Source organism: Streptococcus infantis, assembly GCF_047465035.1.
In the GTDB taxonomy this organism is placed as follows: Bacteria; Bacillota; Bacilli; order Lactobacillales; family Streptococcaceae; genus Streptococcus; species Streptococcus infantis_T.
The window spans coordinates 1-57,671 of sequence record NZ_JASHAQ010000014.1 but is presented as its reverse complement, the minus strand read 5'-3'; the positions used below and the strand labels follow the sequence as shown (position 1 = coordinate 57,671).

The following is a 57,671-nucleotide window of genomic DNA, read 5'->3' as shown; positions in this document are numbered from 1 at the left end:
GCTGACTCAGAAGCCGATGTGCTGGCTGATTGGCTTGCACTTGTTGAAGCTGACTGGCTAGCTGAGGTGCTGGCTGATTGGCTTGCACTTGTCGATGCGGACTGGCTAGCTGAGGTGCTGGCTGATTGGCTCGCACTTGTCGATGCTGACTGGCTAGCTGAGGTACTTGCTGATTGGCTCGCACTTGTCGATGCTGACTGACTAGCTGATGTGCTGGCTGATTGGCTCGCACTGGTTGACGCTGACTGACTTGCAGACGTGCTGGCTGATTGGCTTGCACTTGTCGATGCTGACTGGCTAGCTGATGTGCTGGCTGATTGGCTTGCGCTTGTTGAAGCACTTTGGCTTGCTGACGTGCTGGCTGATTGGCTTGCACTGGTTGACGCTGACTGGCTAGCTGATGTACTTGCTGATTGACTTGCGCTTGTTGAAGCTGACTGGCTAGCTGACGTGCTTGCTGATTGACTCGCACTTGTCGATGCTGACTGGCTAGCTGATGTACTTGCTGATTGACTTGCGCTTGTCGATGCTGACTGGCTAGCTGACGTGCTTGCTGATTGGCTTGCACTTGTCGATGCTGACTGACTAGCTGACGTGCTGGCTGATTGGCTCGCACTTGTCGATGCTGACTGACTAGCTGATGTGCTGGCTGATTGGCTCGCACTGGTTGACGCTGACTGGCTAGCTGATGTGCTTGCTGATTGGCTCGCACTTGTCGACGCCGACTGGCTAGCTGAGGTGCTTGCTGATTGACTTGCGCTTGTTGAAGCACTTTGGCTTGCAGACGTGCTTGCTGATTGGCTCGCACTTGTCGATGCTGACTGACTAGCTGATGTGCTTGCTGATTGACTTGCGCTTGTTGAAGCACTTTGGCTTGCAGACGTGCTTGCTGATTGGCTTGCACTGGTTGACGCTGACTGGCTAGCTGATGTGCTTGCTGATTGGCTCGCACTGGTTGATGCGGATTCAGACGCTGACGTGCTTGCTGATTGGCTTGCACTTGTTGATGCTGACTGGCTAGCCGATGTACTTGCTGATTGACTTGCACTGGTTGATGCTGACTGGCTAGCTGATGTACTTGCTGATTGACTTGCGCTTGTTGAAGCTGACTCAGATGCACTGATCATTGCACTTACTGATGCACTGGTTGAAGCAGACACTGACGCACTGGTTGAGGCTGATGCTGACTTATAATCCGAATCCGACAAATCAGGAGTCACTGTGTTTTTGGTTCCATCTTTGTAGGTAATCGTTACAGTTCCATTGCTAGCAATCTCATACGATTTAATACGGAAATCTGACGTAGGGTTAGACGCCTTCACTGCAGCAAGAATCTTATCAAGATCATCTTGAGTCAAGGAAGTTAAATTAGAAACTTGAATAACTCCGTTTGGTTTAATACCTGGGAATTTTTCATTCAGTTTACCTTGTGCAACTACAGTTGTGACTCTACCTGTATTATCTGATAAATCTGTAGCACTAGTTCCACGGGTCCATTTATTACCAACTACATATTGGACATTTTCTCCATAAGTAGCAGTGTACGTTAATACTTTTGGATTTGTTGTTGAAGCTTCAGTGGTAATATCCTTAATTCCTAGTGCATCATCATCTGAAGAATAACCAGTTTGGAAAATACGACTGATATCAGAAGTTCCATCGTTTAATTTCAGAGTTTTAATCTTACCACTATTATCTTTAGCAGTTAGAACAACTTTAATCTTGTCGCCTGCGAAGACTTCGTAACCGCTGACTCCTGGACGAACATTATTCTTGATCGTTTGTTTTTCCCATTGGCCAGTCTTATCATTCTTAATATGAAGTTCAAAAGTTACTTCAGGTGCTACAGTTTCTTTGGTAATAGTTGCAGTCGTTGTAGACGAACTCAAGGTTTCAGTTCCACCACTTGGAAGTGTTACTGTTTTTTCTTGCTTAGCAGTCACATCCTCCGTCGGAAGTAGCCCATTGTTGCCATCGTAAGCTTTTTGCAACTCTGCAGGTTCAAAGGTAACACTTGATTCGTTGTCTTTAGCTGTCTTGGTAAATTTATGTCCAGCTAATGTGAGCGTAACAACCGCTCCAGGTGTTACATTCGTAACCACAATTGAACGATTTGGCAAACCACCTGTTTCGTTGGTAGAAGCAACTGAGATAACCGGTGCTTGTGGATTGACCTTAATAGTCACATCAACCGTTCTACTATTAGCAGTTCCGCTGTAAGATCCTTGTGGAAGAGTGATTCTTACTTTTCGTGTATAAACTCCTGCGTTTTCCAGCATAGCATCATCAGGAGCCTGATCCCAACTAAAGGTAGTTCCTGTTGGGAAGGATACACTTTCGTTCGAATTTTTAAGCGCCTCTCCTGGATTTTCAATAATCTCTGCTAATGGAGTCTTATTTGCCACAGTTGTAACGTACTCCTGTTTAGCTACAGGATCAACAACTGTATAATCAAAGTTTGTCTGACTTGTCAAGGCTGGATTGCTTGTTGAAACATCCCCAAAACGTCCTTTTGGATATGTGGCAATTAGCGTATAGGTTGTACTATGGCTCTCAGCTTCTGAACCCGTAGTATGCCAAATTGCGCCAAACGGCTGTGTTCCAACAGGGGTTGTAATTTCGTTACCTTGATTATTTATTTTATACTTATAAGACCATGTTGTCCCTGACAGACTTGAATCCCCCAAATTTGTATATTGTTGGATTGTTCCACCGATATTATTAGCCCAGTCTCCGCCAGTAACTTTATCATTACCTTGATCTGACTTAAAGGCATAGAATTTACCTTTTACACCATTATAAGTTTTAACTTCAACTTTTGGATAAACAGTATAGTTAACTGTTACATCATCAGTCGAGCCATCAGAATAAGTAACCCGTGCAACTGCACTTTTTGTCCCAGCAGATGTGTTGTCAATGCGACTAACCCATGAAACAGTCGTTCCTTGAGGGAGCTGTCCTCCACCATCAAGCTGGACAAAGTTCGTAGCATCGTTTAAATCCGTTGCCGTTTCACCAGTATAGGTATAAATAGTCGATGCCTTCGCTACAGCAGTATATTTATCAGTCTGGCTTTTGATTACAAATTTGACATAACCATTGTCGGTTATACCGTTTTTTGCATGGTTACTATCAGAGGTGTTTTGGTCATCTGTTGCCATTAAATAGCGTTCAAATGATGCTAACGGTACATTTTTTGCTAGAGTGCCTGTAAGGGTAATCTTTGCATCGGTTTGATTCGTTAAGCTAGCGATCGGATTTGAACGAGTAATTCCAGTATATCCTGCATAGTTTGTACCATTAGTACTGTCAGCTGTACCTTGCATTTCAAACTTCAATGAAGAAATCTTGCCAGAATCATCAGTTGCTCTAAAGGTTACATTAACTTCTTCCCCACGGTATAGATAGATTTCCTTAGTTGTAGCATTATCATAATGAATCTCCAGTTTTGGACGTTCATTAACTGTAACAGATCGAGAAATAGTATTTCTTGTTAAATCCTTATAAATAATCGTTGCAGTTCCATCGTTTGCAACTTGAATATCTTTGATACGGTGTATTGCCTGATTATTTTTAGCATAGATGGCAGTCTTGACAGCTGCCTTTTCATCATCTGTTAAGCTATCTTTATTTGCTACAGGTGTAAAGTCAGGATTTATTACTTTAAGACGGTCTTTCAGTTGTCCTTGAGTGATACGAACATTACCAGTTCCTGTTGTGACATTTCGATTATTTACTTGGTCGGTAGCAACCGCATTTCGTTGCCAAGTATTTCCTGACTTCCACTCCAAATCATCCCTAAGATGGGCCTTTACAACGATATGAGCTGGACTGCTCTCAGTAGCATTGATATCGCCACTATTTAGATGGTCAACCACACCTTTACCATACTCATCTCCTGTATCATTATCACCTTGGAAGAAGTTGGTTGTTAAAGCAGGTCGATTAGCGTCCGCTTTGGAGATAATCTTAAACTCTTTTAGTTTCCCGCTATTATCATACGCTGTGAAATCAACTGTAAAGTCATCACCAGCATAGACGATGTGTTCCTTCCCACGGCTAGGGTCTGGGCTCTCTGTTGCTTGGATGGTCTGGCCATCACGCGTCACTGTAACACCAGGCACAGGAGGTACCGTTTCAGCTCTTACGCTAGCTCGAACGACATCCACAGTGTTATCACGATAAGTAATAGTGATTTCACCCGTATTAGACACCGTTATTTCGTGATTACCTTCAGAATTTTTCTTGTAATCAGAACTGTTGAGGATAGTGGCATTTTTACTATTGTTCCTAAAGTTTTCAAGAATTTGAGCTCTCTCAGTCTCGCTCAAAGATGACGGATTGTTAACCGTAACAGTATCACCACTCACAGGCTCGTTACGTTCGTTGAAACCTTTGATACGAACAGTCATCCGAGCCGTAGTGGTTTGATTGTCAGTATCCGTCACTTCATATTCGAGAACATATGCACCAGGTTTATACGGTTCCCAAGCCCCATCTGCAGTACCGGTTTTTCCTACTCCATTGTTTCGACCAATTGTCCCAACAATTTGTACATTATATGATTTCTGGTATCCTGTAAAATGACCACGTCTATCATATATTCCAAGATCTCCATAACCATTTTTGCTAGTTGCTGGATAGTTAGGCGCATTCAAGCCAGTAATGATCGGATTACTCTCTGCAGCATCTAGGCGCTTCATCCCTACATCATCATTGAGTGGCATATTTACCGTAGCGATTTTGTCGTCATTATAATAGGTAATCTCAGTTGGTAATGTAATAGTTGGTGGTTTACTACCCAGTCGCTGACCTGTTCCTGTTGGAACAGTACCAGTCATTACACTGGTATAGTTCCCAGCAGTTGAAGTGCTTTCGAACGGTCTACTACTTGTAGCCACCTGGGCATTCAAAGTAGCTTCACTAGAATTATTATTCACCGTTGCATAGATTAAAATAGTTGCATCTAAGTTTCTATTCAAATCATGGCGCTTGTTAAAAATGTACTCATTCCCAGAACCACCACGTTTCTCCATAGGTTCACCATTAAAGTAAACTCGTGTAATGGTCGTGTTTTTATCCACTTGTGCTATTAAACCAGCATAATTAAGTGGACTCTGCGAATGCATATTGATACGCCAAAGAACCTCACGGTTAGCGCTTGCAAAGGTTCCTTGCTCAAGTGATGCAGTCGTCTGCTGATTTAGCGTTACTGGTGCAAAACCTCTGAGATTTCCCCCTGTTGGCATCGCTTGCCCGTTACGGCTATCACGTTGGCCAGAGGTTGCACGTGAAACCGCATTGGCGATAGAGTTGCGAGCTGAAGTAGCTGTCTTGACAACTGTTCCTAGGTCAGCGTTTGGATCCTTGAGAGTAGACTCAATCTCAGCAATAGCAGATTTCACCTTAAGAATGGCTGAGCTTGTATCTGGAAGGTCCACGGCTTTAGCCAGGTATTCTCCCATTTCTGCTGAAAGGGCTGCCAGTTTCTTACGGTCTTCTGCTTGCTTTTTAGCGCTTGTTTCTGCTATCGTTGTCGCAGCAAGAGTCGCTGTTGTCGTAGCTGTCAAACTCGCATTTTGACTTGTAAAGTTTTCTGCAGTTGAAAGAGAACTAGAAAGATCAGGATTGACCTGAACATTGCTAGCGTCTACTGTAGTTCTTGATACTCTGTCGTTACTGATAGTGTTTTCGCTAGAAACCCTTTGTGAACCTTCTACATGCGAAGTCTCAGAGTGAGAACTGCTTGCAACAGTTGAAGCACTATCTGATGTTGAAGCAGAATCGTTCAATGAAGACGAGGTGCTAGCTGAAGTTGAAGATGAAACACTGGTGCTCGTGCTAGCTGAGGTCGAAGCACTTACGGACTCAGATAGACTTGTTGAGACTGAGGTCGAGGCACTTGTAGAATCTGATAGCGAGATGCTCTCACTGATAGAGTTAGATGTTGAAACAGACGTTTGCTGCTCCTCATCCTTATTGACAGTTCCCAAAACAACCTGATCAGAATTCACTAGATTGTCAGTACCATCCACGACTTTCTCTACAGCCAGCTGTTCATTGGCATGGACTTGCGTATGAGTGGCAACTCCACCACCAACAACAGCCCCCGCGGCAGCTATCCCCTTGAGGACATCTATCCCAGTTAAAGAAGTTGAGACACGATCTTCCACAACTTCAGTTGTCACCTGAGCAGTATCAATACCACCACGAAGAACCTTAAATAGCCCGAATAAAGACGTTGAGGCACGCAACCAATGTTTCCCTGACTTAATCAGTTTGTATCTAGTTACACGATCGGTTTCTCGATACTCTCCTTCTTGACGTCTAAAAAACATGTTTTTTTCTCCTTGAGTTCATTTTTTATAAAAAAACTAAATACCAAAACATTCTTAAGATACACAGTCATGTTACATGGATATTTTCTCTTTTTTCACCCTGACAAGCACTGGTGTACTCTTAAAAAATTTTGATATAGAGCTCAATCTATAACACCTTATTATAGCACATTAGAGCCTGCTTTGTCCAAAGATTTGTATAAAAAATATATTAATACAAATGACTTGTTCTTTTTGTAGATTTTACCTGAATTTAAGATTCTTTTTTTATCCAATAATCATCTGTTTCCCTTTAAAAAATAAAATATTATTGTAAAAATTCAGTAGGATGAAATAAAATATAAACAAATTGACCAGAAAGAAAAGTCAGATCAATTTCTAGCAATGTTTTAAAACCCGTAGCGTACTATTCTAGGTTCAATCTACTATATATCGAATCATCGCTCCATCAAAAAAAAGCCGCCTGATTGGGCGACTTAATTTTTTTATAGGGAGATTATTATGAAAAAGTTTTAGGAGTATAAGTTAAGGTCTTTTTAACTTATGAGATAAGTATACAACTCCTATCTTAAAGTTTCCTTAAGTATTTTTAACTGTAAGATTTTTCCATTTTTCTCGCCAATTTTTCTTGGATAAACGCTTTTGATAGAGCTTCATTCGATCTTGATTTTCTAAGAAATGGGGAGTTGGACAAACCTGAAAGTTTAAAATATCCTCCAAACCATAAGGAGCAAAGAGCTCTAAAGTTGCGTCAGCTTGCAAGCGCAGTCCTACTGCCGTACAACGCTCTGGATACTTACTCATGGCATCGCAGGAATTTCTATACGGAGGCGTATGGGGACTATGCTGATGCATATAGACCTGATTTTTCAGCTCCCATTGATATTGGGGAAAGTCCTCCCTCAACTTGCTTTCTATAGCCAGCGTTTCTTCATAACTCACATCAGGATCAAAGAAAATCACATCCACATCCGTATCACGGTCAAAGGCTGGCTTATCTGACAAGAGATTCCAGATAAAATTTCGTACCGAGCCAGCTGCCAACCAAGAATCTTTCAACTCCAAGTCACGGATAATGGTCAGAATAGCCATCATATCAGGATTTTCTCTAAAAGATTCTAAGATTTCAGCCTTATTTTTCAATGTATTCATACCCCAAATGTTCATAAGCCTTGGCTGTCGCGACCCGTCCTGAACGAGTTCGCATGATAAAGCCTTTCTGGATCAGGTAAGGTTCATACATATCTTCTACCGTCTCACGCTCTTCAGCGATATTTACCGAAAGAGTTCCTAGACCGACAGGACCGCCACCGTACATTTCAATCATGGTGCGGAGAATTTTCTGGTCTACATAGTCCAAGCCTTCATGGTCTACATCCAGCATGGTCAAAGCCTTATCCGTAATCACATCATCAATCAAGCCATCGCCCATAATCTGCGCAAAGTCTCGCACGCGCTTGAGGAGACGATTGGCGATACGAGGAGTCCCACGACTACGGAGAGCCAACTCGGAAGCTGCCTCATGGGTGATTTCCATCTCAAAAATATCTGCCGTCCGCTCGACAATCTCTGTCAAGTCATCATGAGCATAATACTCCATATGACCAGTAATTCCAAAACGTGCACGAAGTGGATTCGATAGCATTCCTGCTCGTGTCGTCGCACCAATCAAGGTAAAAGGTGGTAATTCTAGATGGACACTGCGACTACCTTCCCCCGCACCAATCATGATGTCGATGTAGAAGTCTTCCATAGCACTGTAAAGCACCTCTTCCACCGACATAGGCAAGCGATGAATCTCGTCAATAAAAAGAACATCTCCTGGCTCCAAGTCATTCAAAATCGCTACCAAATCACCGGCTTTTTCGATAACGGGACCGGACGTCTGCTTAAGATTGACTCCCAGTTCATTGGCAATGACAAAAGCCATGGTTGTTTTCCCGAGACCTGGAGGGCCAAACAAAAGAACATGGTCCAGCGCCTCATCACGCATTTTCGCTGCTTCGATAAAGATTTGAAGCTGATCTTTGACCTTGTCCTGACCGATATATTCACGTAAATATTGGGGACGGAGGGTACGTTCTACCAGCTCCTCATCACCCATGATTTCATTATCTAAAATTCTACTCATGTTCCTATTATAGCAAAAATCCAGCCTACAAACAAAAAAGCCACCCGATTGGATAGCTCCCGAGTTTAGCACTGATGTGGTATAATATTTTACGGCACTGATACACCGCCTACGAAAGGAGGTGAAATAGCCCATGATGGAACTAATCCTTAAAACTATCATCGGACCAATTGTGGTCGGTGTCGTTCTTCGCTTAGTCGATAAATGGCTAAACAAGGATAAATAGTGTCAAAAAAGACCCCAAGCTTAATGTGGAAGTTAGCTTGGGGTCTTTTCTAGTCCATGATATAGAACTAATCCTTAATTCCTCTCCATTATCGCACAGTTCGCGATTTTTGTCAAAGTTTTACTCCCTTGTCCAATAAGACTTTCAACATTAAGAGAACCTTAGGAATTATCAAAGAAAACAAAAGATTACATCACTATCAATGAACATGGGCGCTCATCAACTCAAACTAGTCAAACCAACATTTTAATCCACTAAATGAAACGACAGACTTTCATATGATGTACCACTTCCTCACATTATTTCACGAGTTCCAACCGAGCAGTTTGGGAAGGCACTAGGCCATACAAAAATCTATATGACGGATCGTTATAACCAAGTTGAGGACGAACTCACTGAAACGACAACAGACCTATTTCTTAGTCATATTCACTAAAAAATCCCCGCCAATTCCCCGACCAAAATCCGAAAAATACCGAAAAATACCGAAATTTATTGGAAAACGATGTTTAGGAAACTCCCGAAAAGCTTGAAATAAAGCAAAAAAACTCCACCTGATTGGGTGGAGTTAAGGGAGATTATTATGAAAAAAAAGTTTAGGATTTTATTAAATAAAGTTAGGAGGTCTTTACTTAATAACTGTATGATACAAGAGAAGACTTAAAATTAACTTAAGATTTTCTAGTTTTTACTTTTGTTCAAAAATAATAAATACTAATTAAAAATTGCTAAAAGCAAACAAGAAAAAAGCCACCGAATTGGGTGACTTTATTAGGAGATTATGATGAAAAAAGTTTTAGGATTTCTATTAAATAAAGTTAGGAGGTCTTTATTTAATAACTAAATGATACAGGATAAGACTTAAAGTTAGCTTAAGATTTTGAACTTTTTTTATTGTCTTTTTGTAGCAAGGTAACATAGTCACTCTTGGTATGAAATAAATGGGAGAGAAAAACAGTCTTTTGTGTCTGATCAATAAAGTAAAGCAAAACGTATTGATCTATAATTTTTCCTCGTGTAGGAAACTTACTATTAATCTTTACACCGATTTTCACATCAGCATCAAAACCAGCTTCAGGAAAGACTTCTAGACTCTTTAAGCCATCTAAAATTTTTGTCACAGTATTTTTAGCAGATTGAGGGGATAAAAGTACCGTAGCTATATAGTCGTGTATATTGTCGATAGCTTGTTCAACTTCTTTTGAAAGGATCACTTTATAAGCCATAGCGTGCCCTCATACTGTCTAGGGAAATCCCTTCTCCTGCCTCGTATTCTCTCAAGGCACGTTCAGATTGGGCTTGTAATTCTTTAATCAACTGTTCTCGATGTAGATCTTCGGCCGTCTTAATAGGCAAATCTTGCTCTAGAACTATTTGCTCCACAAATAAAGAAATAGCATCTGTCATTGTCATGCCCTTTTCCTTGATAATATTTCGAGCTTGTTCCATAGTAGCTTCATTCAGTTTAAAATTATATTGTTTCGATAAGCTTATAGCCATGATATATCTCCAATCTATACGTTATAGATTGATTATATACTAGATATAGATTTTCATCAAGAAAAAGTGTTTTTCCATAATCTTACTTCCTCACGAAATACTATATTGTTACACGAGATTTCCTCGATAATCTTCTTTTTGAAAAATTTAATTGTTTCATATTTCGATACCTTTTGATAAAACCACGATAAATCAGATACTTTTTATCAGGATCTCAAGTAGGTCATTAAAAAGTTTAATGACACCAATTTTAAAGGCATCAAGTTTCTAAATAATAGAAGATTCGGCGATCTTTGTATTATATGGATATCCGCGTTATCCTTGACACGAACTTTTACTTTTGTTCAAAACAACGAATACCAATGAAATATCGCTGAAAGTCACATAACAAAAAAGCCACCAAATTGGGTGGCTTCATTAGGGATATTATTATGAAAAAAAGTTTAGGATTTCTATTAAATAAAGTTAGGAGGTCTTTATTTAATAACTAAATGATACAGGACAAGACTTAAAGTTAGCTTAAGTGAAAAAAAATTATTTTAATTTTTTTCGGTCCACCAAAATCATACCCGTACACTGAAAACTAGATAAGGTTTCAAAACCTAAGGAACGATAAAATCCAAGAGTCTTTTCTGACTCATCTGTCGCTAGTTGTACTTGGTAGGCATCCTTATAATCAGCTAGAGCTTGCTTCATCAAGGCGCTACCAATCCCTTGGCGCTGATAGCTTGGCAAAACAATCAAATCCTGGACAAAAACGGATGAAAAACCATCTCCAACCAAGCGAACTAGACCAACGATTTTCTCGCCATCACGCGCTAGATAAATGGCTAGCGAATGAGACAAGGCCTGCTCCAACATCTGTGGCTGATTGGTATAGTTTGTCCAACCAACTGCCTGATAGAGATGTAAAACGTCATCAATTGAAACAGATGTTTCTTTTGTAATCTTAATCATAGCAAACCTTCCTAACATTCTCGTAGAGATTTAATCTGTTGTCCATTTTCATCAAAATTATCTTGCTTCAACCATGCTTCAAAACGAGCCTTAACCCTTGGCCAATCCTTGTCGATCATAGACAACCAATCCGTATCTCTAGTACGCCCTTTATAAATAACAGCTTGACGGAAGGTTCCCTCGTAGATAAAGCCCAAACGTTCTGCTGCTTTTCTAGAAGGTAGATTTAGCGCATCACATTTCCACTCATAACGGCGATAGTTAAGCTCTTCAAAGACATAACGAGCAAGCAAATAGTGGGCTTCTGTTCCCATCCTGGTCTGTTTAAGAGCCGGCGAAAAGGTCACGGCTCCAACTTCAATCACGCGATTGGCTTGGTCAATACGCATGAGAGAAAAAGTCCCCAGCGCCTTTCCAGTCACTTTATCGATAATCGCATAATAGAAGCGATCCTTGCGCTCAAGCATCTGCTTTAAAGCGACGATTAATTTTTCGAGATTTTCTACTGGTGGTTGAAAGAGATAGGTCCACATGTCACGAGGGCTATCTGGACCATAAACAGCTAACAAATCCTCCGCATGCTTTTCTACTGACAGAGCTTCGATAATCGTATACTGTCCTTCTATCCGTACAAGTGAAGGCAAGACTCCAGGTGTGTCGTCTACAGGTTCACCAATCATCTGACCATATTCATTTACTGGCATAGCTTTCTCCTTTTGATAGTTTTAAAACTTTTTACTCAATCCTATTTGAATTGTCCTATCTACTAATTTCAAGTTTTTTATCAATTTCATTTAACAATTTTTCCACATCTTCTTCATTTGAAACCTGTCCTTCTGCTAAATAGTTTTTACAAATACTAAGAGCTGCAATTTGATCTGCCTTATCAAAAGATTCAAAGATAACCCTCACTGCATTACTAGGATTTTGCCCTATTTTTTCGTCTACTCCCCTCAAAAATGCAAGAAGCTTTACACCTGTTTCTTGACGACACAACTCGTACAAATCAATGTATTCACCGTATTTTTTCAATTCAGAATCAGTAAGTCCTTTACTAGATTTTACCTGAGAATAAAAATTGACAAGTACCTTATTCTGAATAACATAATTTATTTTTTTGATATATTTTAATCCCTCTATTAGGAGCCAAACAAAATAGATTACTAAAATGGCAAACAGTAGTAGCCACATGATACCAACACTGGATTGAACACGAGGATAAGTTTCATTAAAAGAAACTATTAAATTTTTGGCTCCAAAATAATGAATAATGGATAACAAATTTGTCACTATTAATAGAGTTGCAAAAGATTTTGTAAATAAAAATTGATACACTTCAGACTGTGTCCTTATAATTTCATTTGGAGATATTCCAAAAATATTGCTTGATTTATCATTCGAAAAACTAAAGAAAGTAATAAAAACTGCAAACAGAGTGTCTATAGTCAATGTTGTCTCTAAAATATTTATATCATTAGTTGATAAAAAGTCAGTAGCATCAATAGCATTGCTCAGTATACTAGTAAGAATTACTGAGATTACAATTATATGGTTGAGTATTTTAAACAAGATTGTTTTCTTAATCATAATTTCCTCTTTTTATTAATGCGTTACAAAACCAACTCTAAAATTCTTAGAGGAGATTTATATTGTTCAATAAAACTTTATTCATCCAATCCTTCTCTAAAAAATATAAAGAGTCAATTTTTACACTCTATCGCTTATTCTCTCAAAATAAAGGTATTCTATCTAATAGAACTTTTCCTTGTTTTTTACACTCCTTATATATTGATGTTTCTTTGTTAATAAAATATCTATCATTAATTTTTAATTTTTTATTATCCTTAGATTCTTCAATACAAATAAGAATCTCTTCACCATCTTCATTTATACTGATTTCATCATCATTGACTACTAGGGTGTATTTTTTACTCAAGTCAACCCTATCATAAAGTGTGCCTGATGATATATAAAATATTTCTCTAGCTGTAATTTTCCCTTCAGTATCAATCTCATGCCAGTACCCATCCAAATTATATGTCTGACTTCCCATCATTTTTTTATACAATGAATTCATACTATCTCCAAAAGATTTTTTAAAAGTGTAATTTAAAAAGAAATATATCATTGGTAGGCAAACAACTTCCAATTCCACAAACAACATTCGAATAAGGCCTGTTAGAATTTTATTTGATTGATTATCTAGTAATCCGATTTTTTTAAAATCGTTATAAAATTGCTCTGCACAATCTTGTTTAAAGAACACCATCAAGTTATTTGATTTTTGATAAGCATACACTTCTAACTCATCAATAACTGATAAACTTATATAGAATAATACAACCGCTAGTAAAATGACTAGAAATAAATTATGCATACCCTTTTTATTGTAATCTTTAGAATCTACACTCAATGTATACTTTGCAGTATTTTTAGATAATAGTTCTTTGATTAAAGCTACTATCGCAGTAACAATTGCCCAAGTCGATATCGATAACGTCCCGAATATAGATAATAATATAAGAAATATCAGATATAATAAGAAGTTAGGTATAAATTTACTCATCCAATTCCTGCTATAGCTTATATTATTATCTATTTGTTTCCGTTTATAAATCAATCTACTATGAATAATTATAAAAAAAACAAACCATGTAGTTATATAAAGTAGTAATTTCACTATTCTCTCCTTTAACCTGTAATACTTTTTTATTAGACTAAAAAAGTCTCCTTAATTACTATTACTCTTAAACAGGAGACTTTTTAATTTCTTATTTTACAACAATATTAACCAATTTAGTTGGCTTCAATAGTCCAGTGGACTATTGAAGGTGGCAGATAGGGCTAATAAACTCGTTATTTAACGACAATATTTACGAGTTTATTAGGGACACTAATCACTTTCACGATTTCTTTGCCATCAATCTCTGCTTTGACTTTTTCGTCAGCTAGAGCGATTTCTTGCAATTCTTCTCGTGATAGGTCTTTAGCTACCATGAGTTTGGCACGGACTTTACCTTTGATTTGAACGACGATTTCAATTTCATCTTCAACCAATTTGCTTTCGTCCCATGTTGGCCAAGCCACATAAGAGATAGACTCACCTGTTTCTGCGACTGTTTGCCAGAGTTCTTCTGCCAAGTGAGGGGCAAATGGGGCAATCAATTGGATAAAGCCTTTGGCGTAGTCCACATAGAGTTTGTCTTCCTTATTAGCAGCGTTGACAAAGACCATGAGTTGGGCAATGGCTGTGTTGAATTTCATAGACTCGACTTGCTCAGTAACAGATTTAACCGTTTCGTTGTAAACCTTGTCTAGAGCGCCATTGTTTTCCGCAACGATTTCTTTACTTGTGATCAAACGGTACACACGGTCGAGGAACTTACGACTTCCTTCCAATCCTTCTTCAGACCAAGCGATTGAAGCATCGAGTGGTCCCATAAACATTTCATAGACACGAAGGGTATCGGCACCGTATTGTTCCACCACATCGTCTGGGTTGACAACGTTCTTGAGGGATTTAGACATTTTGGCTGGTGCTTGCTCCAATTCTTCCCCTGTTTCCACATGGAAGAAGGAACCGTCACGTTTTTCAACTTTATCAGTCGCTACAAGAGCACCGCGATGGTCACGGTAGCTAGTTCCCAAGATCATTCCTTGGTTAAAGAGTTTTTGGAACGGTTCTTTAGTTGGAACAACACCAAGGTCATAGAGGAATTTGTGCCAGAAACGAGCGTAAAGCAAGTGAAGAACAGCATGCTCCGCACCACCCACATAGATATCTACTGGCAACCATTGTTTGAGGAGGTCCTCATCAGCCAATTTCTCAGTATTGTGTGGGTCAATATAACGGAGGTAGTACCAGCTTGAACCTGCCCATTGTGGCATAGTGTTGGTTTCACGACGACCTTTAACACCATCTTCACGAGTCACTTCAAGCCAGTCTGTCAAGTTAGCTAGTGGACTTTCACCAGTTCCTGAAGGACGGATATCCTTGGTTACCGGCAAGACAAGTGGCAATTCATTTTCTGGAACAGCTGTTGAAGTCCCATCTTCCCAATGAATAATTGGGATTGGTTCACCCCAGTAACGTTGACGGCTAAAGAGCCAGTCGCGGAGACGGTAAGTTACCTTCTCTTGACCACAGCCTTTTTCTTCCAACCAAGCCACAATCTTAGCAATAGCATCTTCTTTGTTGAGACCGTTCAAGAAGTCAGAGTTGACGTGAAGGCCATCCTCTGTGTAGGCAGCTTCTTCAACGTTTCCACCTTCCAGCACTTCTACGATTGGTAGGTCAAATTGTTTAGCAAATTCCCAGTCACGTTGGTCGTGGGCTGGTACGGCCATAACGGCACCTGTACCGTAGCTAGCAAGAACGTAGTCTGCAATCCAGATTGGAATTTCTTTACCGTTGACAGGGTTGATTGCATAAGCACCCGTCCAAACCCCTGTTTTTTCCTTGGCAAGGTCTGTACGAGCCAAGTCTGATTTGAGGCTGGCTTGGTGTTTGTAGTCCGCTACAGCCTTAGCCTGTTCAGGACTTGTGATGGCGTCTACTAATTCATGTTCAGGAGCCAAAACAGTGAAAGTCGCACCGAAAAGGGTATCTGGACGTGTCGTAAAGACTGTGAATTCCTTGTCTGTTCCCTTAACTTTAAAGGTTACATTGGCACCAGTTGATTTTCCAATCCAGTTGCGTTGCATGTCCTTGATAGACTCTGGCCAGTCAAGGTCATCCAAGTCATTGAGCAAGCGCTCTGCATAGGCCGTGATTTTAAGCATCCATTGGCGCATTGGTTTGCGGACAACTGGATAGCCTCCACGCTCTGATGTTCCATCAGGAAGGACTTCTTCGTTGGCGATAGCTGTTCCCAGTTCCTCAACCCAGTTTACTGGCACTTCCGCTTCATAGGCCAAGCCTTTTTCATAAAGCTTGGTGAAAATCCATTGCGTCCATTTGTAGTAGTTTGGATCTGTCGTGTTGACTTCACGGTCCCAGTCGTAAGAGAATCCAAGCGCATTGATTTGGCGTTTGAAGTTAGCAATGTTTTCTGCTGTGAATTCCGCTGGGTCATTACCTGTATCCATAGCGTATTGCTCTGCAGGCAAACCAAAAGCATCCCATCCCATTGGATGAAGGACATTGTAGCCTTGCGCACGTTTGAAACGGCTGAGGATATCAGTCGCTGTGTAACCTTCTGGGTGTCCTACGTGCAGACCCGCTCCAGATGGGTAAGGGAACATATCAAGCGCATAAAACTTAGGTTTTGAGGCATCTGTTCCTGTCTTAAAAGTGTGATGGTCAGCCCAGTATTTTTGCCACTTAGGCTCGATTTCTTTATGATTGTAAAAACTCATGCTGTCTCTCCAATTTTCGTGATGCTCCTATTATACCATTTTTAGGGGGAATTAGTCTCTTTCTTTTCAACTCTTTTCTCTTTTCACCTTGCCTTCCATTTTCAATACTGCTATACTTACTTTAGTATGCTCTTTGTAAGAGGTAATTTATGGCACATTCTTTTAAACATTCTCTCCAAAAAGAGATTCTTCATCGTAGTTCTTTGGCTGCTTTAGCTACATCGTTTTTACTCCTCATTCTCCTGTTTGGTTTTTCCTATTTCCTGCAAAAGCAACAACTCACCAAGGATACCCAACAGATCGTCCAGCATATTCGCGACATGAAACAAGCGAACTATCAATTATTGGAGACCATGAATCAAAAAATGGTTCCAGAATTTTTAGAAGGTAAACACACTGACCGAGAACTCTTTAGTCTATTTTATGAAACAAAAGCTCAACTGAAACTCAGTTCTGATTTTATCATCCTTGACGACACAGGAGAACTTCTCTTTAGTACCAATCGCAACCATCAAGAAACTATTTTAGCTCCTTATTATTTAAAATTATTAATTCAAAATCCGATTCAAGGAGCCATTACAGAAAAGGTTGCTTTGTCAATAGATAAACAACATTACGCACTCTTCATTATGCCTATCGTTCAAAATCAACGAGTTAAGGCTTATAGCATTTCTTTTGTAAATGAAAATGAATTTGTGTCCAGTATCCCTCTCATCAATTCAAAATACGCCATTACAGATACTTTTGGAAACATCTACTCTAGTAATACCAATCAATTTACTCAATCAACTCTGGAAAAATTTGATGAAAAATTACTCCAGTCTAAAACTCATTGGTATGTTGAAAATCCACTTCTGATTGAAAAACGTAAAATTGAACCGATTTTCTCAATCTACACCTTTCAATCTTTCTTTCCCATTCCGAGTTTACTAGGGCTTGCTTCTGTCTTAACACTCTGTATCTTTCTATTATACTTCTGGCAGGCGAGACGAATTGCTTATAAAATTGCGACGCACAATGCCGGCCCTATTGAAAGTCTAGTCTATCAACTGCAGGAAATTCCTAAGAAAAAGGACAAGAAGCTGATCCTCCAGACAGGAGACGAATTTGAACTGATTGCTGAGAAAATAACCGATATGCTCCAAGAGTTGGATGAGCTCCATCAAAAGATGTTGACCATTGAGAAGGAAAAGTGGATCTTTGAAAGAAAGATGCTGGAAGCTCAGTTTAATCCTCACTTCCTCTACAATACCTTGGAAACCATTAAAATCACGAGTATGATTGATGCTAGTATTACTCAAGAACTTATTCAAAATCTCACGCGCATCCTGCGATATAGTGTAACTGAACTAGAAAAAGAAACGACTCTTGGGCAGGACCTAGAAATTATAGAAGCTTATCTGAAAATCCATCAGATTCGATTTGAACATTTTTCTTATCAGATTGACTGTTCTGAGAATCTACATTCCCAAACTATTCCGAAACTTTTCTTATTACCCCTTGTGGAAAATGCTCTAAAATACGGAAGACAGTATCGCATCGACCTTGCCATCTCTATCCAAATCACTCAAGAGCAGGAAGCACTGACCTTTATCGTTAAGGATAATGCTGGTGGTCTAACCAAACAAGAACGCCTACATATCTTAGAATCCTTGGACAGCCCACATACACAGCACGGTATTGTCAATAGTTACAAACGATTGAATAACTTTTTTGAGAATGTCGAATTGGATTTAGGAGTGAACCCGCAAGGTGAAACCTGGGTAAAATTTGTCACGAAAGGAAGAACGCATGTTTAAGTTAATCATTGTCGAAGACGAACACCTGATCCGAAAATGGCTTGAAATTGCCGTCGACTACTCAGCCTTGGGTATTCAAGTTGTTGGAACTGCAAGTCACGGACAAGAAGGCATGGAGTTAATTCAAAAAGAGAAACCACACATCGTCCTGACAGACATTACCATGCCCATCATGGATGCTTTTATGATGTTTGAAGCGACTCGTTCACTCTCTTATGAAAAAGTGATTCTCTCTGGTTACAATGATTTCCAAAACGCTAAAAAGGCCATGCAATTCGGAGCAGTAGACTTCCTCCCAAAACCCATAAACGTCACTGAATTAACAGAGTGTTTAGAAAAAATAACTTTGCGCCTCAAGATGGATCAACACCAAACCAATCCATTTTTACATGACTACCAAGCCTTTGTTACCTCGCTTCAAAAAATCAATCCTCAAAACCAATTGATTCAACAAATTCTCGAATTTGTACACCAACACTACTACCTACACTTTACCATTTCTACCATTGCAGAAAATCTAGGCTATAGCGAAAGTTATCTCTACAAGGTTATCAAAGAAGATTTCCCTATCACCTTGAACGAATACATTCTTCAGTATCGTTTAAAACAAGCCATTGAAAAGATGAGTCAACATCCTGATTCCCCTCTTAGCCAAATCGCTGAAGAAGTCGGCTTTTCAGACTATAAATATTTTGGTAAAGTTTTTAAGAAATACTTTCATATCTCTCCTAAAGAGTTAAAATCCATCGGAAGAATAGTTTAGACACTGTTCTTCTTTTTTGTAGAGAATTTTACCCCATTAGGATAGAATTTTAGGTTTTAAAAACGCTTTCATTGCTATACATTGGTACCTTGCTAGCTTATCTTTTTTCAATGTATGACTTCAAGGGAAAGAAGTTTTTACAGATTTTAATCATCATTGCATCCATGTCAGCTCCCTTTGTAGGTGCCTATTCTTGGATTCTACTTCTTGGTAGAAACGGAGTAATCACAAAGTTTCTAACCAACACACTGCACTTGCCAGGTCTTGACATCTACGGTTTCAAAGGTATTGTGCTTGTCTTTACACTTCAACTCTTCCCTCTCGTCTTTCTTTACGTAGCTGGGACTATGAAGAGTATCGACAACTCCCTCTTGGAAGCTGCTGAAAGCATGGGAACTTTCGGTCTAAAACGAATTGTAACAGTCGTTTTACCTCTCTTGGTTCCAACTTTACTAGCAGCTGCACTCCTCGTCTTTATGAGAGCCTTCTCGGACTTTGGTACTCCGATGTTGATTGGTGAGGGATATCGTACCTTCCCAGTCTTGATCTATACACAGTTTATCAGTGAGGTAGGAGGCAACTCTGCCTTTGCATCAGCCTTAGCAATTATGGCGATTACAATCGCCCTAGTTATCTTCCTCATCCAAAAGTACGTTTCAAATCGCTACAGTTTCAGTATGAACTCGCTTCATCCAATTGAACCTAAGAAAACGACAAAAGGAAAGATGGCTGCTATTTATGTGACAGTTTATGGCATTATCTTATTCTCTGTTTTGCCTCAAGTTTACTTGATTTATACATCCTTCCTGAAAACATCTGGTATGGTTTTCGTCAAAGGATATTCACTAAATAGCTATAAGACTGCCTTTAGCCGTATGGGATCTGCTATTTTTAATACCATTCGTATCCCTCTCCTTGCCTTGGTTCTCGTTGTTGTCTTTGCGACCTTCATATCCTATCTTGCAGTTCGCAAACGCAACCTATTTACCAACTTAATCGATAGTCTTAGTATGGTACCTTATATCGTACCAGGAACTGTACTTGGTATTGCCTTTATCTCTTCATTCAATACAGGCCTCTTCGGAAGTGGTTTCCTGATGATTACAGGAACAGCCTTCATCTTGGTTATGTCCTTATCTGTAAGAAGACTTCCTTATACTATCCGCTCTTCAGTTGCTAGTTTGCAACAAATTGCCCCTAGTATCGAAGAAGCAGCAGAAAGCTTGGGAAGTAGCCGTCTCAATACCTTTACTAAAATCACAACCCCAATGATGCTTTCAGGTATCATCTCAGGAGCAATCCTTTCATGGGTAACAATGATTTCAGAACTATCTACTTCCATTCTCTTGTATAATGTTAAAACTAGAACAATGACCGTAGCTATCTACACTGAAGTACTTCGTGGAAACTATGGTGTGGCAGCAGCCTTGTCTACTATCCTCACCATCTTAACAGTTACTTCCTTGTTACTATTTATGAAAATTTCTAAAAATAACAGCATTACGCTCTAGTTTTTTCCTACTAAAACAGCCAATTCCCCCTGGCTGTTTTTTATATCTCTACTTTTGATTTTCCCGAATCATCACCTTCGATAAATACAGATTCCTATCAATAGGACATATCTTAGCTAGTTATATAGATGCAAGATAGGGCTTTTTATGGTAGAATATAGGAAAGTGCTTTCTCAGAAGGAGGAAAATATGGACAAACAAACCATCGCTGTTTTAGGGCCTGGTTCTTGGGGTACTGCCTTGTCACAAGTTTTAAATGACAACGGACACCAAGTACGTATCTGGGGAAATATTCCTGATCAAATTGATGAAATTAATACACAACATACTAACAAACGCTATTTTAAGGATACTGTATTAGACGAAAAAATTGTTGCCTATCATGATTTGGCAGAAGCCTTGAAGGGGGTTGATGCTGTCTTGTTTGTGGTGCCAACCAAGGTGACCAGATTGGTAGCTCAACAAGTGGCTGCTGTTTTGGATCATAAAGTGGTTGTCATGCATGCTTCAAAAGGCCTCGAGCCCAATAGCCACAAACGTCTTTCAACTATCCTAGAAGAAGAAATCCCTGAAGAATTGCGTAGTGAAATTGTGGTTGTATCTGGTCCTAGCCATGCGGAAGAAACGATTGTACGTGATATTACCTTGATTACGGCTGCTTCTAAAGATTTACAAACTGCTCAATATGTTCAAAAACTCTTTAGCAACCACTACTTCCGCCTTTATACCAATACGGATGTTATCGGAGTGGAAACAGCTGGTGCTCTTAAAAATATCATCGCTGTTGGTGCAGGTGCCCTCCATGGACTTGGATTTGGTGATAATGCAAAAGCTGCTATTATCACGCGCGGGCTGGCAGAAATTACCCGTCTGGGGGTTAAACTTGGAGCAAATCCATTAACTTACAGTGGACTTTCTGGGGTTGGAGATTTAATCGTTACCGGAACTTCTGTCCACTCACGTAACTGGCGTGCAGGAGATGCTCTTGGGCGTGGTGAAGCCTTGGCAGATATCGAAGCAAATATGGGAATGGTCATTGAAGGTATTTCAACAACCAAAGCTGCTTACGAATTGGCGCAAGAACTCGGAGTTTATATGCCTATTACTCAAGCCATCTACCAAGTTATTTATGAAAATGTTAATATTAAGGATGCCGTTTCTGAACTCATGAGCAATGAGTTCAAGGCAGAGAACGAGTGGTCTTAGTCACCGTTAGAAAGGAAGCTCATGAAACAAAAAGTTAGAAAAGCCGTTATCCCTGCTGCAGGACTTGGAACTCGTTTCCTACCTGCTACTAAAGCTTTGGCCAAAGAAATGTTGCCAATCGTCGATAAACCAACCATCCAGTTCATCGTTGAAGAAGCTCTTAAGTCTGGAATTGAGGACATTCTTGTCGTAACAGGAAAGTCAAAACGTTCTATCGAAGACCATTTCGACTCAAACTTTGAACTAGAATACAACCTCAAGGAAAAAGGAAAAACCGACCTTTTGAAACTAGTTGACGAAACAACTGGTATGCGTCTTCACTTCATCCGTCAAACACACCCACGTGGACTCGGAGATGCCGTCTTACAAGCCAAAGCTTTCGTCGGAAACGAACCCTTTGTGGTCATGCTTGGAGATGATCTCATGGATATCACTGATGACAAAGCTGTGCCATTGACTAAGCAGCTCATGAATGATTATGAGAAAACTCATGCTTCTACTATCGCTGTCATGCCTGTCCCACACGAAGAAGTTTCTTCATACGGTGTCATCGCTCCTCAAGGAGAAGGAAATGACGGTCTTTACAGCGTTGAAACCTTCGTTGAAAAACCAGCTCCTGAGGATGCACCAAGTGATTTAGCCATCATTGGTCGCTACCTTCTCACACCTGAGATTTTCGGTATTCTTGAAAATCAAACACCAGGAGCAGGAAATGAAATCCAGCTAACAGATGCTATCGATACTCTCAACAAAACCCAACGAGTATTTGCTCGCGAGTTTAAAGGCTCACGTTACGACGTCGGGGACAAGTTTGGATTTATGAAGACATCCATCGAGTACGCCCTCAAACATCCACAAGTCAAAGACCATTTGAAGGACTACTTGATTGATCTTGGAAAAGAACTTTCAGGAGACAAATAAACAATTTACCAAACAGTCAGATTTAGTTTAAATCTGGCTTTTTTGATGTCTAAATCCCAAGAACCAATCCCTATCTAACCCCCATTCTAAGCCTGATTTCTTGCAAGAGATGCTTTTATGGTATAATAATAAAGAGTGAGGAATTCTATGAACAAACATGTAACAAGAATCAAACAAAAAGGACTGGCCTTACTTCGGTCTCTAAAATTAACAACTTCCAAAAAAAATCCAGATAAAAATAAGAAAGTCAAAACAAAACTAACCATTTGGACTATTGGGGCCAAGATTTTACTTGGAATAAAAGCAACTTTTAACACACTTTTCATCCTAGCTTTTATTGGCGGTCTCCTCGGGACTGGGGTTGTTTTGGGGTATGCTGTTGCTCTCTTTGATCAAGTTAGTGTCCCTCAAACGGAGGATTTGGTTAAACAGGTCAACAATATTTCATCTATTTCTGAGATTCGCTATGCAGATGGTTCTATGATTGGGGCTATCGAGAGCGATCTTTTGCGAACATCTGTCGCATCCGATGCCATCTCAGAGAATCTCAAGCAAGCTATCGTTGCAACCGAGGACGAACACTTTGCAGAGCACAATGGTGTCGTTCCTAAAGCTGTCATTCGTGCCAGTCTAGGAAACTTTATCGGCCTTGGTTCTTCGAGTGGTGGTTCTACCCTAACACAACAGCTCATCAAACAACAAGTAGTTGGTGATGCTCCTACGCTTGCTCGTAAAGCTAGTGAAATCGTAGATGCTCTAGCCCTAGAACGTGCTATGAATAAGGATGAAATCCTGACTACCTATCTAAATGTTGCACCTTTTGGTCGCAATAACAAGGGGCAAAATATCGCAGGTGCTCAGCAGGCTGCAACTGGGATTTTCGGAGTGGATGCTAGCAAACTAACCATTCCTCAAGCAGCTTTCCTAGCAGGTTTACCACAAAGCCCTATTTCCTACTCACCTTATGAGTCTACTGGTGAGATGAAGAGCGAAGAAGATATTGAACTTGGAATCAAGCGCTCAAAAGATGTTCTCTACAATATGTACAGAACTGGAGTCCTTAGCCAAGAAGACTATGAAACCTACAAGGCTTATGACATTAAGCAAGATTTCTTGCCAGCAGAAAATGCTAGCGTTACCTCTAAAGGCTTCCTCTACTTCACTGCACTCGATGAGGCTACCAAGATTATGTATGATTATCTGGTGCAAAAGGACAATGTTTCTGACCAAGAACTACAGAACGAATCGATCCGAAAATCTTATCGAGAATTGGCCGAAAAAGAAATCCAAAACGGTGGTTACCGTATTACAACTACCATCGATAAAACGATTCATACTGCTATGCAAAATGCCGTAACAAACTACGGATACCTTCTAAATGACAGCTCGGGTCAACCTGAAGTTGGGAATGTCTTGATGGACAATCAAACTGGGGCGATTTTAGGGTTTGTAGGTGGACGAGATTATCAGACCAATCAAAACAATCACGCCTTCGATACCAAGCGTTCTCCCGCCTCTACTACCAAGCCACTCTTGGCCTATGGTATTGCTATCGACCAAGGGCTTATGGGAAGTGCTAGCATCCTCTCTAACTATCCAACAAACTTCGCTAACGGAACTCCGATCATGCATGTCAACAGTCCTGGAACAGCCATGATAGACCTTAAAGAAGCTCTGAACTATTCTTGGAACATCCCAGCCTACTGGACCTACCGAATGCTCCGTGAAAAAGGGGTTGATGTCCGTTCTTATATGGAAAAAATGGGCTATGAAATCCCAGAATATGGTATTGAAAGTCTTCCTATGGGAGGAGGAATTGAGGTTACTGTAGCCCAGCATACCAATGGCTACCAAACACTCGCTAACAATGGTACCTATCATAAGAAATACATGATCTCAAAAATTGAGAAAACGAGTGGTGAGGTTCTCTATGAACATCAGGCTAAACCTATCCAAGTTTACTCTAAAGCCACTGCAACCATTATGCAGAGTCTGCTAAGAGATGTGCTTTCATCTCGAGTTACTACAAGCTTCCAAACTGATCTGGCTTCTATCAATTCCAGTCTAGCAGGCGCTGACTGGATCGGAAAAACTGGTACAAGCAATGAAGAAGGAGATATGTGGCTCATGGTCTCTACTCCAAGATTAACTCTGGGAGGCTGGGTTGGACATGACGACAACAGTTCTCTAGCCCAGGGAGCTTACTACCGCAATGCAAAATATATGGCTCATCTGGTAAATGCCATTCAGCAAGCAGCCCCTTCTGCTTGGGGTTCAGAACGTTTCAAACTCGATTCAAGTGTCACTTCATCACAAGTCCTCAAATCAACTGGTCAAAAGCCAGGAAAGGTGACTATTAATGGAAAAGAAATTAATCTGAGCGGAGAAACGGTGACTAGCTACTGGGCAAACCAAGCTGGTGCTCCAACTACTAGCTACAAATTTGCTATTGGTGGAAGCGATTCTGACTACCAAAATGCTTGGAACACCATTTTAGGAAGTCTGCCTAAAGCATCTTCTTCCTCATCAAATAATAGCAGTAACAATAACAACAATAACAATAATCGTAATAATACTTCTAATAGTAACGGGAACAGTAATAGTAGCTCTAGTTCCAATAGCAGAAGTAGCAATCAACAGCGCTAACTAAACAGCACAATCATTGAGAGTGGGAAAGAAAATTTCTGAAAGAAATGATTTTTCTCCACTCTCTTTTTTCTTTCTTCGTTTCATGGTACAATAGCAACATGAATAAATATCAAAAGAATATTTTTAAGGGAACCATTTATTCTCTCCTATCTGGCTTGATCTGGGGGATCTGCGGAATTTTAGGAGAGTACTTTTTTTCACATTATCAAGTATCTTCAGGGTGGATTACTTCTATGCGTCTACTCGTCGCTGGTAGTTTCGTAATCGTCTTATCTAGTATAAAACTCCAGTCCCAGCTCTTCGAGATCTGGAAAAATCGAAACAATTACCTTCCTTTTCTCGCCTATGCTATCTTAGGGATCTTCTCCGTACAATTTTTCTTTTATCTCTGTGTGGAGTACTCCAACGCTACAACTGCAACCATCCTCCAATTTATCAGTCCTGTCTTTATACTTCTATATAATCGCATCATTTACAAGAAAAAAGCTTCTAAAAAAGCAATTCTCTATGTTTTGACTGCTATGATTGGAGTCTTTTTGATGGCTACCAAAGGAGATCTATCCAAATTATCTATCACACCACTTGCTTTACTGACAGGTCTTCTCAGTGCCCTAGGCGTCATGTTCAATGTCATCTTACCCCAACGTTTCGCTAAAAAATACGGTTTTGTGCCAACTGTTGGCTGGGGAATGATTATCGCTGGACTCTTTAGTAATTTTCTCTACCCCGTTTATAAGATTAGCTTCCAGGTTGATGCCATCAGTATCTGTATTTGTTTGACTATTGCCTTTTTGGGAACTGCCTTTGCCTTTTTCCTATCGATGAAGGCTGTCTCTCTCGTTTCCCCATTGGTGGTGTCGGTCGTTAGCGCAAGCGAACCTCTATCCTCTGCTATCCTCAGTGTCCTTTTCCTTGGTATGGTTCTGGATGGTTTCTTGGTACTAGCCATGATTTTGATTATCGTTCCTATGGTTTTCTTGTCCATTGAAGAATCTAAATCCAAGAATTAAACACCTTCTTTTAACACTTAAGGCTTCAAAATTGAAGCCTTTTTTGGTAGAATAGTAAGCATTACAAAGAGTGAGGAGACACCTATGACTGCTACAAAAATGAATGCACAAGAAATTATCCAATTTATCGCAAATGCTGAGAAAAAGACAAGTGTAAAAGTGACCTTTGAAGGACAACTTGCCGGAGCTATCCCTGCTTCTGTTATCAAGCTTGGGAATGTTCTTTTTGGAGACTGGAAAGATATCGCTCCACTTCTTGATGGACTAGCAGAAAACAAGGACTATGTTGTTGAACAAGACGCTCGCAACTCTGCTGTACCTCTCCTTGATAAACGTGATATCAATGCTCGTATCGAGCCAGGCGCTATCATCCGTGACCAAGTTGAGATTGGTGACAATGCTGTTATCATGATGGGAGCTGTTATCAATATCGGTGCTGAAATCGGTGCTGGCACTATGATTGATATGGGAGCTATCCTTGGCGGACGCGCTATTGTCGGTAAAAATAGCCACGTTGGTGCAGGTGCTGTTCTTGCAGGCGTTATCGAGCCAGCCAGCGCTGAGCCTGTTCGTGTCGGTGACAATGTTCTCATCGGTGCTAACGCTGTAGTTATCGAAGGTGTTCAAATCGGTAGCGGTTCTGTTGTTGCAGCAGGGGCCATCGTCACTCAAGATGTTCCAGAAAATGTTGTGGTGGCTGGTGTCCCAGCTCGTGTTATCAAGGAAATCGATAGCCAAACCCAACAAAAAACAGCGCTAGAAGATGCGCTTCGCACCTTGTAATTAGTAACAGAGGCGGAAACTTTTCCAGCCTCTTTCTCGTATCAAATAGAAGGAAATTAACTATGTTAGATTTGATTCAAACTCGACGCGATCTTCACCAAATTCCGGAGATTGGTTTAGAAGAATTCAAGACTCACGCTTATTTACTCAATGTCATTGAAACATTAACAGCCGGCAAGGATTTTGTTCAGATTCGTACTTGGCGAACCGGTATTTTAGTATACTTACAAGGAAGTCAGCCAGAAGGTACCATTGGTTGGCGGACAGACATCGATGGACTCCCAATCGTTGAACAAACAGGCCTTCCTTTTGCCTCTCAACACCAAGACCGTATGCATGCTTGTGGACACGATTTTCATATGACCATTGCCCTTGGAAGTCTTGAACGTGCTTTAGAAAACCAACCAAAAAACAATCTCCTCTTTCTCTTCCAACCTGCAGAAGAAAACGAAGCAGGTGGTATGCTCATGTATGAAGATGATGCTTTTGGCGACTGGTTGCCTGACCAATTCTATGGACTTCATGTTCGTCCAGACTTAAAAGTTGGACAAATTGCGACCAATACCCATACACTCTTTGCAGGAACTTGCGAAGTTAAGATTCCCTTTAAAGGTAAAGGCGGGCACGCTGCCTTTCCACATGAAGCAAATGACGCTCTGGTTGCAGCTAGCTATTTCGTTACCCAAGTTCAGTCGGTTGTCAGCCGTAATGTCGATCCTATCGAGGGTGCTGTCGTCACTTTCGGTGTTTTTCAAGCTGGTACAACTAATAATGTCATCGCTGATACAGCCTTCTTGCATGGAACGATTCGAGCTCTTACACACAGCATGAGCCTCTTGGTACAAAAACGTGTCAAAGCCATCGCTGAAGGTGTCGCTACTGCTTTTGATATGGATGTGGAGGTCGAACTCAAACAGGGAGGCTATTTACCAGTCGAAAACAACCCTGAATTAGCCAGAGAATTGATGACCTTCTTTGATGAAAAAGAAGGGATTGAACTGATTGATATTGACCCTGCCATGACAGGAGAAGACTTTGGTTATCTTCTCTCTAAGGTTCCTGGCGTCATGTTCTGGCTAGGTATTGACAGTCCCTACGCCCTTCATCATCCAAAGATGAGTCCTAAGGAAGAAGCTCTAGCTATCGGTGTCGAGGCTGTATCAAGCTTTTTAGCCAAGAAAGCTGCGGAGTAAACTATGAAAAAAAGCTTACGCAAGCAGGTCTTACAAGAACTCAAGTCTCTATCTAAGGAAGAAAAACAGAGCATGAACGATTGGCTCACAGAGCAGTTCTTTCAACATCCTTTCTATAAGGAAGCAAAAACTATCGCCACTTACCTGTCTTTTCCTCATGAATTTCAGACAGCTGAACTCATTGAACAAGCTCAAAAAGATGGGAAGACGATTCTCATTCCTAAAACTTATCCACAAGGGAAAATGGACCTGGTGCTCTATGAACCAGAGAAACTTGAAAAAAATTCTTTTGGTCTCCTTGAACCTCAGGGGGAAGCTATTGTCTTTGAGCCGTCTCTGATTGACTTGATTCATGTTCCTGGTTTGGCTTTCAATCCTTCTGGCTATCGGGTTGGCTACGGAGGAGGATATTACGACCGCTACTTGGAGCATTTTACTGGTCACACCATCAGCACACTTTATCCTTGTCAGATTCAGGACTTCCAGCCTGATCTACACGATATTCCTGTTGAGGAGGTACTCATCTATGAAAGAGATTTTTGATTGTCGTTATCCTGTCACGAGCTTCTTTCTTCTCGTGACAAGCCTAGTTTTTATACTCATGTTTCTAACCAGTGGTTTCAATTACACAAGCGCAGCCACCTTGTATAAATTCGGAGCTGTTTATCCCCCAGCAATCAAGGCCATGCCTGAACAAATCTGGCGCCTATTCTCAGCAACCTTTGTCCACATTGGCTTGGAGCACTTTTTAGTCAATATGCTATCCCTTTACTTCTTGGGACGTCAGATGGAGCAAATCTTTGGCTCCAAACAGTTTTTCTTTATCTACCTTCTATCAGGTATGATGGGAAATCTCTTTGTCCTCGTTTTTAGTCCCAATGCCATTACTGCTGGTGCTTCAACTGCCCTCTACGGCATGTTCGCTTCTATTGTCGTTCTCCGTTATGCCTCCCGCAACCCCTATCTTCAACAGCTCGGTCAATCCTACCTATCCCTCTTGGTCATCAACCTAGTAGGTAGCGTTTTAATGCCAGGAATCAGCCTTGCTGGACACGTAGGTGGAGCTGTCGGTGGTGCATTACTAGCTATCGTCTTCCCAGTTCGAGGCGAAAGAAAGATTTATAGTTTGGGGCAACGTGGTATAGCAACGCTAGCCTTTATTGCTCTGTCAGCTTTACTACTTTTTATCGGACTATTATAAGAACAAGAAAAACCATTGGAAGTACTCAAATTGAGAAGTTCATTTCCAATGTTTTTTTTGATTCTATATAAAAAGTTGCTTAAAATCCATTGTTATCGCTGAGTTCTTTGAACCAGTGGCCTGATTTTTTCAGGCGACGCTCTTGTGTTTCTAAGTCAAGCTCGACTAAACCATAACGGTTTTTATAGCTATTGAGCCATGACCAGCAATCGATAAAGGTCCAGATCAAGTAGCCTTTACAGTTGGCACCATCTTCAATAGCGCGATGTAGTTCACGCAGATGACCTTTGACAAAGTCGATACGGTAGTCATCCTGAATCATGCCATTTTCACGGAATTTGTCTTCACCTTCAACACCCATCCCATTTTCTGTCAGCATCCACTCAATGTTACCGTAGTTTTCCTTGATGTTTTGGGCAATGTCATAAATCCCTTGCTCGTAGATTTCCCAACCGCGGTGTGGATTGATCTTACGACCTGGCATGACGTAAGGTTCATAGAAATGCTCAGGCAAGAGTGGGCTGTCAGGATGCTTAGCAAAACGTGGCGCCATGACACGCAAAGGCTGATAGTAATTGACTCCTAGGAAGTCAACGGTGTTCTCACGAATGAGTTCCAATTCTTCGGCTGTGTATTCTGGTAACAAGTCATGCTCAGACAAAATTTCCACTAACTCTTCTGGATAAGCTCCTAAAACAGACGGATCTAGGAAAGATTGTGCCTGGAAGAGGTCAGCAATGCGAGCAGCTTTCACATCGGCAGGATGCTGGCTACGTGGATAGGCTGGTGTCAAGTTGAGGACAATCCCAATCTTAGAACTAGGCAAGACTTCATGACAAGCCTTAACTGCAAGAGTGCTCGCCAGTTGTGTATGATAGGCAACCTTAACCGCTGCTTTGGCATCCACCTTATGTGGATAATGGGCATCATAAAAATAGCCAAACTCTACAGGAACGATAGGCTCATTGAAGGTAATCCATTGGTCCACAAGGTCCCCATAGGTCTCAAAACAGAAACGAGCATAGTCTTCATAGGCCTTAATAGTTGCTTTATTTTCCCAACCATCGCCATCTTCTTGAAGGGCAAAAGGCAGGTCAAAGTGATAAAGATTGACTAAGAGACGAATGCCCTTGGCCTTGATGGCTTCAAAGACCTGACGGTAGAAAGCCACACCTTGAGGGTTGACTTCCCCACGGCCCTGTGGGAAAATACGAGACCACTGGATAGAAGTTCGAAAGGCTGTGTGGCCAGTTTCTAACAAGAGTTCGATATCCTTTTCCCAGTTTTCATAGAAGGTCGACGTGTTGTCTGGTCCAATACCATTGTAGTAACGATTTGGCTCTACTTGAAACCAATAATCCCAGAGATTATCTCCCTTGCCATCACCAGGCACTCGTCCTTCTGTCTGCGGCCCAGAAGTTGAGGAACCCCAGACAAAATCCTTTGGAAATTTTAGCATAGTACTACCTCTTTTTACGCTTTTAATGTTTATACTCTTCGAAAATCAAATTCAAACTGCGTCAACGTCGCCTTGCCGTATATGTGTTACTGACTTCGTCAGTTCTATCCACAACCTCAAAACGGTGTTTTGAGCAACCTTCGGCTAGTTTCCTAGTTTACTCTTTGATTTTCATTGAGTCTTACTTTCTCTCATTATACAGAAAAAACAAGGCAAAAACTAGTTACATTTTTGTCTTGTTTTTCTTCTGATTATAGATTTTATTTATTTGTTAGGATTTCAAGAGTTTCAAGCAAGTTATCTGCATGAACTTCAATAGTATCCCCTGTCGCCTTGATCTTCACTTCTACGATACCATCAGCTGCTTTCTTCCCAACAGTGATACGGATTGGAAGACCAATCAAGTCGCTATCACTGAATTTAACACCGACACGTTCGTTACGGTCATCTGTCAAGACTTCGTAGCCTTTGTTGACTAAGGCTTCTTCGATACGATTAGTCAATTCAAGACTTGCTTCGTCCTTGACATTAACTGGAATCAAATGCACATCAAACGGAGCCAATTCTTTAGGGAAATTGATTCCCCAAGCGTAACGGTATTCACCTTTAGGCGTTTTGTTAACAAAGAGACGAGCGTGTTGCTCCATAACTGCTGAAAGGAGACGGCTGACACCGATACCGTAGCAACCCATGATGATTGGCACAGCACGGCCATTTTCATCCAAGACATCTGCACCCATACTTGCTGAGTAACGAGTACCCAGTTTAAAGATGTGACCAATTTCGATACCACGCGCAAAGTTGAGAACACCTTGTCCGTCTGGAGAAATCTCACCCTCACGAACTTCACGGATATCCACATACTCGGCAGTGAAGTCACGACCTGGGTTGACACCCGTCAAGTGGTAGCCATCTTCGTTGGCACCAACAACCGCATTGCGGCTATCTTGTACCTTGCGGTCTGCGATAATCTTGACATTTTCTGGAAGATCTACTGGGCCAAGTGAACCAAAGTCCGCTCCCAACAATTCTTTCACTTCTGCCTCAGTTGCAGGTTCCAAGAAATCTGCTCCAAGGTAGTTTTTCAATTTGACTTCATTGAGCTGGTCATTGCCAACGAGTAAAGCCACAACTGGCTCCTCGTCTGCCATATAAACCAAGGTCTTGATTGTTTGCTCTTCAGAGACATTCAAGAAGGCAGCCACTTCATCAATTGATTTGACACCTGGTGTTTCCACGCGAGCCACTTGATCTTCAGTCACAACACGATTGCTTGGTTTGTACTCGTTGGTTGCCATTTCCAAGTTAGCTGCATAGCTTGATTCACTTGAGTAGGCAATGGTATCTTCACCAGAAACCATCCATTTAAGCAATTCTGCCTTGATTTCTTCTTGCACTTGATCAGGAATTTCGTCAAATGATGCAACTGACTTGTCTAAAACAACCCAACGGTCAAAGTCTGTACGAGCAGGTGTGATGGCCATAAACTCTTGGCTATCCTTACCACCCATGGCGCCACCGTCACCGATGATTGCTTTGAAGTCCAAACCACTACGAGTGAAGATACGCTCATAGGCTGCTTTGTACTCATCATAAGTTACATCCAAGCTATCGTAGTTAGCATGGAAGCTATAACCATCTTTCATGATAAATTCACGCGTACGAAGAAGTCCATTACGTGGACGTTTTTCATCACGGTATTTAGGTTGGATTTGGTACAAGTTTAAAGGTAATTGCTTGTAAGACTTAACAGAATCACGGACAATAGCTGTAAAGGTTTCTTCGTGAGTTGGACCCAGAATAAAGTCTGACTTCTCACGGTTTTTCAATTTGTACAAGTCTTCCCCGTAGGTTTCATAACGGCCAGATTCACGCCAAAGGTCAGCACTGAGAAGAGCTGGAGCCAACATCTCAACAGCACCCATCTTGTCAAACTCTTGACGCATAATCTTCTTAGCTTTTTCGATAACACGGTTAGCAAGCGGTAGATAAGAGTAAACTCCTGCTGATACTTGACGAACATAACCAGCACGCAACATAAGGGCGTGACTGATAACTTGAGCATCGCTTGGCATTTCGCGAAGCGTTGGGATTAGCATTTTACTTTGTTTCATAATGACTCCTCTAATTCTTAAAAGAAGGTTCGCATGATGTCATTCCAAGTTACGGCGATCATCAAAACGACCATAATGACAACTCCGACCAGAGTGACATAGGTTTCAATTTCTTGTTTCAGTGGTTTGCGACGGATAGCTTCTAGGATATTAAGCACGATTTTTCCACCATCTAGCGCCGGGATTGGAATCAAGTTGAAAATCCCGATATTGATGGAAATCATAGCCAAGAATAACAAGACATTCTCAAGACCATTTTTTGCAGCATCACTACTTTCCTTAAAGATAGCAACGGGACCGCCTAGTTTATTCAAATCCGGTTGGAAGATCAAGCTTTTCAAAGCATTGAGGATGCGCAAAGCTGAATCAGCCGCAGTTGTAAATCCACCCATAAACATAGACCAGATATCTGATTTGAGTCTCGGCTGGACACCTAAGATATAACGCCCTTGGCTTTCCTCAGGTGTCACACCCACTTGTTTTTCAGTTCCATTTTCAGAGACTGTCACATCCAAAACGGGCGCTGTTTTGTCCTTGGTTTCTGCATCAACCGCCTGGATCAGATCTGACCAGTTTGAAATCTCATAACTTCCGACCTTAGTGATTTGGGCCGTATTTTCAACTCCAACCTTAGCCAAAGCACTATCTGGAATAATGCTGAAATTGTTCGTTTGCGTATCACGAACGCCACCTTGCATGAAAATCAAAATCCAGAAGACGATAACTCCTAGGATAAAGTTATTCATAGGACCAGCAAAATTGGTAATCAATTTGCCCCAGACAGTCGCATTTTGATATTGGACGTCTAATGGAGCAATACGAACTTCCGTTCCATCAACTTCCACGATAGTTGCATCATGGTCAACTGAGAAAGTCTTCTCTTCTTCTAAGACCAAGCCTTTAATAAAGAGTTTATCCTCAAAATCAAACTGGGTAACCTGCATGGGTAAAGCAGTCTGGTCAACCTTTTTACCAGAGAGATTGATGCGTTTGACCTTACCATCCGCTGCCAATGTTAGGCTTGCAGGAGTTCCAGTCTTAATTTCTGTCGTATCTTCACCCCAACCTGCCATACGAACGTAACCACCCAGTGGCAGGAGACGAATAGTATAAGCAGTCCCATCTTTTCCGATATGGGCAAAGATTTTGGGACCCATACCGATGGCAAATTCACGAACTAAAATCCCGGACTTCTTAGCAAAGTAAAAATGCCCGAATTCGTGAACCACCACGATAATCCCAAAAACTAGGATAAATGTTAGTAATCCTATCATTTAATTTCTATTTACCTTTCCTTAAAATAAGCCAAAGAGGTGCATAATCGGGAAGACAGCCAGCATGCAATCAAAACGATCCAGTACCCCACCATGACCTGGGATAAACTTGCCTGAGTCTTTGACACCAAAGTGACGTTTCATAGCACTTTCGATCAAATCCCCCAACTGACCAGCTATACTAAAGAAAATAGCAAAGACCATCATTTTGTAAATCCCATAAGGTAAAGCAACGGTACTATCAACTAGCATAAAAATCAAAGTCACTAGCATAGCAGCCAAGATACCTCCCATGGCACCCTCTATAGTCTTGTTAGGGGAAACTCTCGGAGCTAGCTTTCTCTTACCAAACTTCATCCCTACTAGATAGGCGCCACTATCGGTTGCCCAGACCATACAAAGCCCCAAAAGCGCCTTATCCAAACCTGCGATACGAGCATCGACCAAAGCATTAAAGCCAAAGCCAACATAAAAACTCATGGCAATCGGAAAAACAGCATCCTCAATAGTATAGTTCTTGCTGAAGACTGTTGCCCCTAGTAAAATCAGTATCACGACACTATAAGCTACAACATTCCCATCTACAGGTAAAAACTTCCAGTAGTTTTCCAAAGGTACGGTCAGAGCAAAAGTCGCTAGTAAAGTCAAGAGACCTTCAGGCGTCATGGTATTTAAACCCTTCATGCGCAGTAACTCATGTACTCCCAACATAGCCACAACCCCCATGGCAATCTGGAGCCATAAGCCACCAATCGCCAAGATTGGGATAAAGATAGCCAAGGCCAAGATAGCAAAAAGGGTTCTCTTTTGTAAATCCTGTATCATAATATCTCCTAAACTCCTCCAAAACGACGGTTGCGACGATTGTACTCGATGATAGCATCTTTCAAGGCTTCCTCATCAAAGTCAGGCCACAAGACATCCGTGAAATAGAGCTCGCTATAAGCAGCCTGCCAAGGCAAGAAATTACTCAAACGAAGTTCACCGCTGGTCCGAATAATCAAGTCAGGATCACGCAAGACTTTTGGCAAATGTCCCGTAAAGAGGTATTCCCCAATCAATTCCTCTGTGATATCACCAGGATTGATCTTAGCATCTAAAACATCCTGTGCAATCAACTTGACCGCTTGTGTAATTTCAGCTCGTCCACCATAATTAAGGGCAAAATTGAGAATCAATCCTGTATTTAACTTAGTCAGCTCTTCTGCCTTTTTAAGAGCATCAAAAGTCTGCTTCGGCAAACGATCAGTCTCCCCAATCATTTGAATCTTCATGTTCTTCTGATGCAATTCGGGAACAAACTTATCATAAAATTCAACAGGTAAGTTCATGATAAACTTGACTTCCTGGTCTGGACGTGTCCAATTTTCAGTTGAGAAGGCATAGACCGTCAAGGCTTTGACACCCATATCACTAGCAGCAATCGCTACCTTTCTCAATGCATCCATCCCAGCCTTATGCCCAAAGACACGTGGCTGCATCCGTTTTTTAGCCCAACGGCCATTCCCATCCATAATAACACCGATGTGGTCGGGCACCATTGTGGGGGCTTCTGTTGCTTTATCTTTTTTTAAAAATCCAAACATGATTGTATTCCTATTCAAAATCTATCGTTTCATTATACCATATTTTTCATTTTTCTTCTATTATCGTCTATCATTCTACGGTGAAATTTCCCATATATCTCCTATATTTTCAGTATACCAAGCCTTGCAATTCCTAAAGAAAGTTGATACAATAAAACCATAGAGATTCAATCCTTGTTCAGCCACAGGGATTTTTTATTGAAAGGATTTTATCATGTCAAAGACACTCCAACGTAAAAAACAATTGAGAAACAGCCTACGTCGCTCAGGTGCATTTTCAAGCACTGTAAACAAGGTTGTCGAAGAAACAAAAAAAGTTGTAAAACATGCTGAAAAAGCAGCAAGCGATGCAGGTAAAGCTGTCTCTAAAAAGGTTGAAAAAACTGTAGAAGCAACCAAAGAGCAAGCTCAAAAAGTTGCTACTTCTGTAGAAGATTTCGCAGCTAACCTAGGGGGACTTTCAGTTGACCGTGCTAAAACTTTCTACGATGAAGGGATCAAGTCTGCTGCTGACTTTAAAAACTGGACGGAAAAAGAACTCCTTGCCTTGAAAGGAATCGGTCCAGCTACGATCAAGAAATTAAAAGAAAACGGCATTAAGTTCAAGTAATATTTCCTGTCCCTTGCATTTCCGTGAAAAACTTGTTAAAATATAGCCATTAGAGGTGTTTTGAGTCCCACATTTTACAGAAAGTGGCGGAGCTGAGAAGTCCACAAATGTGTCAAAACTGGTTGCTAGTGAGTTGAAATTAAAAATTGAAATATAAATGTCTTTTTGTTTAAAAGACGAGAGAGGCGGGCATCTGCCCGAAATTGGGTGGTACCGCGGATTAACACATTCGTCCCTGTCAGATTGATGGCAGGGACGATTTTTATTTTAGACTCCTAGTCAAAGGAGGTTGCCATGAAACAATCTTTTAACACCAGTAAACTCTACTATGGTTTTCCAATCTTCATCTTGGGATATCAGGACCAGAACTTTGGGCACAATATCACAACCTGCAGTTCCTCTTATAGCCTGGGCGATTGGCTGGTCATCGGTGTTGGCGCTGAGGAAAATGCGGCTGAGCAAATCAAGCATTACCAGAAGTTTACTGTGAATATTCCTGATGAAAATCTCATGCTCGAGATGGAGCAGGCTGGCTTTATCAGCCATCGAGAGAAATTGAAACACCTAGGGCTTGACTACGAGATTTCTGAGCAGACTCAGGCTCCTATTTTGGAGGCATGTCCAGTCGTTTTGGACTGTCAGGTGGATCGGATTATCGAGGAAGATGGCATCTGCCATATCTTTGCCAAGATTCTCGAGCGACTGGCTGATCCAGAGCTCTTGGACGATAACGAGCATTTTAAAAATGACTGCTTTGCCCCAACTTACTTTATGGGGGACGGTCATCAACGCGTTTACCGTTATCTGGATGACCGAGTCGATCCCATGGGGAGCTTCATTAAGAAAGCGAGGAAGAAGAATGACAAGAGCTGAACTGCCAGAACAAATCGAAACGGAGCGTCTGGTCTTACGAGTCCGTACCGTGGCGGATGCCGAGGTTATCTTTGACTATGCTAGTCGTCCAGAAGTCTCTTACCCAGCAGGCTTCCCACCCGTCAAGACCTTGGAAGATGAGATTTATTACCTAGAACATATCCTTCCCAAGCGCAACGAAAAAGAAAATCTCCCAGCTGGCTATGGGATTGTGGTCAAAGGGACTGATAAGATTATTGGTTCTGTCGATTTCCCCCGTCGCTACGAAGACGATGTGCTGGAGATTGGCTATACCTTGCACCCAGACTATTGGGGCCGAGGTTATGTGCCAGAAGCAGCCCGTGCCTTGATTGATTTAGCTTTTAAAGAATTAAAGCTACACAAGATTGAGCTGACTTGTTTTGGTTACAATGTCCAAAGTCAACGAGTTGCTGATAAGCTTGGCTTCACCCTCGAAGCTCGAATAAGAGACAGAAAGGATGTTCAAGGAAACCGCTGTGACAGTCTGATATATGGTTTGCTGAGAAGTGAGTGGGAGGTGATTTGATGCATCTTTTCATCATTGGGGCTCCAGCATCAGGAAAAATGACCATTGGTCAAGAGTTATCTCGACTGACAAATGCTACCCTCTTTTATAACCATCAAGCCATCGATTTTGCACTGGAAATCTATCAGGACTATACAGAGGAAATGTGGGAATTTGTTCGTGGAATGACCTTTTCTTTCCTTGGAGCAAGTGCAAGAAATCAGCGATCAGTAATTTTAACTGACGTAATTGATTTTTCAAATCAGTACCAGCTGATGTATTTAAAGCAAATTCAGGATTTGTTGGATGACTATCATCAAGAGATTCTTTTTGTGGAGTTGGAAACAAGTCTTGAAGAGCGTTTACATCGAAATCGAACGGAGAACCGATTGAAGCACAAGCCCTTGAAACGGCATATTGAGGTATCTGAAAGAGAAATTTTAGAGACCGCTGAAACACTTCAATTAAATTCCCAGCATCAACCGAATGAGTTGCACCACTACCTTAAAATAAATAATACGAATCTGTCTGCAGCCGAAGTTGCCAAGCAGATTCAAGATAAAATGAATACAATAGAGAAAGGACAAACACATGTCTAAAGAACTTCAAGAAGATGTTCTCAAGACTCAAGGAGTTCAAAAGTCTAAAACTTTTTTGATCACGATTTCCACCACTAAACGTAACTAGAAAACTCAGCCTTAATCGCGCTTGGGGGGGACAATCTTCAAAGCAAACGAATCACAAAGAAGCTGAGATTTACTATTACAGCCTGTATCCGAGGCTGTAAGAATATCCAATACAGCAGAGGTAGAGTCTGATCTATTGAAGAATGAGTTAGAGGAGAAAATAGATGGCTAAAAAGAAAAATAGAAAAAAAGAATTAAAACGCCAGCAAAAGTTGGATATCAAAGTTATTTCTGAAGAAGAGGCTGCTTGGACAGAAATCATGGCCAAAAATCCAACTTTTGTAGAACGTCGGACCATTCAAAATTTCGATGAACTACATACAGCAGTGATGCAATATGCTGATGAACACGGAGAGTATCCAGATGTTCAGCTAATCAATTACCAACTGAAACATGGAATTTTTGACTGGCATGAAGATCATGCTTTATTTAGAGAAGCTATGCATACTCCGAATACACAGAAGCGAAATAAACTGTTAAAGCAAGTTTTAAAAATCAATCCAGATTATTTTGCTGCTGATTTCCACCTATTCTTATCAGAAGTTGAAGATTTTGATTTGCCAAGCTTTAAAAAAGTATTGGATTTTGAAATTCTAGTTTTAGAAAAATGGAAAATGAACGGATACAATAGTTGGAATTATTTTGAAGCACGCCCTATCCTGTCTGCTCTTATGTTTCTGATTGAATATTATATGACGGAGAACTTAAATTATAAGGCTTTAGAATTGATTAATCTATATTTGAGTAAGCGACCAGAACGTTTTCCTCCTAATTTTGTCTTCTGTATGCTTTCCTTGTATCATATTACTGGTCAGGAACTAAAGGTTGAGCGTTTCTACCGCGAAGAATTAAATAAAGGGAAACGGGATGATACCATTCTTATTCATGCCATCATCTCTGCTTTTTCTCAAGGAAAAATTGAGGAAGCTAGTCAGCTATTTGCAAAATTAGTGGAAATCAATGATGAAGCTGTTGAATTCTTTATAGAGGAAGATTGGCAATTCAAAGTTATAGAGATCGAAGACCAAGAATGCTACTGTCCAAATTCAGTTGAATCGTTACAAGCTAGTTTGTATCCTCTATTTGATTATTTATTAGAAAATATTATTTTAACGAAATTTTTAACAAACGAAGCCAAAAAGTTCCGCCGTAAACCAGTATTTTCGAATCATTCTAGTATAATAAGAAATTTATCCGAGGTCACTGACTGGCATTCCTTTATGAACGAGGAAAAAATGAAGGGAATTCGGATGGATCTTGTTCACATCTTTGTTGAAAATGGGATTCGTAGGTCTTCAGATTTCAAAAAATGGACTGAAAAAGAAGTTCTCGCTTTGAAGGGAATTGGTCCCGTAACCGTTCAAAAACTGAAAGAAAACGGCATAAAGTTTAAGAAAGAGAAGTAATTGTTTATGGAAGGGGGGAGGTGAAATTGTCTTGAATGAAATTTCTAATTTCATCCTGTATACTACACCAAATGGTGACGTTCAGCTAGATATCCTTTTACAAGATGAAAATCTTTGGTTGACTCAAAAAGGGCTTGCAGAGCTCTTTGGAGTTGAACGAAGTGTCATTACAAAGCACTTGAGAAACATTTATGATAGTGGTGAGTTGGATAAGGTGTCAACTTGTGCAAAATTTGCACAGGTTCAACAAGAGGGAAATAGAACTGTCCGGCGTGAACTTGAATATTACAATCTGGATGCTATTATTTCAGTTGGCTATCGCGTAAATTCCAGCAAGGCTACTCAATTTAGAATTTGGGCAACCAAGACCTTGAAAGAATTTATCATCAAAGGTTTTATTTTAGATGATGAACGCTTGAAACAAGGACAGACAGTTTTAGGACAAGATTATTTCCATGAACTTTTAGAACGAATTCGCTCTATTCGTTCTAGCGAGCGCCGAATCTATCAACAAATCACGTATATCTTTGCTGAATGTGCCATAGATTATGATAGAAACTCAGACATTACTAAAAATTTCTATGCTATGGTACAAAATAAATTTCATTATGCAATTACTGGAAGTACTGCTGCAGAAATTATCTATCAGCAAGCCGATGCAAGTAAGGAAAAAATGGGATTAACTACTTGGAAGAATGCACCTAATGGGAGGTACTCAAGTCAGATGTAACAGTGACTAAAAACTATCTGCAAGAAAAAGAAATTCGACAACTAGAGCGAACTGCTACAGCCTATTTTGATTATATCGAGGGTTTGGTTGAGCGCCGTAATACTTTTACAATGCGAGGATTGGCAGATAGTATTGATCGTTTTCTTTTTTTAATGAATATGAAATCTTAGAAGGAAAAGGAAGTATTTCCAAGAAACAAGCAGACTCAAAAGCCATCCAGGAGTATGAAAAATTTAACCGAACTCAAAAAATCATGTCAGACTTTGACAAACATATTGTGAAGATAATGAGAGAAAGTTAATGTGAAATTTTCACCTTTTCTTTGCTTATAGAAGATAATGAGAAAAAAGATGAGTTGAATCAAAGTCTATCTCCTACATACTAATTTTATTTAAAGATATTAACTAGAAAGGACACACACATGTCTAAAGAACTTTCACCTAAATACAATCCAGCCGAGGTTGAGGCTGGTCGTTACCAAAAATGGCTTGATGCCGATGTTTTCAAGCCTTCAGGCGATCAAAAGGCTAAGCCTTATTCTATCGTTATTCCACCACCAAACGTAACTGGGAAACTCCATCTTGGTCACGCTTGGGACACAACCTTGCAAGATATCATCATCCGTCAAAAACGCATGCAAGGTTTTGATACGCTTTGGCTTCCAGGGATGGACCACGCGGGGATTGCCACTCAGGCTAAGGTTGAGGAGCGCTTGCGTGGAGAGGGTATTACACGTTATGACTTAGGTCGTGAGAAATTCCTTGAGAAAGTCTGGGAATGGAAAGACGAATATGCGACGACCATCAAGGAACAATGGGGCAAGATGGGTCTATCTGTAGACTACTCTCGTGAGCGTTTCACTCTTGATGAAGGTTTGTCAAAAGCTGTTCGCAAGGTCTTTGTGGACCTTTACAAGAAAGGTTGGATTTACCGTGGTGAGTTTATCATCAACTGGGACCCAGCAGCTCGCACAGCCCTTTCTGATATCGAGGTTATCCATAAGGATGTCGAAGGTGCCTTCTACCACATGAACTACATGCTGGAAGATGGTTCACGCGCCCTTGAAGTGGCAACAACTCGTCCTGAGACTATGTTTGGGGACGTTGCCGTTGCGGTCAATCCAGAAGACCCACGCTACAAGGACTTGATTGGTAAGAATGTTATCCTTCCAATCGCTAATAAATTGATTCCAATCGTGGGAGACGAGCACGCAGATCCAGAGTTTGGTACTGGTGTCGTGAAAATCACACCTGCCCACGATCCAAACGACTTTTTGGTGGGTCAACGCCACAACTTGCCACAAGTCAACGTCATGAACGACGACGGAACTATGAACGACTTGGCCTTCGAATTTGCAGGAATGGACCGTTTTGAAGCTCGTAAGGCGGTCGTTGCTAAGTTGGAAGAAATCGGTGCCCTCGTTAAAATCGAAAAACGTGTCCACAGTGTTGGTCACTCAGAACGTACAGGCGTTGTAGTTGAGCCACGCTTGTCTACGCAATGGTTCGTCAAGATGGACCAATTGGCTAAAAATGCTATTGCCAACCAAGATACAGACGACAAGGTAGAATTCTACCCTCCTCGTTTCAACGATACCTTCCTTCAATGGATGGAAAATGTCCATGATTGGGTAATCTCTCGTCAGCTCTGGTGGGGTCACCAAATTCCTGCTTGGTACAATGCCGAGGGTGAAATGTACGTCGGTGAAGAAGCCCCAGAAGGTGACGGATGGACTCAGGACGAAGATGTCTTGGATACATGGTTCAGTTCTGCCCTTTGGCCATTTTCAACCATGGGCTGGCCGGATGTCGACTCAGAAGACTTCAAACGTTACTTCCCAACTTCAACCTTGGTTACAGGTTACGACATCATCTTCTTCTGGGTGTCTCGTATGATCTTCCAATCCTTGGAATTCACTGGCCGTCAGCCATTCCAAAACGTTCTTATCCATGGTCTCATTCGTGACGAGCAAGGACGCAAGATGTCGAAATCTCTCGGTAACGGGATTGACCCTATGGATGTTATTGAGAAATACGGTGCCGATGCCCTTCGTTGGTTCCTTTCAAACGGTTCTGCACCAGGTCAAGACGTGCGCTTCTCTTATGAGAAAATGGATGCTTCATGGAACTTCATCAACAAGATCTGGAACATCTCTCGCTACATCCTCATGAACAATGAAGGCTTGACCCTTGAGCAAGCAACTGCTAATGTGGAAAAAGTTGTTAACAAGGAAGCTGGAAATGTCACAGACCGCTGGATTCTCCACAACCTCAATGAAACCATCGGAAAAGCTACGGCCAACTTTGACAAGTTTGAGTTTGGTGTGGCTGGCCACATCCTCTACAACTTCATCTGGGACGAATTTGCGGACTGGTACGTTGAGTTGACTAAGGAAGTCCTTTATAGCGACAACGAAGAAGAGAAAGTCATCACACGTTCTGTTCTCCTTTATACTTTGGACAAGATCCTTCGTCTCCTTCACCCAATCATGCCATTCGTGACAGAGGAAATCTTTGGACAAATCTCAGAAGGCTCTATTGTTACAGCAGAATACCCAACTGTCAACCCAGCCTTTGAAGATCTTGCTGCTCACACAGGTGTCGAAAGCCTCAAAGACTTGATCCGTGCTGTTCGTAATGCGCGTGCAGAAGTGAACGTAGCACCAAGCAAGCCTATCACCATCCTTGTTAAGACAAGCGATAGCGACTTGGAAACCTTCTTTAACAGCAATGTTAACTACATCAAACGCTTCACAAATCCAGAACACTTGGAAATCGCCTCAAACATCCCTGCACCTGAACTCGCTATGTCAAGCGTCATCACAGGAGCAGAAATCTACTTGCCACTCGCTGACCTCCTCAATGTCGAAGAAGAACTGGCTCGCCTCGACAAGGAACTGGCTAAATGGCAAAAAGAACTGGATATGGTCGGCAAAAAGCTCTCTAACGAACGCTTCGTAGCCAACGCCAAACCAGAAGTCGTCCAAAAAGAACGCGACAAACAAGCCGACTACCAAGCCAAATACGACGCGACCGTAGCGCGTATTGATGAGATGAAGAAGTTGGTGAAATAAAATCGAGTAGCGGCTAAGACTAACCCCACTCACACCATGGTACATGCCGTTCAAGGTAGTAAACCAAGTAAGAAACCAGTCCGCGCTTTTCGAGGACTGGTTTTTATATATCATGTTTAAGTACCGACTTCTGAGCCCTAATTGATAGTGATCACCCCAGCTAGATACCTTATCTCCATTTAGGAAACCCTAGCTTAAGTAGATTTCTTCTTCCACCGCTTCTAGATAATCACTCGTAGGCTAGTACGCGAGCGCTCATCTATGATGATGATTATGCGCTTCATATTCCCTAGTAAGAAATAGTTATACATCCCCGAATGGACAAATTCAGTTGCTCAAAAGTTCACTGGTAGTGTGTGTCCTACGGAGGACTTCCACCTCAGATGTACGACATGTCCATCATACCAAAAACGGCAAATCCCTCAATTTGAGATTTGCCTTTTTTATATATTTTCATCTTGCAAATCTAGTTGCTTCACTCTAGCAATATAGTATGCCATAATCAAAAACAAATTGAAGCTGACAATCCAGATAGACCATTCATGGAGAAAATGCATAGATACAGCCAAGCTAATGGCCCCCACTACGAAACTCCCTACAACAATGCCATAATTCAAGGCTTGACGACGATATTCTTGAACATCTCCTTCTCCTCTAACGATGCGATACAAAGCAGTCAACATTTTTCGGTAATTCCCAGACGTCATAAAAATGACATAGGGATGATCTTCAATCAAACTACCCGTAAATGTTAGCATCATCATTCCAGTTCCAAAAGCAATAAAAGGAACTTCTAATAGAGGAAAGCGGGAAAAGAAGGGCAGAACAAGGGTCCCGATAAATAAGGGAAGTAGCATTTTAACTCGCCAATAGGCTGTTTTGCGATATTCTTTTACGTGTAAGGCAAACAGAAAGCCTAGGGAAAAGAATATAATCGAGCAGAATCTCAACATAGTATTGATGACATGTGAATCGTGCCAATCTGATATCAGTAGGAGAATGTTCCCTGTCTGCGTTGCCACCAAACTATGGTACTGGATGTGACAGAATACATCCAAAGAACCACCGATAAAGCCAAGGAACACTCCCATGAGTCGTGTGTTTTGAGGTAAAATTAATTTATCAGGCATTGATTCATCACTCGTTTCCCTTTGATTTTTTCATTATACCACTTTCTCTGAAAGAAACTAAGTGAAAAACGGTCAGTTCAGGTAGATATGATTACATATACTCCTAAGTTCGTCTCATCTCTGGAGTTCATTTATGACGTCTTATCAACTTCAAATGCTGTAGGTACTCATCAACTGAACTATTTTTAAACAAATTATTTCAGTACTGAAGTCTATGGCTTAATCAAAGCAACGCTAGATACAGTTCCATCTGCGTCTGTTGTAATTTGAATGATTTTTCCACCACCAATTTTGGCATTATATTTACCATCATCAAGGGTATAGGCATAGCCTTGGATAGAGTAGTTTTCTTTCTTACCATCACTAGATTCTACTGTAAATTGACCACCTGATGAAACAGTGATAGTCTCGCCATTAGCCCCCTTCCAGTTGCCAGCTGCGGCAGAGAAATCTCCATCAACCATGGTTAGAACACCCTTGTAACGTTTATTGTGTTCTGCTTGCTTATCTTGAAGTTTGCGGTCAGTAGTTGGATCATAAGCTGATTGGCTTGTCTGTGCTTGAGAGCCTTGCTGATTTGACGGAGTTTGCGAAGACGCTTGTTGATTAGAAACTTCTTGCCCCTGTCTTGTTTCTGGTGCTGGTGTTGCTTGCGATTGATTAGCAGTAGTCGTTGACTGATCAGAAGATGATGATTTAGCTTTTTCTGATGAAGTTGAACTTGAGGATTTCTGAGTCTTGTTCTCTTTACTTGAAGAACTGGCCTTAGAACTAGAAGATGCTTGTGTTGTCTTGCTAGAACTATCACTTGTGGTGTTTTCTTTCTTATTACCACAAGCCCCCAATAACAATGTTGAAGCGAGTACAGTTGCGGCCATTAATTTGATAGAAGTTTTATTTTTCATTTTATGCTCCTTTGTAATATTTTTGAAATGTTAAGAAATATTTTTGTAACATTATTGTAATATTTGTTTTTAAATCTGTCAACTATTTATCTAAAATTTTTTAGAATTATTTTTTAGTACATTTATTTTCTTACTCCTCCTATATCTTTTATTCGTAAAGAATTTAAAAAAACACAAAATTTCTTCCTGATAAAGTGCTATATTTTAAAGTGTAATCGCTTGCATTTTTTTCTTGAAAGACTATAATAAAATTGAAATAGGATATTGGAGGTGTAGGCTTATGTTAAGCAAATATTACAAGTATCTTCCTTGGTTGATTTTAGATGCTTTCTGCTCTTATCAGTCTGCAAGTCGCTACGCCCAGACCACATTTGATTTGTTCTACTTAACCACTATTTTCATGATTGTCTATGTAGCTCTACTGTACTTACATGAACATTATTTAAAATATAAATACAAAGATTTATTCATTCGTTTTATGAGTAATCCTAAAAAAGATAAACATCCTTAAACAAAAAATAACAACAAAAAGAGGCCGGGAAGAATCCCGACCTCGATTTTTTATGAATAATAAACCTTTGACACGATAGTTGAATTGAATTTTGACACAAACTTTATTTTCTCTATTCTCAAACTTGAACCAGCCATCGGATTTGTTGAAACTTCTCAGGACTGAGACTAGGAAATCGAGACTTGGTCTATCGATTTCTATCCCAAAGCTTTTTATTTCAATCGATAGGTTTTTCTTGGTTTCTTTTTAGGCACTCGTTTGAGCCCAACTTCTTCCACATACTCCCCGTATTTTACGAGAAAGTTATTGCTGACGATTGGTCGTCCTGGGTTGATGAGATTGACCAATTCGGTCCCTTCATAGACAGTGAACTCCTCCTCTAGCAGATAGAGGAAGGTCGGATTCCAGTCAAGACGCCCTTGGATTCGTTTAATAGACTCTTGGATAATGGCATAATGGTCAAAGGCGAAGGCGTGCTCCTCCAACTCTAGTCCCTCTAGGAAGCACTTGCCCGTCTGAAAATCAACATCGACAAAAACCACATCCTTGGCATCATCTCCAGCTTGAACGAGATCAAGTGCGCGGCTAGGTAGATACACCAAGTGGGCGATAGTAACCGTCCAGCCCCGCGGATCACGACCTGGGGTAGACACTGTCATCAACTGTTCGATTTTTTCCAAAGGAAGATCGAGGTTAACCTCCTCTCTCACTTCACGCTGGCAAGCATGCCTTGCATCTTCGCTCTTATCCATAAAACCACCGACCAGAGCCAAGCAGTTTTGATAAGGATGGGCCTTGCGACGGATCAGCAAGAGTTTGATTTTCCCTTCCACAAAGCAATAAGCTACCATATCCACCGTCACGCTTGGTTTTTCATACTGAGGAAGATCCTGTTTGCAGTACCAGTCTAAAAATTCCTTCTCCGTCGCATGAATCTCAAAATATTCTCTTTCTGTCATTCCAGCCGGGATTATCGTTTCAGTCATCTTATCCCTCCTTGACAGCCTTAGTCCATTGGTACCAACCGACTAGACTATTGATGGTGTAGACCCAGTACATCCCTTGGATATGGATGTTTTCACCCCACCAGAGGTAAATACTAAAGAGATTGGTTGCAATCCAGAAAATCCATTGCTCACGGTAAAGACGTGTCATCAAGAGCTGACCAACACCATTGGTCGCATCGGTAACACTGTCACGGAAAGGACGAGCACTGCTGATACTTTGGTAGGCTAATCCCATGCCAATCCAGATGATAGCAGTCAAGGCCAAGTACTTGAGCCAATCAATCAGACCGAGTTTCTTAGCTTCAAAGTGAGACTCCTCTGGTCTTCCTTGCTCATTGATCCGATTAGACAACCAAGTATAGAGACCAATAGGCTGCATGACAAAGAAATAAACTGTTGTCAAAACTTCACCGTAGAAAGAAGCATTCATAGCTAGGACCAAATAGATTGCAGAGTTAATAGCACCAAAAAGGTAGTTACTAGCTCGACCTTCAGCAACCAAGATAACGCAGACAATCCCTGTCCAAGAAGCCAAGAGACCAATCCAGTCATGACTTTCCGTATTTTGTGTAAACTCCAGAATAAGAGGAACACTCGATAAAACAATCAAATAGAGCCACTGGAAAAGACTACGTCCTACAAAGAGGTCTTTCCAAAGTAAACGCATAACTCCTGCAAAACCAATTTTACGAGCTTCTGCGTGGACATTTTTAAAGTTTTCAATAAATCGAGTGATTTTTTCAGTTATTTTTTTCATTTTCTTCTCCTAATCTGCTTGGTAAATGGCATCGATAGCTACTTTTGCTGCTTCATAATTTCCTAGATAGTCATCAGCTAGATAAACATGAGGGATATTGGCTAGATATTGCTCCCTCATCATATCCAAATACTGAGAAAAACTGTGACGGATATGGTCTTCTGCCATGGTCATGTCGCGAAAACCATCATTGACATAAGAGCCAACAGGTTGCACAAAGAGGATTAAATCCCACTTTTCCTTGGCTAAGATGGAAACAAAGAGATTATCAAAGGTCTCTACGGACAAGTCCTCCTGCTCTTCGCTTTCCATGTAGTAATCGTAGTAGCCCTTGGTTACTAATGAGTTGGTATCCGCAATGACTAGGCCTCGATTGGCATTGCTATCGATTAACTTGGAAGTTTGATCATATTGCCCCAATAGAAGGTAATAATAATCTTTTGGGGTAAGCTCATCATCTCGGACATTATTTTTTATCTGATACTCACGAGCATATTCCAGACTAACTGGCGCATCATAGAAGCGAGCTAAATCCTTGGCTAGAGTTGTTTTACCATTACTAGCACTTCCCATAATCAACACTTTTTTCGTAAACTGACGGCGGAAAGGTTGAGCGATATATTTCCAATATTTGCTTGGATTTTCACGAATCATGCTAGCCGAAATTCCAAATTTTCTTTCCTGTAGAACAGTCTCGAAACCACGTTCTGACAATTCTTGTTGGTATTCGAACTCTCCTACAAAAAAGATAAGTTCCTCACCAGTCTGGTCATAGGAAATGGCCTGTAACATCTGATCCAACCATTCCTGCCAGCCCATTGGATAGCGTGGAATATTGCTTTCGTCAAGTTTACAAACAGAGGTCAACTCATCATCTCGAAATGCTTCACGAATATAGCGAAACCTCTTTTGTAGTGTAAGCCCCACCTGTTCACCACGATCTCCCTTATAACCTGAAACTACCACCCATACAGCATCACATTGTCGTTTTGCTCTTTGGATTAAATCAATATGTCCCTGATGCAAGGGAGCAAAGGTTCCAAAAACCACTGCTATCTTTTTTTTCATGTCTTTCCAATCTTTTTATAACTTTTTATATTTTATATCATACTACTCCTTCTATTGTTTGTCAACACTTTTTTATTATTTTTTATAAAAACATTTCTTAATTATAAGATTTTTTTCTTGATATACAAAACTTGATCAGTAGAAATTCGTTTTTGAAATCCTTAAAATAAATCCACAATCCAAGTAGCTATTTGGGCAACAACTTTTCAAAAAAGAGGCTGAAACAATCTGTTCCAACCTCACATTTTTAAACAATCTCAAATTTTAATTGACCAGCTTTGACACCAATCTTCAGAGTCTTACCAGCTTCCAATTCACCTTTAAGGAGAAGTTCTGCTAGTTTGTCTTCTACTTCTGTTTGCAAAGTTCTGCGTAGTGGACGAGCCCCCATCTCTGGATCATAGCCTTGCTGAGCTAGAAGTTTAAGGGCTGATGCTTGAAGTTTCAAGTCAATTCCTTTTTCTGCAAGACTAGCAATCAATGGTTTGACCATAATCTTAACTACTTCTTGCATATCTTGACTTGACAAGCTATGGAAGACTACCTTCTCATCAATACGATTGATAAACTCTGGACGATAAGCCTTTTTCAACTCCTCAAACATCCGTTTTTCCATATTTTCTTGGTCAAAACGAATGTCCTTAGCTCCAAAACCAACTGTCTTGTCATCACGAAGCGCTGTCGCACCAAGGTTTGATGTCATGATGATGATGGTATTGGAGAAGTCAACCTTGCGACCCTTACTGTCTGTCAAGACACCATCATCCAAGACTTGCAAGAGCACATTAAAGATATCTGGGTGAGCCTTCTCTACCTCGTCAAAGAGCAAGACTGAGTACGGTTTGTTACGAACCTTCTCGGTCAACTCCCCGCCTTCTTCGTAGCCTACATAACCTGGAGGAGCTCCATTGAGACGACTGGCTGCAAATTTCTCCATGTATTCACTCATGTCAAATCGGATAAGAGCAGACTCATCATCAAAGAGAACTTCCGCCAAGGCCTTGGCCAACTCGGTCTTACCAACACCTGTTGGTCCTAGGAACATAAAGGAGCCAATTGGACGTTTGTTATTGCGAATACCCGATTGATTTCGGCGAATGGCACGACTGATACTAGATACAGCTTGTTCCTGTCCGATAACACGTTTATGCAGTTCAGCTTCAAGATTGAGATACTTCTTGGCATCTGTTTGGGTCAATTTTTGAACTGGAATACCTGACAAGCGACTCAAGGTGGTCAAAATGTCTGATTCTGTCACCAAGTCTTTATAAACAGGTACTTCCTGCTCTTTTGCAATGAGTTGAGTAGCTTGCTTCCATTTACCATCCATCAAGGCCTTGTCAGCTGGAGATAGACCTGACTCGTCTGCTTTCACATGCTTCGATTTGTTTTGCACTGTTGCAGCTGCTTCGTCCAATAGATCAATGGCTGAGTCTGGCAAATGACGACTCGTCAAATAACGATGTGCCATTTTGACAGCTGTTTCTACTGCATCGTCTGTAATTTGGACATGGTGGTGTTTCTCGTAAGTTGCTTTCAAGCCCTGCAAAATAGCCATACTATCTGCTAAACTTGGCTCCTCAATCATCACTTTTGCAAAGCGACGAGAAAGGGCTGCGTCTTTTTCGATGTGCTTTTGATACTCTTCCTGAGTGGTCGCACCGACAGTTCTCAGAGTTCCACGTGCCAAGGCAGGTTTCAAAATATTGGCCGCATCCAAGGTCGAATCAATCCCACTTCCTGACCCCATAATGGTATGAAGCTCATCGATAAAGAGGATGACCTTTCCATCTTCCTCAATATCTTTGATGATATTGTTCATACGTTCTTCAAAGTCACCACGGAAACGAGTTCCCGCAACCACATTCATCAAATCAAGTTCTAAAACTCGCATCTTAGCCATTTCATCAGGTACATCCCCGTTGGCAATACGTTGCGCAAGACCAAGTGCTAGAGCTGTTTTACCGACACCTGCATCTCCAACTAGGACTGGATTATTTTTTGTCTTACGGCTCAAGATTTGAATCATACGAGAGATTTCTTGGTCGCGCCCGATGACTGGTTCCAATTTACCCGAACGAGCTTGCTCCGTAAGGTCATGCGTATAATCTTCCAAACCTCCACTTGGTGTCTGAGGCATACCCATCATATTAGCCATGGAATTTTGCTTATCCGCTACCGTACGATGACGCTGGCGAAGGGCCTTCAAATCTTCTCTAGTCCAACCAGCACGCGCTTCAAGACTTCGACGAAGTCCAGCAATCTTGACCTGATCCTTCTGATCTTCGTAAGAAAATCCCGCTTTTTCTAGAATACGAGTAGCCAAGGCATTGCCATCATGTAAGATAGCATAAAGCACGTGCTCTGTTCCTAAAACCTTGGCATGAACGACAGAAGCTACGTGCTCTGCTTCCAACAACAACACCTTTAAACGGTGTGAAAAAGGCAACTCCTGATAATGTTCCTTATCGCTATACTTTGTTTCCGTCAGCTCTACAGCAACTTCCTCCAAACGATCAATCTCATATGGAAATTCGTTCAAAGTCGCCCCAGCTACACTGTAACCATGATTGGCCATAGCAATCAATAGGTGCCATGACTCTAGGTATTCTGCCCCAAAATGACTGGCGACCAGAAAGGCACTTTCTATACATTCTCTCAATGCTTTTGAATATTTCATTTAGTTCTATTTTCCTTTTCTATCTACCTCTTGTAATAACTGACGGAGCATATTGGCACGGATAAGATTAGCATCATCGCCTAAAACTCGGTCTGTCGCCATTGCTAATAATAGATTCATCTCCTGACGAGTCACTAAATCCTGCTCAAACAAGAGTCTTAAAACATCTTCAAAGATAGCTAGGCTAACTTCTTCACCTACCGAATACAGTAAATCGCGGAGCATTTCATGATGGTTTGAGAATTCAATCCGACCAATGCGAATATAACCGCCACCTCCTCGCTTACTTTCAACTAAATAGCCTCTGCTTTCAGTAAATCGAGTCTTAATCACATAGTTGATCTGGCTAGGCACGACTTGAAAGGTATCCGCTAATTGGCTTCGTTGCAATTCAACCATACCCGACTGCTCCAAAATCGCCTTGATATAGGCCTCTATATGGTCTGATGTATTTTTAAATCTCATAGAACGCCACCTCTTTCTTTGAACCTTGACTATCTTTGACTATTATACCGAATTTTTCGATTTTTTAAAAGAAAAAGGGGCTGGTAATGAACAATCCTCACCAACTCCCTGTCTTTCTAATTATTTAATCCCAATTCCGCTAAAATTTGACGTTTATAAGCAATTTTTTGAACTTCCTTGTCTTCGGTTTCAGACCAGTCGAGTTTGACTTCAGAGACGATCTGCCCAGGGCGATTTTTCAAGATATAAATCCGATCACTGAGGTTCAGCGCCTCCTCGATACTATGCGTAATGATGAGTGTTGTCAACTCTAGCTGTTTGTGAATCTCCAAATACCAGGCGTGGAGTTCCATCTTTGTCATCTCGTCCAAAGCACTAAAGGCCTCATCTAGAAGAAAGAGCTTGTGCCCGAAAAGGTAGGTACGGAGTAAGGCCACACGCTGGCGCATCCCACCACTGAGTTCATGAGGGTACTTATCCCTTACAGCCGTCAATTGAAAGGTAGCAAGGATTTCATCTGCTTTCGCAACAGCTTCTGCCTTGTCCACCTTTTGGATCAAGAGGGGCAAAATGATATTGCCTAGCACCGTCTTGTGCTCCAAGAGCAAATCCTTTTGTAGCATATAGCTCACGCGCCCCTTGGGATTTTCCTCCCCATCAAGCACAATTCTACCTGACTGGACTTCTAAAATCCCTGCAATCAGGTTAAAGAGAGTAGTCTTTCCTACACCACTGGGGCCTAGGATAGAGACCACTTCACCTGAAGTTACCTGTAGGTTAATATCCTCTAAAATCTTTTCATTGTCGTAGGCATAGCTTACGTGTTCTAGTCTAATTTCTGTCATTATTTTACAAATTCGTTGGTAAATCCTTTATCAGTCAAGTCTTCCTTGAGGATTCCATTTTCTTTATCCCATTTGTAGAAGGCATTCCAGCGATCCGCATCAAATTGTCCCCATTTTTCCTTATCACTTGCATATTCTTTTGACAAGTATTTTTGAGATTCGATAACGAAATCACGCTTATCTTTGAGTTCTGGGGCATTCTTGATCAGGATATCAGCCGCTTCTTCTGGATGCTCCATAGCGTATTGATAACCTTTTTTAATAGCTTGGATGACTTTACGAGCTTCTTCTTTGTTGTCTTTCAGATAGTCATTGTTAGCGATGATAACTGGTGAGTAGTAGTCAAACTCTTTGACGTAGTCTTTCAAATACATGAAGTTGGCATCCACACCTTGCGATTTAGCAAGAATACCGTCCCAACCATAATAAATCCAGGCAGAGTCAAAAACGCCATTGGCAATCGGTGTGATCGAGTTTGAGTCATTGTTTGGTACTTTTTCAACCTTCTCAAAGTCTCCACCTTGAGATTCTACCAAGGTTTTCAACATAGCAAGCTCAGTTGGGTCATTCCAAGTTCCGTATTTCTTCCCAACCAAGTCTTTAGGACTATTGATATTGTCAGACTTACGAGAGATGATCCCTGATGTATTGTGCTCAACGATTGCTGCAACTGCAGTAATGCCTGCCCCTTTTTCCAATTTCTTAGCCATGTAATCTTGGAAATAGATAGCAAATGGCGCCTTACCATTGATAACCAAGTCTGACGAGCTTTCTTCAGGTGGCAATTTCAAATCAACATCCACTCCAGCTTCTTTGAAATAACCTTTTTCTTTAGCTACATAAAGCCCTGTGTGGTTGGTATTGGGTGTCCAGTCTAGGATAAAGTCAATTTTTTTGAGTTCTGCTTCTTTGTTATCCTTAGAAGCTGTTCCTTGGCCACAAGCCACAAGCACGACAGCTAGAAGAGCTGTTACAACCGTTAAAAACACTTTCCATGTTTTCTTCATTTTTATTTCCTCTTTTCTTTTTACAAAACGCTCTATTTTAAGTACGTTTCCATTTAATCACATATTTTTCACTGATATCGACTAGCTTCATCCCCAGAAGACTGATCAGTGATACCAGAATAATAATGGCAAACATAGTATCATACTGAAACAGTTTTTTGGACTGAATCATGTAGACACCAAGTCCTTCAAAGCCTCCCAACCACTCAGATACCACTGTTGTGATAAAGGCGTAGGAGACACTGACCCTCAGACCTGCATAAAAGTAAGGCAGACTGACTGGAATTTTAAAATGCCACAGGATTTGCCATGGATTCGCTCGCATCAAACTAAACAAGGTCAGCATATCCTTGTCACAATGCCTAAAACCATCTAAAATACTAACGATGATAGGAAAAGTAGTCGTCAAGATAATCAAAACAATCTTGGGCAAGATTCCATAACCCAACCATAAAACTAGGATAGGGGCTATGGCAATTGTCGGTATAGTCTGGACAACCACCATCATGGGGTAAATCAGGTCATTGAGCCAGCCCAAACTATCCATAAGGACGGCCATAATACAGGCTATCAAGACACCCAAGACCAAGCCTAATAAGGCTACTCTCAAGGTTGCCCAGCTATGGTACCAGAGAAATTCTCTGTCACGAACAAAAGACTGAAGAATCTCAAGTGGTGTCGGCAGGATAAACTTTGGTAAGAGTTTTAAGAGTCCCGCCACCTGCCAAGCGGATACGACACCCAAAAATCCTAGCAGACTAATATGCCGTCTCATTATACTTTTCAAGTTTCTCATCGATGCTTAAAATCTCTCCTATATTTATTTTCACATTGGCAAAGACATTGTCTGCTCCTTGCCCCGCCACTTCTAACGCTTCTTTGAGAATACGCATAAGCTCATCAAACTCCCCCTCCAAGACCGTTTCAAATGGTGTCACCACCATGGTCACTTCTTGAGATTGCAGATAAGCAATGACCTTATCAATTACAGCTATGCGGTCAATCCCCTGTGACAGGGGCAGGACTTGTAAAGCAATGCTTGCTTTCATTCAAACCTCCTTTTAATTTACAGTTTTTCTTTATGAAAAAAGAAAAACCTCTTTCATATATGAAAAAGGTGCAAAATTAGGCCAAGTATCGTTCCCTACGCTGGCATTACCCAGATCAGGTGCGGTCGAAGTTTAACACTTCCTCTCAGACTGTACACAGACTCCCATATATTATATGGACATATGATAACGAAAAATAAATAAGATGTCAAGGAAACTGCTTACAGAAAAGAGAGTGGGACAGAAATCGGTAATTCGTTAGAATTCGATTTCGTCGTCCCACCTCAGCACAGTTGAGTAGAGCTGTAAAAGATGATGAAATCAGCATAGTAGAGCCCACTCAACCACTGCGTCTTGCTCGACAATCCAAAGAAAATTGAGAGGCTAGGACTTTTGTCCCAACCTCTTCCTCTAATCATCTATTCTCAATTAATTCTTCCACTTAAAGCATTGGCGCAAACAACTGGGTCACTTCCTTGATTAATGTTTGATACCAGGTAGGATTGATCGTCCCTGGAAATACTTCCTGCGATACTTCAAAAATCTCTTCAAAGTCCTTACGAATATCTGCAATCGATGGTGTTTCGTACAACAAAACCGCATTTTCATAGTGATGAACCAAGCTACGATAATCTAGATTTATGGTTCCAACAACTGCGTATCGATCATCAACAATCATCTGCTTACTATGGATAAAACCAGGAGTATACTCATAAATACGGACACCAGCAGACAAAAGATCCGGATAAGCTCCTCGTGTTATCAGTTGAATAAGCTCCTTGTCGGGTACAAAGGGAGTGACAATTCGCACATCCACCCCTCGCATGGCCGCATTTTTAATATCTTCCGTCAAATCATAATCAATAATCAAGTAAGGCGTGGTAATATAGACAAAGTCTGTCGCTTGATTGATGAGATTTTGATAAACTACTTTCCCTACCTTCATCTGGTAGATAGGCTTGGGACCACTTCCATAAGGAATGCACAAACCTGCTCCAGACCGCGTTTGATTTTCCAAGTGATACTGATCAAAGTCACTGATTTCACCACGGTTGATGTACCAGTTCATGAGAAATAGTCTTGTAAAAGCCTGAACAGCTGGACCGTCTATACGAAGGCCACTATCTTTCCAATAGCCAAAACGTTCAATCTGGTTGATATACTCATCCGCAAGATTGACGCCACCAGTATAGGCAATCTGCCCATCAATGACCAAAATTTTGCGGTGATCTCGGTTATTATAGGCCACTGTCATACGAGGAATTACCTTATTAAACTTATGAGCCTCAATTCCCCGAGCTCGGAGATGCACAGTATAATCACCTGGCAATGTCACCATACATCCGATATCGTCGTAGAGCATCTTAACTTCAACACCCTGAGCAACTTTTTCTTCGAGAATCTCAAGCATGCTGTCCCACATCAAGCCTTCTTCGACAATGTAGTATTCCAGGAAGATAAATTTCTCAGCCTTTTTCAAATCCTCTAAGATTTGTCTCCACATAGCCTCTCCAGTAGAGAAAAATTGAGAATCTGTCTGCTCGTACACCTCTGCATTGCTATCCATATGTAGCAAGGCATTGATAATCCCATAAGCAGACTTATCTCTATCCTTTAACCCTTGATGAAGAGCAAACTCACTCTTTTCATGGTTAGTAATGGAGCGTAGTTCCTTCAGCTGTTTCATTTCTTTTTTTGATAGTCTTCTCTCACCGAACATGAGATAAAGCAGTGGACCAAACACCGGTACAAAGGTCACAATCAACCAAGTCACTTTGCTTTCAGGTGACATCGAACGATTGACAATCGCTATAACGGTTGCTACGCTGATTAAAAATACAAGAATCACCCAAATAATCGGAGCAATCTGGCTCATGTAAAGAATAATTCCGAAAACAAGAAATAATTCTATCAGGATAATCGCAATACTAAAGCCATACTTGGACATCAATAATCGAAATTTTCTTATCCCCATATCTCCCTCTCAATTTCTAAGTATACTCCCTAATATACCATCTGAAAACGCTTATTACCCTCTAGTATACTTAGTTTCGTAAAAGTTATCAAGTCTTTTCTGTTTAGGCCGATAGTTCTACCTATAAAATCAATAAAAAAAGTCTGCGACAAAATAATTCTCAGCCACAAGAAAGCTAGATATTCCCAGTTGTGGAACTCTAGTTTTTTATAGTGACTCTATAATATTTGTAGTGGGTAAATCCCCTATAGATATTATGGAACCTATTTTTGTGTAGAAAACATACTAAGATTAGTAGTGAGAAAATCTCCGACGGGAGAGAGTACTCACTACTTTTTCTTTATGTTAAAGTAGAGGTGTCTTGTAAAGTCGTAGGGCTCTTTGGCGCT

44 protein-coding genes, 4 pseudogenes and 1 riboswitch (1 of these 49 running past the window's edge) are annotated in these 57,671 nt (G+C 40.9%); of the genes and pseudogenes, 20 read left to right on the top strand and 28 right to left on the bottom strand.

What is annotated here, in order from left to right; all coding sequences use genetic code 11:
* The 4 genes and pseudogenes from QM406_RS07325 to ruvB all read right to left on the bottom strand — a co-directional run.
* Nucleotides 1-902 (bottom strand): annotated as a pseudogene (locus QM406_RS07325) (hypothetical protein); its annotated part reaches 889 nt to the left of the window's first position; the annotation flags it as partial.
* A 369-nt stretch (nucleotides 903-1,271) separates the two neighbouring features.
* A pseudogene (locus QM406_RS07320) lies at nucleotides 1,272-6,338 on the bottom strand (accessory Sec-dependent serine-rich glycoprotein adhesin); the annotation flags it as partial.
* Nucleotides 6,339-6,917: 579 nt separating this feature from the next.
* Nucleotides 6,918-7,490 (bottom strand): nucleotidyltransferase family protein, encoded by a 573-nt coding sequence (locus tag QM406_RS07315; protein WP_414273834.1) that lies wholly within the window; start codon nucleotides 7,488-7,490, stop codon nucleotides 6,918-6,920.
* Entirely contained in the window at nucleotides 7,471-8,469 is a 999-nt protein-coding gene (gene ruvB / locus QM406_RS07310) for a Holliday junction branch migration DNA helicase RuvB (protein WP_083303327.1), read from the bottom strand. The genes QM406_RS07315 and ruvB overlap by 20 nt, the downstream gene beginning before the upstream one ends.
* Nucleotides 8,470-8,602: 133 nt before the next feature.
* Here ruvB and QM406_RS07305 point away from each other — a divergent pair, with 133 nt between their 5' ends.
* Nucleotides 8,603-8,695: a type I toxin-antitoxin system Fst family toxin gene (locus tag QM406_RS07305; protein WP_050101940.1), complete on the top strand. Its 93-nt coding sequence runs from the start codon at nucleotides 8,603-8,605 to the stop codon at nucleotides 8,693-8,695.
* Between the two features lie 872 nt (nucleotides 8,696-9,567).
* Here QM406_RS07305 and QM406_RS07300 read toward each other — a convergent pair.
* The 7 genes from QM406_RS07300 to leuS all read right to left on the bottom strand — a co-directional run bounded on the left by QM406_RS07300 (nucleotide 9,568) and on the right by leuS (nucleotide 16,510).
* Nucleotides 9,568-9,921 carry a type II toxin-antitoxin system RelE/ParE family toxin gene (locus QM406_RS07300; protein WP_414273833.1) on the bottom strand — a complete coding sequence of 118 codons (354 nt, stop codon included), beginning with the start codon at nucleotides 9,919-9,921 and terminating at the stop codon, nucleotides 9,568-9,570.
* On the bottom strand, nucleotides 9,911-10,195 hold the full coding sequence (locus QM406_RS07295) for a type II toxin-antitoxin system RelB/DinJ family antitoxin (RefSeq protein ID WP_075231165.1): 285 nt from the start codon (nucleotides 10,193-10,195) through the stop codon (nucleotides 9,911-9,913). Before QM406_RS07295 ends, QM406_RS07300 begins: the two co-directional genes overlap by 11 nt.
* A 534-nt stretch (nucleotides 10,196-10,729) precedes the next feature.
* The gene (locus tag QM406_RS07290; RefSeq protein ID WP_075231164.1) at nucleotides 10,730-11,152 is read right to left on the bottom strand and encodes a GNAT family N-acetyltransferase; all 423 of its coding nucleotides are present in this window, start codon (nucleotides 11,150-11,152) and stop codon (nucleotides 10,730-10,732) included.
* A gap of 11 nt (nucleotides 11,153-11,163) precedes the next feature.
* Nucleotides 11,164-11,856 (bottom strand): GNAT family N-acetyltransferase, encoded by a 693-nt coding sequence (locus QM406_RS07285; RefSeq protein ID WP_075231163.1) that lies wholly within the window; start codon nucleotides 11,854-11,856, stop codon nucleotides 11,164-11,166.
* A gap of 55 nt (nucleotides 11,857-11,911) precedes the next feature.
* Nucleotides 11,912-12,739, bottom strand: coding sequence for a hypothetical protein (locus QM406_RS07280; RefSeq protein WP_414273832.1), 828 nt, complete (start codon nucleotides 12,737-12,739; stop codon nucleotides 11,912-11,914).
* Between the two features lie 142 nt (nucleotides 12,740-12,881).
* Entirely contained in the window at nucleotides 12,882-13,832 is a 951-nt protein-coding gene (locus QM406_RS07275) for a hypothetical protein (protein WP_414273831.1), read from the bottom strand.
* A 176-nt stretch (nucleotides 13,833-14,008) separates the two neighbouring features.
* The gene (gene leuS / locus QM406_RS07270) at nucleotides 14,009-16,510 is read right to left on the bottom strand and encodes a leucine--tRNA ligase (RefSeq protein ID WP_414273830.1); all 2,502 of its coding nucleotides are present in this window, start codon (nucleotides 16,508-16,510) and stop codon (nucleotides 14,009-14,011) included.
* 149 nt (nucleotides 16,511-16,659) lie between these two features.
* Between leuS and QM406_RS07265 the strand changes: the two genes are divergently transcribed.
* The 11 genes and pseudogenes from QM406_RS07265 to QM406_RS07215 all read left to right on the top strand — a co-directional run bounded on the left by QM406_RS07265 (nucleotide 16,660) and on the right by QM406_RS07215 (nucleotide 29,546).
* Nucleotides 16,660-18,309 (top strand): sensor histidine kinase, encoded by a 1,650-nt coding sequence (locus tag QM406_RS07265; RefSeq protein ID WP_414273829.1) that lies wholly within the window; start codon nucleotides 16,660-16,662, stop codon nucleotides 18,307-18,309.
* Entirely contained in the window at nucleotides 18,302-19,072 is a 771-nt protein-coding gene (locus QM406_RS07260) for a response regulator transcription factor (protein ID WP_414273828.1), read from the top strand. The genes QM406_RS07265 and QM406_RS07260 overlap by 8 nt, the downstream gene beginning before the upstream one ends.
* Before the next feature lie 74 nt (nucleotides 19,073-19,146).
* A pseudogene (locus tag QM406_RS07255) lies at nucleotides 19,147-20,583 on the top strand (ABC transporter permease); the annotation flags it as partial.
* Between the two features lie 189 nt (nucleotides 20,584-20,772).
* Nucleotides 20,773-21,789: an NAD(P)H-dependent glycerol-3-phosphate dehydrogenase gene (locus QM406_RS07250; RefSeq protein ID WP_414273827.1), complete on the top strand. Its 1,017-nt coding sequence runs from the start codon at nucleotides 20,773-20,775 to the stop codon at nucleotides 21,787-21,789.
* A gap of 21 nt (nucleotides 21,790-21,810) precedes the next feature.
* On the top strand, nucleotides 21,811-22,710 hold the full coding sequence (galU, locus tag QM406_RS07245) for a UTP--glucose-1-phosphate uridylyltransferase GalU (protein ID WP_281335663.1): 900 nt from the start codon (nucleotides 21,811-21,813) through the stop codon (nucleotides 22,708-22,710).
* A gap of 147 nt (nucleotides 22,711-22,857) precedes the next feature.
* On the top strand, nucleotides 22,858-25,356 hold the full coding sequence (gene pbp1b / locus QM406_RS07240) for a penicillin-binding protein PBP1B (protein WP_414273826.1): 2,499 nt from the start codon (nucleotides 22,858-22,860) through the stop codon (nucleotides 25,354-25,356).
* Nucleotides 25,357-25,457: 101 nt separating this feature from the next.
* Complete coding sequence (locus tag QM406_RS07235) at nucleotides 25,458-26,369, top strand: DMT family transporter (protein ID WP_414273825.1); 912 nt, start codon at nucleotides 25,458-25,460, stop codon at nucleotides 26,367-26,369.
* 84 nt (nucleotides 26,370-26,453) lie between these two features.
* Nucleotides 26,454-27,152: a 2,3,4,5-tetrahydropyridine-2,6-dicarboxylate N-acetyltransferase gene (gene dapD, locus QM406_RS07230; protein ID WP_414273824.1), complete on the top strand. Its 699-nt coding sequence runs from the start codon at nucleotides 26,454-26,456 to the stop codon at nucleotides 27,150-27,152.
* 62 nt (nucleotides 27,153-27,214) lie between these two features.
* On the top strand, nucleotides 27,215-28,345 hold the full coding sequence (locus QM406_RS07225; RefSeq protein ID WP_414273823.1) for an N-acetyldiaminopimelate deacetylase: 1,131 nt from the start codon (nucleotides 27,215-27,217) through the stop codon (nucleotides 28,343-28,345).
* Between the two features lie 3 nt (nucleotides 28,346-28,348).
* Nucleotides 28,349-28,888 carry a 5-formyltetrahydrofolate cyclo-ligase gene (locus QM406_RS07220; protein WP_414273822.1) on the top strand — a complete coding sequence of 180 codons (540 nt, stop codon included), beginning with the start codon at nucleotides 28,349-28,351 and terminating at the stop codon, nucleotides 28,886-28,888.
* On the top strand, nucleotides 28,872-29,546 hold the full coding sequence (locus tag QM406_RS07215) for a rhomboid family intramembrane serine protease (protein WP_414273821.1): 675 nt from the start codon (nucleotides 28,872-28,874) through the stop codon (nucleotides 29,544-29,546). The genes QM406_RS07220 and QM406_RS07215 overlap by 17 nt, the downstream gene beginning before the upstream one ends.
* 79 nt (nucleotides 29,547-29,625) lie before the next feature.
* Here the strand turns inward: QM406_RS07215 and QM406_RS07210 are convergent, their stop codons facing one another.
* From QM406_RS07210 to QM406_RS07190, 5 genes are all read right to left on the bottom strand, one after another.
* The gene (locus QM406_RS07210) at nucleotides 29,626-31,005 is read right to left on the bottom strand and encodes a glycoside hydrolase family 1 protein (protein ID WP_414273820.1); all 1,380 of its coding nucleotides are present in this window, start codon (nucleotides 31,003-31,005) and stop codon (nucleotides 29,626-29,628) included.
* Between the two features lie 260 nt (nucleotides 31,006-31,265).
* A complete protein-coding gene (locus QM406_RS07205; RefSeq protein WP_414273819.1) occupies nucleotides 31,266-33,119 on the bottom strand; it encodes a proline--tRNA ligase in 1,854 nt (617 codons plus the stop codon).
* Between the two features lie 17 nt (nucleotides 33,120-33,136).
* Entirely contained in the window at nucleotides 33,137-34,393 is a 1,257-nt protein-coding gene (gene rseP / locus QM406_RS07200) for an RIP metalloprotease RseP (protein ID WP_414273818.1), read from the bottom strand.
* A 21-nt stretch (nucleotides 34,394-34,414) separates the two neighbouring features.
* Nucleotides 34,415-35,218, bottom strand: coding sequence for a phosphatidate cytidylyltransferase (locus QM406_RS07195; protein ID WP_075231151.1), 804 nt, complete (start codon nucleotides 35,216-35,218; stop codon nucleotides 34,415-34,417).
* Between the two features lie 8 nt (nucleotides 35,219-35,226).
* Nucleotides 35,227-35,979, bottom strand: a complete 753-nt coding sequence (locus QM406_RS07190) for an isoprenyl transferase (protein WP_075231150.1) — start codon at nucleotides 35,977-35,979, stop codon at nucleotides 35,227-35,229.
* Nucleotides 35,980-36,193: 214 nt separating this feature from the next.
* On the opposite strand from QM406_RS07190, the gene QM406_RS07185 reads away from it, so the two are divergent.
* The 7 genes and pseudogenes from QM406_RS07185 (at nucleotide 36,194) to QM406_RS07155 (ending at nucleotide 43,883) form a co-directional block, all read left to right on the top strand.
* On the top strand, nucleotides 36,194-36,589 hold the full coding sequence (locus QM406_RS07185) for a helix-hairpin-helix domain-containing protein (protein WP_045762766.1): 396 nt from the start codon (nucleotides 36,194-36,196) through the stop codon (nucleotides 36,587-36,589).
* Nucleotides 36,590-36,883: 294 nt separating this feature from the next.
* Nucleotides 36,884-37,462, top strand: a complete 579-nt coding sequence (locus QM406_RS07180) for a flavin reductase family protein (protein ID WP_414273817.1) — start codon at nucleotides 36,884-36,886, stop codon at nucleotides 37,460-37,462.
* Nucleotides 37,449-38,009, top strand: coding sequence for a GNAT family N-acetyltransferase (locus tag QM406_RS07175; RefSeq protein WP_414273816.1), 561 nt, complete (start codon nucleotides 37,449-37,451; stop codon nucleotides 38,007-38,009). The genes QM406_RS07180 and QM406_RS07175 overlap by 14 nt, the downstream gene beginning before the upstream one ends.
* Nucleotides 38,009-38,587 (top strand): AAA family ATPase, encoded by a 579-nt coding sequence (locus QM406_RS07170; RefSeq protein ID WP_414273815.1) that lies wholly within the window; start codon nucleotides 38,009-38,011, stop codon nucleotides 38,585-38,587. Before QM406_RS07175 ends, QM406_RS07170 begins: the two co-directional genes overlap by 1 nt.
* A 251-nt stretch (nucleotides 38,588-38,838) precedes the next feature.
* Entirely contained in the window at nucleotides 38,839-40,080 is a 1,242-nt protein-coding gene (locus tag QM406_RS07165) for a hypothetical protein (protein WP_414273814.1), read from the top strand.
* A gap of 31 nt (nucleotides 40,081-40,111) precedes the next feature.
* Nucleotides 40,112-41,111: pseudogene (locus QM406_RS07160) on the top strand (virulence RhuM family protein).
* A gap of 120 nt (nucleotides 41,112-41,231) precedes the next feature.
* The gene (locus QM406_RS07155; protein ID WP_414273813.1) at nucleotides 41,232-43,883 is read left to right on the top strand and encodes a valine--tRNA ligase; all 2,652 of its coding nucleotides are present in this window, start codon (nucleotides 41,232-41,234) and stop codon (nucleotides 43,881-43,883) included.
* A gap of 443 nt (nucleotides 43,884-44,326) precedes the next feature.
* Here QM406_RS07155 and QM406_RS07150 read toward each other — a convergent pair whose 3' ends face one another.
* Nucleotides 44,327-45,013 carry a YoaK family protein gene (locus QM406_RS07150; protein ID WP_045762772.1) on the bottom strand — a complete coding sequence of 229 codons (687 nt, stop codon included), beginning with the start codon at nucleotides 45,011-45,013 and terminating at the stop codon, nucleotides 44,327-44,329.
* Nucleotides 45,014-45,225: 212 nt separating this feature from the next.
* On the bottom strand, nucleotides 45,226-45,918 hold the full coding sequence (locus tag QM406_RS07145) for a hypothetical protein (protein ID WP_414273812.1): 693 nt from the start codon (nucleotides 45,916-45,918) through the stop codon (nucleotides 45,226-45,228).
* A 280-nt stretch (nucleotides 45,919-46,198) separates the two neighbouring features.
* Between QM406_RS07145 and QM406_RS07140 the strand changes: the two genes are divergently transcribed.
* Entirely contained in the window at nucleotides 46,199-46,429 is a 231-nt protein-coding gene (locus tag QM406_RS07140; RefSeq protein ID WP_075231142.1) for a hypothetical protein, read from the top strand.
* Nucleotides 46,430-46,641: 212 nt separating this feature from the next.
* Here QM406_RS07140 and QM406_RS07135 read toward each other — a convergent pair whose 3' ends face one another.
* From QM406_RS07135 to cls, 10 genes are all read right to left on the bottom strand, one after another.
* Nucleotides 46,642-47,415 carry an NUDIX domain-containing protein gene (locus tag QM406_RS07135; RefSeq protein ID WP_414273811.1) on the bottom strand — a complete coding sequence of 258 codons (774 nt, stop codon included), beginning with the start codon at nucleotides 47,413-47,415 and terminating at the stop codon, nucleotides 46,642-46,644.
* A 1-nt stretch (nucleotide 47,416) separates the two neighbouring features.
* Nucleotides 47,417-48,193 carry a nicotinamide riboside transporter PnuC gene (gene pnuC, locus QM406_RS07130; protein ID WP_414273810.1) on the bottom strand — a complete coding sequence of 259 codons (777 nt, stop codon included), beginning with the start codon at nucleotides 48,191-48,193 and terminating at the stop codon, nucleotides 47,417-47,419.
* 9 nt (nucleotides 48,194-48,202) lie between these two features.
* Nucleotides 48,203-49,261, bottom strand: a complete 1,059-nt coding sequence (locus QM406_RS07125; protein ID WP_414273809.1) for an AAA family ATPase — start codon at nucleotides 49,259-49,261, stop codon at nucleotides 48,203-48,205.
* Nucleotides 49,262-49,508: 247 nt separating this feature from the next.
* Complete coding sequence (locus QM406_RS07120; RefSeq protein WP_414273808.1) at nucleotides 49,509-51,941, bottom strand: ATP-dependent Clp protease ATP-binding subunit; 2,433 nt, start codon at nucleotides 51,939-51,941, stop codon at nucleotides 49,509-49,511.
* Between the two features lie 6 nt (nucleotides 51,942-51,947).
* Entirely contained in the window at nucleotides 51,948-52,406 is a 459-nt protein-coding gene (locus QM406_RS07115; RefSeq protein WP_001211286.1) for a CtsR family transcriptional regulator, read from the bottom strand.
* A 116-nt stretch (nucleotides 52,407-52,522) separates the two neighbouring features.
* Entirely contained in the window at nucleotides 52,523-53,251 is a 729-nt protein-coding gene (locus tag QM406_RS07110; RefSeq protein WP_248034951.1) for an ABC transporter ATP-binding protein, read from the bottom strand.
* On the bottom strand, nucleotides 53,251-54,258 hold the full coding sequence (locus QM406_RS07105) for an ABC transporter substrate-binding protein (RefSeq protein WP_248034949.1): 1,008 nt from the start codon (nucleotides 54,256-54,258) through the stop codon (nucleotides 53,251-53,253). The genes QM406_RS07110 and QM406_RS07105 overlap by 1 nt, the downstream gene beginning before the upstream one ends.
* Before the next feature lie 37 nt (nucleotides 54,259-54,295).
* On the bottom strand, nucleotides 54,296-55,054 hold the full coding sequence (locus tag QM406_RS07100; protein WP_414273807.1) for an ABC transporter permease: 759 nt from the start codon (nucleotides 55,052-55,054) through the stop codon (nucleotides 54,296-54,298).
* Nucleotides 55,017-55,307 carry an MTH1187 family thiamine-binding protein gene (locus QM406_RS07095; RefSeq protein WP_248034945.1) on the bottom strand — a complete coding sequence of 97 codons (291 nt, stop codon included), beginning with the start codon at nucleotides 55,305-55,307 and terminating at the stop codon, nucleotides 55,017-55,019. Before QM406_RS07095 ends, QM406_RS07100 begins: the two co-directional genes overlap by 38 nt.
* A gap of 75 nt (nucleotides 55,308-55,382) precedes the next feature.
* Nucleotides 55,383-55,485, bottom strand: a riboswitch (TPP riboswitch).
* 264 nt (nucleotides 55,486-55,749) lie between these two features.
* Nucleotides 55,750-57,282 carry a cardiolipin synthase gene (gene cls, locus QM406_RS07090; protein ID WP_414273806.1) on the bottom strand — a complete coding sequence of 511 codons (1,533 nt, stop codon included), beginning with the start codon at nucleotides 57,280-57,282 and terminating at the stop codon, nucleotides 55,750-55,752.
* Nucleotides 57,283-57,671: the final 389 nt, after the last annotated feature.

Bases quoted from the DNA above. Each gene is read 5' to 3' on its own strand.
- QM406_RS07315 (WP_414273834.1), bottom strand. From the start codon at position 7,490: ATGAATACATTGAAAAATAAGGCTGAAATCTTAGAATCTTTTAGAGAA.
- ruvB (WP_083303327.1), bottom strand. From the start codon at position 8,469: ATGAGTAGAATTTTAGATAATGAAATCATGGGTGATGAGGAGCTGGTA.
- QM406_RS07305 (WP_050101940.1), top strand. From the start codon at position 8,603: ATGATGGAACTAATCCTTAAAACTATCATCGGACCAATTGTGGTCGGT.
- QM406_RS07300 (WP_414273833.1), bottom strand. From the start codon at position 9,921: ATGGCTTATAAAGTGATCCTTTCAAAAGAAGTTGAACAAGCTATCGAC.
- QM406_RS07295 (WP_075231165.1), bottom strand. From the start codon at position 10,195: ATGGCTATAAGCTTATCGAAACAATATAATTTTAAACTGAATGAAGCT.
- QM406_RS07290 (WP_075231164.1), bottom strand. From the start codon at position 11,152: ATGATTAAGATTACAAAAGAAACATCTGTTTCAATTGATGACGTTTTA.
- QM406_RS07285 (WP_075231163.1), bottom strand. From the start codon at position 11,856: ATGCCAGTAAATGAATATGGTCAGATGATTGGTGAACCTGTAGACGAC.
- QM406_RS07280 (WP_414273832.1), bottom strand. From the start codon at position 12,739: ATGATTAAGAAAACAATCTTGTTTAAAATACTCAACCATATAATTGTA.
- leuS (WP_414273830.1), bottom strand. From the start codon at position 16,510: ATGAGTTTTTACAATCATAAAGAAATCGAGCCTAAGTGGCAAAAATAC.
- QM406_RS07265 (WP_414273829.1), top strand. From the start codon at position 16,660: ATGGCACATTCTTTTAAACATTCTCTCCAAAAAGAGATTCTTCATCGT.
- QM406_RS07260 (WP_414273828.1), top strand. From the start codon at position 18,302: ATGTTTAAGTTAATCATTGTCGAAGACGAACACCTGATCCGAAAATGG.
- QM406_RS07250 (WP_414273827.1), top strand. From the start codon at position 20,773: ATGGACAAACAAACCATCGCTGTTTTAGGGCCTGGTTCTTGGGGTACT.
- galU (WP_281335663.1), top strand. From the start codon at position 21,811: ATGAAACAAAAAGTTAGAAAAGCCGTTATCCCTGCTGCAGGACTTGGA.
- pbp1b (WP_414273826.1), top strand. From the start codon at position 22,858: ATGAACAAACATGTAACAAGAATCAAACAAAAAGGACTGGCCTTACTT.
- QM406_RS07235 (WP_414273825.1), top strand. From the start codon at position 25,458: ATGAATAAATATCAAAAGAATATTTTTAAGGGAACCATTTATTCTCTC.
- dapD (WP_414273824.1), top strand. From the start codon at position 26,454: ATGACTGCTACAAAAATGAATGCACAAGAAATTATCCAATTTATCGCA.
- QM406_RS07225 (WP_414273823.1), top strand. From the start codon at position 27,215: ATGTTAGATTTGATTCAAACTCGACGCGATCTTCACCAAATTCCGGAG.
- QM406_RS07220 (WP_414273822.1), top strand. From the start codon at position 28,349: ATGAAAAAAAGCTTACGCAAGCAGGTCTTACAAGAACTCAAGTCTCTA.
- QM406_RS07215 (WP_414273821.1), top strand. From the start codon at position 28,872: ATGAAAGAGATTTTTGATTGTCGTTATCCTGTCACGAGCTTCTTTCTT.
- QM406_RS07210 (WP_414273820.1), bottom strand. From the start codon at position 31,005: ATGCTAAAATTTCCAAAGGATTTTGTCTGGGGTTCCTCAACTTCTGGG.
- QM406_RS07205 (WP_414273819.1), bottom strand. From the start codon at position 33,119: ATGAAACAAAGTAAAATGCTAATCCCAACGCTTCGCGAAATGCCAAGC.
- rseP (WP_414273818.1), bottom strand. From the start codon at position 34,393: ATGATAGGATTACTAACATTTATCCTAGTTTTTGGGATTATCGTGGTG.
- QM406_RS07195 (WP_075231151.1), bottom strand. From the start codon at position 35,218: ATGATACAGGATTTACAAAAGAGAACCCTTTTTGCTATCTTGGCCTTG.
- QM406_RS07190 (WP_075231150.1), bottom strand. From the start codon at position 35,979: ATGTTTGGATTTTTAAAAAAAGATAAAGCAACAGAAGCCCCCACAATG.
- QM406_RS07185 (WP_045762766.1), top strand. From the start codon at position 36,194: ATGTCAAAGACACTCCAACGTAAAAAACAATTGAGAAACAGCCTACGT.
- QM406_RS07180 (WP_414273817.1), top strand. From the start codon at position 36,884: ATGAAACAATCTTTTAACACCAGTAAACTCTACTATGGTTTTCCAATC.
- QM406_RS07175 (WP_414273816.1), top strand. From the start codon at position 37,449: ATGACAAGAGCTGAACTGCCAGAACAAATCGAAACGGAGCGTCTGGTC.
- QM406_RS07170 (WP_414273815.1), top strand. From the start codon at position 38,009: ATGCATCTTTTCATCATTGGGGCTCCAGCATCAGGAAAAATGACCATT.
- QM406_RS07165 (WP_414273814.1), top strand. From the start codon at position 38,839: ATGGCTAAAAAGAAAAATAGAAAAAAAGAATTAAAACGCCAGCAAAAG.
- QM406_RS07155 (WP_414273813.1), top strand. From the start codon at position 41,232: ATGTCTAAAGAACTTTCACCTAAATACAATCCAGCCGAGGTTGAGGCT.
- QM406_RS07150 (WP_045762772.1), bottom strand. From the start codon at position 45,013: ATGCCTGATAAATTAATTTTACCTCAAAACACACGACTCATGGGAGTG.
- QM406_RS07145 (WP_414273812.1), bottom strand. From the start codon at position 45,918: ATGAAAAATAAAACTTCTATCAAATTAATGGCCGCAACTGTACTCGCT.
- QM406_RS07140 (WP_075231142.1), top strand. From the start codon at position 46,199: ATGTTAAGCAAATATTACAAGTATCTTCCTTGGTTGATTTTAGATGCT.
- QM406_RS07135 (WP_414273811.1), bottom strand. From the start codon at position 47,415: ATGACTGAAACGATAATCCCGGCTGGAATGACAGAAAGAGAATATTTT.
- pnuC (WP_414273810.1), bottom strand. From the start codon at position 48,193: ATGAAAAAAATAACTGAAAAAATCACTCGATTTATTGAAAACTTTAAA.
- QM406_RS07125 (WP_414273809.1), bottom strand. From the start codon at position 49,261: ATGAAAAAAAAGATAGCAGTGGTTTTTGGAACCTTTGCTCCCTTGCAT.
- QM406_RS07120 (WP_414273808.1), bottom strand. From the start codon at position 51,941: ATGAAATATTCAAAAGCATTGAGAGAATGTATAGAAAGTGCCTTTCTG.
- QM406_RS07115 (WP_001211286.1), bottom strand. From the start codon at position 52,406: ATGAGATTTAAAAATACATCAGACCATATAGAGGCCTATATCAAGGCG.
- QM406_RS07110 (WP_248034951.1), bottom strand. From the start codon at position 53,251: ATGACAGAAATTAGACTAGAACACGTAAGCTATGCCTACGACAATGAA.
- QM406_RS07105 (WP_248034949.1), bottom strand. From the start codon at position 54,258: ATGAAGAAAACATGGAAAGTGTTTTTAACGGTTGTAACAGCTCTTCTA.
- QM406_RS07100 (WP_414273807.1), bottom strand. From the start codon at position 55,054: ATGAGAAACTTGAAAAGTATAATGAGACGGCATATTAGTCTGCTAGGA.
- QM406_RS07095 (WP_248034945.1), bottom strand. From the start codon at position 55,307: ATGAAAGCAAGCATTGCTTTACAAGTCCTGCCCCTGTCACAGGGGATT.
- cls (WP_414273806.1), bottom strand. From the start codon at position 57,282: ATGGGGATAAGAAAATTTCGATTATTGATGTCCAAGTATGGCTTTAGT.